This is a genomic window from Pseudotabrizicola sp. (assembly GCF_030684215.1).
GTDB lineage: Bacteria > Pseudomonadota > Alphaproteobacteria > Rhodobacterales > Rhodobacteraceae > Pseudotabrizicola.
In genome coordinates this window covers 169,226-225,495 of the sequence record NZ_JAUXOV010000076.1, presented here as the reverse complement: position 1 = coordinate 225,495, position 56,270 = coordinate 169,226, and the positions used below count along the sequence as shown (strand labels likewise).

General features: G+C 61.1%; 57 protein-coding genes and 1 tRNA gene (1 of these 58 cut by a window edge). 26 read left to right on the top strand and 32 right to left on the bottom strand.

Going from position 1 to position 56,270, the window contains the following annotated elements:
• Positions 1–20: 20 nt before the first annotated feature.
• Complete coding sequence (locus tag Q8K08_RS20155; protein ID WP_305251539.1) at positions 21–1,577, bottom strand: helicase HerA-like domain-containing protein; 1,557 nt, start codon at positions 1,575–1,577, stop codon at positions 21–23.
• A gap of 457 nt (positions 1,578–2,034) precedes the next feature.
• Here Q8K08_RS20155 and Q8K08_RS20150 point away from each other — a divergent pair, with 457 nt between their 5' ends.
• Complete coding sequence (locus tag Q8K08_RS20150) at positions 2,035–2,676, top strand: invasion associated locus B family protein (protein ID WP_304800427.1); 642 nt, start codon at positions 2,035–2,037, stop codon at positions 2,674–2,676.
• A 59-nt stretch (positions 2,677–2,735) separates the two neighbouring features.
• On the opposite strand, the gene Q8K08_RS20145 is transcribed toward Q8K08_RS20150, so the two are convergent.
• From Q8K08_RS20145 to Q8K08_RS20130, 4 genes are read right to left on the bottom strand one after another with little or no spacing between them, the layout of a single operon-like run.
• The gene (locus Q8K08_RS20145) at positions 2,736–3,938 is read right to left on the bottom strand and encodes a beta-ketoacyl synthase (RefSeq protein WP_305251538.1); all 1,203 of its coding nucleotides are present in this window, start codon (positions 3,936–3,938) and stop codon (positions 2,736–2,738) included.
• A 6-nt stretch (positions 3,939–3,944) separates the two neighbouring features.
• Positions 3,945–4,208, bottom strand: coding sequence for an acyl carrier protein (locus Q8K08_RS20140; RefSeq protein ID WP_305251537.1), 264 nt, complete (start codon positions 4,206–4,208; stop codon positions 3,945–3,947).
• Between the two features lie 40 nt (positions 4,209–4,248).
• Positions 4,249–5,328 carry a UDP-3-O-(3-hydroxymyristoyl)glucosamine N-acyltransferase gene (locus tag Q8K08_RS20135; RefSeq protein WP_305251536.1) on the bottom strand — a complete coding sequence of 360 codons (1,080 nt, stop codon included), beginning with the start codon at positions 5,326–5,328 and terminating at the stop codon, positions 4,249–4,251.
• Positions 5,329–5,370: 42 nt separating this feature from the next.
• Entirely contained in the window at positions 5,371–6,984 is a 1,614-nt protein-coding gene (locus Q8K08_RS20130) for a murein L,D-transpeptidase (protein WP_304800435.1), read from the bottom strand.
• A gap of 323 nt (positions 6,985–7,307) precedes the next feature.
• Here Q8K08_RS20130 and Q8K08_RS20125 point away from each other — a divergent pair, with 323 nt between their 5' ends.
• Positions 7,308–7,877 carry a DUF882 domain-containing protein gene (locus Q8K08_RS20125; RefSeq protein ID WP_304800437.1) on the top strand — a complete coding sequence of 190 codons (570 nt, stop codon included), beginning with the start codon at positions 7,308–7,310 and terminating at the stop codon, positions 7,875–7,877.
• Positions 7,878–7,958: 81 nt separating this feature from the next.
• On the opposite strand, the gene Q8K08_RS20120 is transcribed toward Q8K08_RS20125, so the two are convergent.
• Positions 7,959–8,705 (bottom strand): RlmE family RNA methyltransferase, encoded by a 747-nt coding sequence (locus Q8K08_RS20120; RefSeq protein ID WP_304800439.1) that lies wholly within the window; start codon positions 8,703–8,705, stop codon positions 7,959–7,961.
• A complete protein-coding gene (locus Q8K08_RS20115) occupies positions 8,702–9,838 on the bottom strand; it encodes a Ppx/GppA phosphatase family protein (protein ID WP_305251535.1) in 1,137 nt (378 codons plus the stop codon). Before Q8K08_RS20115 ends, Q8K08_RS20120 begins: the two co-directional genes overlap by 4 nt.
• Before the next feature lie 281 nt (positions 9,839–10,119).
• Here Q8K08_RS20115 and Q8K08_RS20110 point away from each other — a divergent pair, with 281 nt between their 5' ends.
• The 15 genes from Q8K08_RS20110 (at position 10,120) to Q8K08_RS20040 (ending at position 21,354) form a co-directional block, all read left to right on the top strand.
• Positions 10,120–10,422 carry a virulence factor gene (locus Q8K08_RS20110; protein ID WP_304798421.1) on the top strand — a complete coding sequence of 101 codons (303 nt, stop codon included), beginning with the start codon at positions 10,120–10,122 and terminating at the stop codon, positions 10,420–10,422.
• Positions 10,423–10,453: 31 nt separating this feature from the next.
• On the top strand, positions 10,454–11,374 hold the full coding sequence (locus Q8K08_RS20105; RefSeq protein ID WP_304798423.1) for a methylenetetrahydrofolate reductase: 921 nt from the start codon (positions 10,454–10,456) through the stop codon (positions 11,372–11,374).
• A gap of 15 nt (positions 11,375–11,389) precedes the next feature.
• On the top strand, positions 11,390–12,370 hold the full coding sequence (locus tag Q8K08_RS20100) for a methyltetrahydrofolate cobalamin methyltransferase (RefSeq protein WP_305251534.1): 981 nt from the start codon (positions 11,390–11,392) through the stop codon (positions 12,368–12,370).
• Between the two features lie 45 nt (positions 12,371–12,415).
• Entirely contained in the window at positions 12,416–12,826 is a 411-nt protein-coding gene (locus Q8K08_RS20095) for a cupin domain-containing protein (protein ID WP_304798429.1), read from the top strand.
• Between the two features lie 32 nt (positions 12,827–12,858).
• Positions 12,859–14,904: an ASKHA domain-containing protein gene (locus tag Q8K08_RS20090; protein ID WP_370870569.1), complete on the top strand. Its 2,046-nt coding sequence runs from the start codon at positions 12,859–12,861 to the stop codon at positions 14,902–14,904.
• A 51-nt stretch (positions 14,905–14,955) separates the two neighbouring features.
• A complete protein-coding gene (locus tag Q8K08_RS20085) occupies positions 14,956–15,510 on the top strand; it encodes a sigma-70 family RNA polymerase sigma factor (protein ID WP_304798431.1) in 555 nt (184 codons plus the stop codon).
• On the top strand, positions 15,507–16,154 hold the full coding sequence (locus Q8K08_RS20080) for an anti-sigma factor domain-containing protein (protein WP_304798434.1): 648 nt from the start codon (positions 15,507–15,509) through the stop codon (positions 16,152–16,154). The genes Q8K08_RS20085 and Q8K08_RS20080 overlap by 4 nt, the downstream gene beginning before the upstream one ends.
• A gap of 147 nt (positions 16,155–16,301) precedes the next feature.
• The gene (locus Q8K08_RS20075; RefSeq protein ID WP_304798437.1) at positions 16,302–16,844 is read left to right on the top strand and encodes a fasciclin domain-containing protein; all 543 of its coding nucleotides are present in this window, start codon (positions 16,302–16,304) and stop codon (positions 16,842–16,844) included.
• 192 nt (positions 16,845–17,036) lie between these two features.
• Positions 17,037–17,627 carry a flavodoxin family protein gene (locus Q8K08_RS20070; protein WP_305251533.1) on the top strand — a complete coding sequence of 197 codons (591 nt, stop codon included), beginning with the start codon at positions 17,037–17,039 and terminating at the stop codon, positions 17,625–17,627.
• 39 nt (positions 17,628–17,666) lie between these two features.
• Positions 17,667–19,322 (top strand): VWA domain-containing protein, encoded by a 1,656-nt coding sequence (locus Q8K08_RS20065; protein ID WP_305251532.1) that lies wholly within the window; start codon positions 17,667–17,669, stop codon positions 19,320–19,322.
• Between the two features lie 66 nt (positions 19,323–19,388).
• Positions 19,389–19,462: transfer RNA gene (locus tag Q8K08_RS20060), tRNA-Gly, on the top strand.
• Positions 19,463–19,485: 23 nt separating this feature from the next.
• Positions 19,486–19,788 (top strand): hypothetical protein, encoded by a 303-nt coding sequence (locus Q8K08_RS20055; RefSeq protein ID WP_304802566.1) that lies wholly within the window; start codon positions 19,486–19,488, stop codon positions 19,786–19,788.
• Between the two features lie 74 nt (positions 19,789–19,862).
• Complete coding sequence (locus Q8K08_RS20050) at positions 19,863–20,216, top strand: RidA family protein (RefSeq protein WP_305251531.1); 354 nt, start codon at positions 19,863–19,865, stop codon at positions 20,214–20,216.
• 150 nt (positions 20,217–20,366) lie between these two features.
• Positions 20,367–20,762 carry a hypothetical protein gene (locus Q8K08_RS20045; RefSeq protein ID WP_305251530.1) on the top strand — a complete coding sequence of 132 codons (396 nt, stop codon included), beginning with the start codon at positions 20,367–20,369 and terminating at the stop codon, positions 20,760–20,762.
• A 103-nt stretch (positions 20,763–20,865) separates the two neighbouring features.
• On the top strand, positions 20,866–21,354 hold the full coding sequence (locus tag Q8K08_RS20040) for a hypothetical protein (RefSeq protein ID WP_305251529.1): 489 nt from the start codon (positions 20,866–20,868) through the stop codon (positions 21,352–21,354).
• Here the strand turns inward: Q8K08_RS20040 and pgi are convergent.
• The 16 genes from pgi to Q8K08_RS19960 all read right to left on the bottom strand — a co-directional run bounded on the left by pgi (position 21,331) and on the right by Q8K08_RS19960 (position 35,712).
• Positions 21,331–22,932 (bottom strand): glucose-6-phosphate isomerase, encoded by a 1,602-nt coding sequence (gene pgi / locus Q8K08_RS20035; protein ID WP_305251528.1) that lies wholly within the window; start codon positions 22,930–22,932, stop codon positions 21,331–21,333. The two genes, Q8K08_RS20040 and pgi, sit on opposite strands and share 24 nt — an antisense overlap.
• A 1-nt stretch (position 22,933) precedes the next feature.
• Complete coding sequence (gene pgl / locus Q8K08_RS20030) at positions 22,934–23,605, bottom strand: 6-phosphogluconolactonase (RefSeq protein ID WP_304802558.1); 672 nt, start codon at positions 23,603–23,605, stop codon at positions 22,934–22,936.
• A complete protein-coding gene (zwf, locus tag Q8K08_RS20025; protein WP_305251527.1) occupies positions 23,605–25,056 on the bottom strand; it encodes a glucose-6-phosphate dehydrogenase in 1,452 nt (483 codons plus the stop codon). Before zwf ends, pgl begins: the two co-directional genes overlap by 1 nt.
• Positions 25,057–25,165: 109 nt before the next feature.
• Complete coding sequence (locus Q8K08_RS20020; protein ID WP_304802554.1) at positions 25,166–25,864, bottom strand: MgtC/SapB family protein; 699 nt, start codon at positions 25,862–25,864, stop codon at positions 25,166–25,168.
• 81 nt (positions 25,865–25,945) lie between these two features.
• Positions 25,946–26,530, bottom strand: coding sequence for an HNH endonuclease (locus Q8K08_RS20015; RefSeq protein ID WP_305251526.1), 585 nt, complete (start codon positions 26,528–26,530; stop codon positions 25,946–25,948).
• Between the two features lie 178 nt (positions 26,531–26,708).
• Positions 26,709–26,921 (bottom strand): hypothetical protein, encoded by a 213-nt coding sequence (locus Q8K08_RS20010; RefSeq protein ID WP_304801268.1) that lies wholly within the window; start codon positions 26,919–26,921, stop codon positions 26,709–26,711.
• Position 26,922: 1 nt separating this feature from the next.
• Entirely contained in the window at positions 26,923–27,564 is a 642-nt protein-coding gene (gene scpB / locus Q8K08_RS20005; RefSeq protein ID WP_304801296.1) for an SMC-Scp complex subunit ScpB, read from the bottom strand.
• An 11-nt stretch (positions 27,565–27,575) separates the two neighbouring features.
• A complete protein-coding gene (locus Q8K08_RS20000) occupies positions 27,576–28,370 on the bottom strand; it encodes a ScpA family protein (protein WP_305251524.1) in 795 nt (264 codons plus the stop codon).
• Positions 28,363–29,367 carry a glycoside hydrolase family 3 protein gene (locus Q8K08_RS19995; protein WP_304801272.1) on the bottom strand — a complete coding sequence of 335 codons (1,005 nt, stop codon included), beginning with the start codon at positions 29,365–29,367 and terminating at the stop codon, positions 28,363–28,365. Before Q8K08_RS19995 ends, Q8K08_RS20000 begins: the two co-directional genes overlap by 8 nt.
• Positions 29,364–30,365: an SPOR domain-containing protein gene (locus Q8K08_RS19990; RefSeq protein ID WP_305251523.1), complete on the bottom strand. Its 1,002-nt coding sequence runs from the start codon at positions 30,363–30,365 to the stop codon at positions 29,364–29,366. The genes Q8K08_RS19995 and Q8K08_RS19990 overlap by 4 nt, the downstream gene beginning before the upstream one ends.
• A gap of 66 nt (positions 30,366–30,431) precedes the next feature.
• Positions 30,432–32,174, bottom strand: coding sequence for an arginine--tRNA ligase (argS, locus tag Q8K08_RS19985; protein WP_305251552.1), 1,743 nt, complete (start codon positions 32,172–32,174; stop codon positions 30,432–30,434).
• Positions 32,175–32,232: 58 nt separating this feature from the next.
• Entirely contained in the window at positions 32,233–32,730 is a 498-nt protein-coding gene (locus Q8K08_RS19980; protein ID WP_304801279.1) for a 3TM-type holin, read from the bottom strand.
• Complete coding sequence (locus Q8K08_RS19975) at positions 32,721–33,332, bottom strand: holin-associated N-acetylmuramidase (RefSeq protein WP_304801281.1); 612 nt, start codon at positions 33,330–33,332, stop codon at positions 32,721–32,723. Before Q8K08_RS19975 ends, Q8K08_RS19980 begins: the two co-directional genes overlap by 10 nt.
• 79 nt (positions 33,333–33,411) lie before the next feature.
• Positions 33,412–33,861 carry a cytochrome c maturation protein CcmE gene (ccmE, locus tag Q8K08_RS19970; RefSeq protein WP_304801298.1) on the bottom strand — a complete coding sequence of 150 codons (450 nt, stop codon included), beginning with the start codon at positions 33,859–33,861 and terminating at the stop codon, positions 33,412–33,414.
• A 117-nt stretch (positions 33,862–33,978) separates the two neighbouring features.
• Positions 33,979–34,791, bottom strand: a complete 813-nt coding sequence (murI, locus tag Q8K08_RS19965) for a glutamate racemase (RefSeq protein WP_305251520.1) — start codon at positions 34,789–34,791, stop codon at positions 33,979–33,981.
• A 42-nt stretch (positions 34,792–34,833) separates the two neighbouring features.
• A complete protein-coding gene (locus Q8K08_RS19960) occupies positions 34,834–35,712 on the bottom strand; it encodes a lysophospholipid acyltransferase family protein (RefSeq protein ID WP_304801286.1) in 879 nt (292 codons plus the stop codon).
• A gap of 212 nt (positions 35,713–35,924) precedes the next feature.
• Here Q8K08_RS19960 and Q8K08_RS19955 point away from each other — a divergent pair, with 212 nt between their 5' ends.
• The 4 genes from Q8K08_RS19955 to grxD all read left to right on the top strand — a co-directional run bounded on the left by Q8K08_RS19955 (position 35,925) and on the right by grxD (position 40,076).
• A complete protein-coding gene (locus Q8K08_RS19955) occupies positions 35,925–36,821 on the top strand; it encodes a LysR family transcriptional regulator (RefSeq protein ID WP_304801301.1) in 897 nt (298 codons plus the stop codon).
• 399 nt (positions 36,822–37,220) lie between these two features.
• Positions 37,221–39,383: a phosphoribosylformylglycinamidine synthase subunit PurL gene (gene purL / locus Q8K08_RS19950; RefSeq protein ID WP_305251518.1), complete on the top strand. Its 2,163-nt coding sequence runs from the start codon at positions 37,221–37,223 to the stop codon at positions 39,381–39,383.
• A gap of 77 nt (positions 39,384–39,460) precedes the next feature.
• A complete protein-coding gene (locus Q8K08_RS19945) occupies positions 39,461–39,697 on the top strand; it encodes a BolA/IbaG family iron-sulfur metabolism protein (RefSeq protein ID WP_304801292.1) in 237 nt (78 codons plus the stop codon).
• Positions 39,698–39,713: 16 nt separating this feature from the next.
• The gene (gene grxD, locus Q8K08_RS19940) at positions 39,714–40,076 is read left to right on the top strand and encodes a Grx4 family monothiol glutaredoxin (RefSeq protein WP_304801294.1); all 363 of its coding nucleotides are present in this window, start codon (positions 39,714–39,716) and stop codon (positions 40,074–40,076) included.
• Positions 40,077–40,140: 64 nt separating this feature from the next.
• Here the strand turns inward: grxD and Q8K08_RS19935 are convergent, their stop codons facing one another.
• Genes Q8K08_RS19935 through Q8K08_RS19925 form a run of 3 tightly spaced genes read right to left on the bottom strand, consistent with a single transcriptional unit; the run spans position 40,141 to position 41,367 of the window.
• Positions 40,141–40,473, bottom strand: a complete 333-nt coding sequence (locus Q8K08_RS19935; RefSeq protein ID WP_305251515.1) for an MliC family protein — start codon at positions 40,471–40,473, stop codon at positions 40,141–40,143.
• The gene (locus Q8K08_RS19930) at positions 40,470–40,844 is read right to left on the bottom strand and encodes a cell division protein ZapA (protein ID WP_304804052.1); all 375 of its coding nucleotides are present in this window, start codon (positions 40,842–40,844) and stop codon (positions 40,470–40,472) included. Before Q8K08_RS19930 ends, Q8K08_RS19935 begins: the two co-directional genes overlap by 4 nt.
• Positions 40,837–41,367 (bottom strand): hypothetical protein, encoded by a 531-nt coding sequence (locus Q8K08_RS19925; protein WP_305251513.1) that lies wholly within the window; start codon positions 41,365–41,367, stop codon positions 40,837–40,839. The genes Q8K08_RS19930 and Q8K08_RS19925 overlap by 8 nt, the downstream gene beginning before the upstream one ends.
• Positions 41,368–41,574: 207 nt before the next feature.
• Here Q8K08_RS19925 and tkt point away from each other — a divergent pair, with 207 nt between their 5' ends.
• Positions 41,575–43,590 (top strand): transketolase, encoded by a 2,016-nt coding sequence (tkt, locus tag Q8K08_RS19920; RefSeq protein WP_304804056.1) that lies wholly within the window; start codon positions 41,575–41,577, stop codon positions 43,588–43,590.
• An 87-nt stretch (positions 43,591–43,677) separates the two neighbouring features.
• Here tkt and Q8K08_RS19915 read toward each other — a convergent pair whose 3' ends face one another.
• The gene (locus tag Q8K08_RS19915) at positions 43,678–44,745 is read right to left on the bottom strand and encodes a dipeptidase (protein WP_304804058.1); all 1,068 of its coding nucleotides are present in this window, start codon (positions 44,743–44,745) and stop codon (positions 43,678–43,680) included.
• Positions 44,746–45,273: 528 nt separating this feature from the next.
• On the opposite strand from Q8K08_RS19915, the gene Q8K08_RS19910 reads away from it, so the two are divergent.
• Both Q8K08_RS19910 and Q8K08_RS19905 read left to right on the top strand, forming a co-directional pair.
• Positions 45,274–45,402 carry a hypothetical protein gene (locus Q8K08_RS19910; protein ID WP_304804060.1) on the top strand — a complete coding sequence of 43 codons (129 nt, stop codon included), beginning with the start codon at positions 45,274–45,276 and terminating at the stop codon, positions 45,400–45,402.
• A 77-nt stretch (positions 45,403–45,479) separates the two neighbouring features.
• Entirely contained in the window at positions 45,480–45,839 is a 360-nt protein-coding gene (locus Q8K08_RS19905) for a TfoX/Sxy family protein (RefSeq protein ID WP_305251510.1), read from the top strand.
• On the opposite strand, the gene ndk is transcribed toward Q8K08_RS19905, so the two are convergent.
• The 4 genes from ndk to Q8K08_RS19885 all read right to left on the bottom strand — a co-directional run bounded on the left by ndk (position 45,836) and on the right by Q8K08_RS19885 (position 49,944).
• Positions 45,836–46,258, bottom strand: a complete 423-nt coding sequence (gene ndk / locus Q8K08_RS19900; protein ID WP_304804064.1) for a nucleoside-diphosphate kinase — start codon at positions 46,256–46,258, stop codon at positions 45,836–45,838. The genes Q8K08_RS19905 and ndk overlap by 4 nt on opposite strands.
• Before the next feature lie 118 nt (positions 46,259–46,376).
• A complete protein-coding gene (gene der, locus Q8K08_RS19895; protein WP_305251508.1) occupies positions 46,377–47,837 on the bottom strand; it encodes a ribosome biogenesis GTPase Der in 1,461 nt (486 codons plus the stop codon).
• A 53-nt stretch (positions 47,838–47,890) separates the two neighbouring features.
• On the bottom strand, positions 47,891–49,243 hold the full coding sequence (locus Q8K08_RS19890) for a PQQ-binding-like beta-propeller repeat protein (RefSeq protein ID WP_305251506.1): 1,353 nt from the start codon (positions 49,241–49,243) through the stop codon (positions 47,891–47,893).
• Between the two features lie 38 nt (positions 49,244–49,281).
• On the bottom strand, positions 49,282–49,944 hold the full coding sequence (locus Q8K08_RS19885) for a hypothetical protein (RefSeq protein ID WP_305251504.1): 663 nt from the start codon (positions 49,942–49,944) through the stop codon (positions 49,282–49,284).
• A 219-nt stretch (positions 49,945–50,163) separates the two neighbouring features.
• Between Q8K08_RS19885 and Q8K08_RS19880 the strand changes: the two genes are divergently transcribed.
• Both Q8K08_RS19880 and Q8K08_RS19875 read left to right on the top strand, forming a co-directional pair.
• Positions 50,164–51,291, top strand: a complete 1,128-nt coding sequence (locus tag Q8K08_RS19880; protein ID WP_304804073.1) for an efflux RND transporter periplasmic adaptor subunit — start codon at positions 50,164–50,166, stop codon at positions 51,289–51,291.
• Positions 51,288–54,791 (top strand): efflux RND transporter permease subunit, encoded by a 3,504-nt coding sequence (locus Q8K08_RS19875; RefSeq protein ID WP_305251502.1) that lies wholly within the window; start codon positions 51,288–51,290, stop codon positions 54,789–54,791. Before Q8K08_RS19880 ends, Q8K08_RS19875 begins: the two co-directional genes overlap by 4 nt.
• A gap of 28 nt (positions 54,792–54,819) precedes the next feature.
• Here the strand turns inward: Q8K08_RS19875 and Q8K08_RS19870 are convergent, their stop codons facing one another.
• On the bottom strand, positions 54,820–56,270 hold the 3' portion of the coding sequence (locus Q8K08_RS19870; protein ID WP_305251500.1) for an ABC transporter ATP-binding protein/permease. The gene runs 364 nt beyond the window's last position; 1,451 of the gene's 1,815 nt are visible here — the last part of the coding sequence; its start codon lies beyond the right edge, outside the window — the gene reads right to left on this strand; it ends in the stop codon at positions 54,820–54,822.

The window sequence follows — 56,270 nt, the reverse complement described above, 5'->3', positions numbered from 1 at the left end:
CCCCTGCCCGGCGGTTCAGGTCAGCGTTTCTTGAACAAAGACCCCAAAACGCCCCGCACAATCGCTTGCCCGGACCGGGTGCCCAACTGGCGCGCAAAGCTTTTGGCAAACGCCTCGCCCACCGAATCGCTGCTGCGGCTGGTGGTTCTGGGTGCAGGCTTGGTGGCGCGCGTGGTGGTGCCGCCATCATAGCGCCGCCCCTTGCTGAATCCGCCATCGTCCTGGCGCGGCTCTGCTGCTTTTGCCTCTGCCGCCGCGGCCTCAGCTGCGGCTTTGTGTTCGCGCGCGCGCAGCCGTTCATAGGCGCTGTCGCGGTCGATCACCGTGTCGTATTTGCCTGCCACCGGCGACATCACCATAAGCTGCGCCCGAACGCCCGGATCAATTGGCCCGACCTGACTGGAGGGCGGCCGGATCAGCGTGCGCTGCACAACGCCCGGAATGCCCTTGCGCTCCAGAAACGAGGTCACAGCCTCACCGGTGCCCACATCGCGGATGGCGTCTTCGGTTTTGAACTCAGGGTTGTCGCGATAGGTTTGCGCAGCCATCCGCAGGTCTTTCTGATCCTTGGCGGTAAAGGCGCGCAGGGCGTGCTGCACCCGGTTGCCTAGCTGGCCAAGGATGTTTTCGGGCACATCGGCCGGGTTCTGAGTGATGAAATACACCCCCACCCCCTTAGATCGGATCAGGCGGGCCACTTGTTCCACCTTTTGTACCAAGGCGCGCGGCGCGTCGGTAAACAGCAGATGCGCCTCGTCAAAGAAGAACACCAGCTTGGGCTTTTCGGGGTCGCCCACCTCGGGCAGGGTCTCGAACAACTCGGACAACAGCCATAGCAGAAAGGTCGCATAAAGACGCGGGCTGTGCATCAGCTTGTCAGCGGCCAGAATGTTGATCCGCCCCATCCCCTGCGGGTCGGACAGCATCAGATCATCCAGTTCCAGCGCCGGTTCGCCAAAGAACCCCGCCCCACCCTGATTTTCCAGCACCAGCAACCGGCGCTGGATTGCCCCGATCGAGGCGGCGGCCACAAGACCGTAGCGCGTAGAAATCGCACTGGCGTTTTCGCCGATGAACACCAGCAACGCTTGCAGATCCTTCAGATCCAGCAGTGGCAGTTCTTCTTCATCCGCAAGCCGGAAGGCCACGTTCAGCACGCCTTCCTGCGCCTCTGTCAGTTCCAGCAACCGGGCCAGCAACAGCGGCCCCATTTCGGCCACCGTGGCGCGGATCGGGTGGCCTTGCTGGCCAAACAGATCCCAGAACGTCACCGGAAACGCCCGATATTGCAGATCAAGCCCGATGGTCGCCGACCGCTTCATGAACGGCGCATGCAGCTTGCCATCGGGGCTGCCTGCCAGAGCAAGGCCCGACAGATCGCCCTTTACATCAGACATGAACACCGGAACCCCGGCGGCAGAAAACCCTTCGGCCAAGATCTGCAAGGTGATCGTCTTGCCGGTGCCCGTGGCCCCTGCAATCAGGCCATGACGGTTGCCGTATCCCAAAAGCAGGGACTGCGGAACGCCATAGCCTTCACCACCACCACCGACAAAAATTGAAGGCTCATCTGACACCAGCCGTCTCCTTGTTACACACCCGTATGTGCGCGGATCAAGCGCCGCGCGGGCCAACAATACCCGGTTCCCCACCCGATGCCACCCAAGAACTCACCATCAATTTCTGTTGGACGGCTTGCGCAGGCGTGTCCCCGTTTGCCTTCCGATTGATGCGACTTTTGCATATGTTTTACAGGTGAAATTGTGATCAGATTCACATTGACGCCTGCCACATTCCGCCGTAGCGTCTCCACCATAAAGTCGGCCAGTCCGACAGGGAGCAAAAACAAATATGGAAAAGGGCCGGCTTACTGGCCCTTTTTCTTTTTTTGTTCCGGGCAAATCAACGCATTAAGACGCAGGCCCCTCGGCGCGACCGGTTGACGGGCTCACGTTTTTGGCACCTGACAGCCCCGCCGCAACATGCTAGAGCGGCGCAAACGGCGAAAACCATATAGCGACAGATGGACGTGACATGACCTTTTCAACGATCTCTCCCCTTACGAAATCCCTTGCCATGGCCCTTGTGCTGGCGTCGTCTGTGTCCACTGCCCTTTGGGCGCAGGATGCCACGCCAGAGCCAGCCCCTGCACCCTCAAGCGAAGAGGCAGTCCCAGCCGCTGATCCGAGCCTGTCCATGGGCACCGAAGTTGGAACAGATGGCGTCGGCAGCTCGTATGTGGAGAAAAATTTCGAAGCCTGGGAACAGCGCTGCATCCGCACCGAAGACGGATCCAACCCTTGCCAGCTGTATCAGTTGCTGCGCGATTCCGAAGGCAATGCCGTGGCCGAGTTCAGCTTGTTCAACCTGCCCACAGGCGGGCAGGCAGTTGCGGGCGCCACGGTCGTTGTTCCGCTTGAGACGTTGTTGACCGAAAACCTGCTGATGGGCGTCGATGCGTCAACCGCCAAGGTCTATCCGTTCACCTTCTGCTCGACCATGGGCTGCGTTGCCCGCATCGGCTTCACCGCGGCAGAGATTGACCAGTTCAAACGCGGTGCAAAAGCCGTTCTGACCATTGTTCCTGTGGTCGCTCCCGATCAAAAGGTGGCGGTCGAGCTGTCGCTGAAAGGCTTTACCGCAGGCTATGCGGCTGTGTCCGCGACCAACCCATAAGGGTTTAGCGTTGGATTTTGCGGGGCCGCGTCCATTGGGCGCGGCCTTTTGCATTGCGGCTACATCCGGCGCAGCACCAGCACCGCATTCAACCCGCCAAAGGCAAAGGCATTGGTCATTGCCACTGTCACATCAGCCCGGCGCGCGGTGTTGGGCACCACGTCCAGCAGGCAGTCCGGATCGGGCTTTCGATAGCCAAGTGTGGGCGCGATGACACCGTCGCGTAGCGCCATCAGGCAGGCCAGCATCTCAACCGCGCCGGTGCCCCCGATGATATGGCCATGTGCTGCCTTGGTTGACGACACCAAAGGCGGAGCATCGCCAAAAACCGCACGGATCGCGGTGGATTCGTTCACGTCATTGGCTTTTGTTCCGGTGCCATGGGCGTTGATATAATCCACCTGCCCCGGATCAAGCCTCGCATCTGAAAGCGCCCCGCGCATCGCCCGCACCGCGCCATCAACCGAAGGCATTACGATATCATGCGAGTCTGAACACATGGCAAAGCCCACGACTTCGGCCAGAATTTCGGCTCCGCGTGCGCGCGCATGATCATGGTTTTCAAACACAAACACCGCAGCGCCCTCACCCTGGACCATGCCGCTGCGATCGGCCGAAAACGGGCGGCAGGCGTCAGCCGCCATCACGCGCAGCCCCTCCCATGCCTTTAGCCCGCCAAAGGTCAGCATCGCCTCGGCCCCGCCGGTCAGCATCACGGGGGACGCGCCCGCGCGCACCATCTGGAACGCCAGCCCCATCGCATGATTGGAACTGGCGCAGGCCGTCGACACGCTAAAGGCTGGCCCGCGCAAGCCATAGGTCATGCTGATATGGCTGACGCCGGCACTTGCCATCAGACGCGGCACGGTCAGGGGATGCACGCGGTTCTTGCCCTCTGCATAAACCGCGCGGTAGCTGTCGTCGATGGTGCCAAGCCCTCCAACCGCCGTGCCAAGGATCACCCCCGCCTGCAGGCCAAGAGCCTCATCAAACACCAGCCCCGATTGCGCCACCGCCTGCCGCGCCGACCACAGCGCAAACTGGGTCATCCGGTCATAAAGACTTAGCCCGCGCAGGTCGAAATGTTCCGATGCGGTCCAGTCACGGACCTGTCCGGCGACACGGATCGACAGGCGATCCACATCAGGGATATCAAGTGCGCCAATACCACCTGTGCCCGCAGCAAATGCGGCGATGGTGGCGGGCACATCATGGCCCAAGGCGTTGATGGTGCCCGCGCCGGTAATCACGACCCTGTGCATATGGGATCAGGCGGCCTTTTGCGATACAAGGCCCTCAACCGCCTGAACGATCGCGCCAACGGAAGACAAATCAAAGTCATCCTTGCCCGGATCATTCGCGTTGAACGGCACCGAAATGTCGAAGGTTTCTTCCAAGGCAAAGATCAGTTCCACCATCGCCAGACTGTCCAGCGCCAGCGCATCCAGCCGGGTGTCCGTGGTCAGATCACCGAGTTCCAGCAGTGCCTTGTCAGCAATGATCTCGATGATGGTCTGTGCGGTCTGGGTCATGTGATCATTCCTTCCTGTTTGCGCAATGTATAGAAAGCCATCATGACTTCTGGATGACTTTCTCAATCCCGGCAACTTTTGCAGCCAGACGGGGCAAACGGCGCAGGGCCTTTTGCATCTCGACATGGGTTTCCAGCTTCACTGCCGGATAGCCCAGAAGAACCCGCCCTGCGGGGGCATTGGTAAAGACTTTGGTGGCGCCGCCGCAAATCACGTCATCACCCACAAAGATATTGTCATTCACTCCGCATTGCCCGGCCAGCACCACGCGGTTGCCGATCCGCGCCGATCCGGCCACGCCGACCTGACCACACAACAGGCAATCATCGCCGACCTGCACATTATGCCCGATATGGACCAGATTATCCAGTTTCGTGCCGTTGCCGATGCTGGTGTCGCGGATCGTGCCCCGGTCAATGCAGGCATTCGCACCGATTTCCACATCATCGCCGATGGTGACCGCACCCAGCGAATGAATGCGTGTCCAGCTTTGGGCGCGGATGTCTTCCCGCTGGCCCAGAGTTTCGCGGATTTCCTCAACCCCGGATTTCTCAGGCGTGACAAAGGAAAACCCGTCCGCCCCGATCACCGCCCCCGGCTGGCAGATAAACCGCGCGCCAATGGTTACACGTGCCCCAATCCTTGCGCCTTGCAAGATCAGCGCATCCGCCCCGATCCGCGCACCTTCGGCAATGCTGACATGGCTGGCAATCCGTGCATTCGGCCCAAGCACAACACCCGCGCCGATGGTGACAAAGGGGCCAATGGCGACGCCGTCGCCAATCTGTGCTGTTGGGTCTAGCACGCTCATCGGGTGGATGCCGGGGGCAATCGCCGGGCCGTGGTCCAGCAATGCAGTCAGCCCGGCCAGTGCCAAGCGTCCGCGCGGGGCAAAGATAGCGGCCTTCAGTTTTAACGACTGCCAATCCGCGCCGGGCCACAGCATGGCCGCCCGTGCCTGTCCTTGCGCCAGACCGTCCGCGTATTTCGGGTTTACCGCGAGCGCCAGATCATCCGGCCCGGCCTGATGAGGTTCGGACGCGCGGCCAACTTTCAGCGCACCATCACCCACAAACTCTGCCCCGATGGCAGCGGCAATATCGGCGATCGAGTGGGCCATGGCAAAACTCCTGTCACCGCGTCCTTGCGGCTCAACGGCGTTTTATCCCCGAACCGATGGCAAGACCACCCCGGCGGCTTCAAGCGCCTGAAACAGTTTGGCATCGCGGCCATAGATATCGCGGCGATAGGTCATCTGCCCCTTTGCCCCCGGATAGGCGGTAAAATAGACCAGATGCACCGGAACTTTTTGCTCCAGCCGCACGGTTGTTTCATTGCCGGTCTTCAGGTGGCGCGCGAATTCAGCCTGTGGGTCGTCTGATTGTAAGGCCAGCAGTGCATAGGCAAAATCAAACGGGTCTGCCAGACGGATACAGCCATGGCTATAGGCGCGCACATCATGGGAAAACAGATTTTTAGCCGGTGTATCATGCAGATAGATGTTGTGAACATTGGGAAACATGAACTTGACCAGGCCCAGAGCGTTGCCGTTTGACGGCGGCTGGCGCAGGCCAAAGGGGAAGGTCCGAGACGAATAACCCGCAAAGTTGACCGATCCGCGCGGCACGACGCGCCCGCGATTGTCGATCACCTGCAAATGGCTGACCGCATTCGGGTTGCGCTGCAAGAGCGGAAGGTATTCATTCACGATGATCGACCGGGGCACACCCCAGCTTGGGTTGATGACCATATGCGCCATCATGTCAGAAAATTCCGGCGTGTGCTGTGCGGTCACATCCTTGCCAACCACCGACCGGGTTTCAAAGGTGACTTTGCCTTGGTCAATGATCTTGGCGGTGAAATCAGGAATGTTCACCCAGATGTGGCGATCTCCCAAAGGGGTATCGTGCATCCAGCGCACCCGCTCTATCGCCACGATCACCGATTTCAGCCGCGCATCAGGGCCGATGTTCAGCTCTGCCAGCGTGCCCTCGCCCGCGGCGCCATCCGCGACCAGCCCATGATCGAGCTGAAACCGCTGCACTGCGTTTTCGATAGTGGCATCATAGCTTTGCGTGGCCGAGCGCGACAGATAACCCATGGCGATCAGACGGTCGCGCAAGGCCACCACCGCATCACCCGTATCACCCGGCGCAAGTGACTTTGCCCGGACCACCGTCCCCCAGCCGCCCTGATCCATGCTGGCTTCCAGCGCCAGCTTGGCGCGCACAAGTTGCGCATAGCGTGGCGAGCTTGGCAGTAAACCGTGCAGAACTTCAGCGGGGTTGCGTGCCTGCATCTGGGCCAGCAACAGCGTGGGGTCGGGCCGCCCGATCTCACGCACAATGCCCGGATCCACTGATTTCGGATTGGTCGCCCCGGTGGAGACATCACGCGCATAGGACAGATATGCCCGCGTAAGCGCGACTTCGGCCCGAGCGCGGTCGCCTTCGGTCTGGGCGGTCGTCAGCATGGCCGTCAGCTTGGCAACATCATAGCGCGCGGTTGGCAAGGCATGGTCCCCTGCCCGCGACAAGGCCTGCAAAAGCGCCGCGCGTCGCGCCGAATCCTGTTCGGCGGCGCCAGTCCATAGGGTGCGATAGCCGTTTTCACGATAGAACGCGGCAATCGCCTCATCCTCGGCCGCTTCAATCGCGATGGTCTGGATGAACGGGCTGGGAAACTCTTGTGCCAGCAGAGTCTGCCCAGCAAAGACCACAAAAGACGCAGACAGAAGCAACCCACGCGCAGCAGCAGAAACAGTCAATCGAGCCATCGTGATGTCGTCTCCGTCTTAACCCACCATATTGTTGCGACTTTCCGCGAAGTTGGCGGCACTGTCCATTCACGTTCCGGCCAGAACATCACATTCACACCGGATTTCGTTACTTATCCGCAACAGTCCGGTAGGAAAAATACAGCGCATTGTTTCGGCGGCTTTCAGCAAAAATTTGCCGATGACCGCTAAAACGGGAACTGGCGGAGAATCTGCCCTTGGGTTGCGAATCCTGCTGTGGCATAAGGTTCGCACACTTGGGGATGAAGTGCAGACGAACCGCCGTCTAGGTGGTCAAGAATTGCGACGGGACAGGCGCTAGAATGGCAGATACATCGACGTTGGGAATTTCACGGCGCGGCCTGTTGGGCGCGTTTGCAGCCTCTCTTGTGGTGGCGGCTCCGACCTACTCCAACGCGTTCGGTCTTTTGCGCGGTGCGGGCGACATTCGCCGCATCCGCATGTATTCAGGCCGGACCGGGGAAAGCATTGACACGATCTACTGGATCGAAGGCAAATACATTCCCGAAGTTATGACTGAAATCAACCACTTCATGCGCGATTGGCGGTCAAATGACGTGACCAATATCGACGCGCGCACGGTGGATATCATGGCAGCTTCACATCGTCTGATGGATGTGAAGGAACCCTATATGATGCTGTCGGGCTATCGCAGCCCGCGCACCAACGCCATGCTGCGGTCGCAGTCGGGCGGCGTTGCCAAGAACTCGCTGCACCTGAGGGGTCAGGCAGCCGATTTGCGTCTGAAGTCGCGCTCGGTGTCACAGATGGCCAAGGCAGCAGCGGCTTGTGCATCCGGCGGGGTGGGCAAATATTCGCGGTCCAACTTCGTTCATATGGATTGCGGCCCGGTGCGTAACTGGGGCGGCTAAGCCAGAGATCGTTAGAGTTTTTGTGAAAAAGGCACCCCGCGGGGTGCCTTTCGCATTGGGTCCATTGTTTTCAGACCGGGATCAATCTTCGGACTCTTCATCGCGCTTGGCGGCAGCAAGCGCACGGCCACGATACCCCATGGCAACCACAAACTTTTCAGAGCTGTCCGACCGGCTGGCGGCTGGCTTTACATTGGCGACCTTGGTGAAATTCTTTTTCAACATGACCTGCATGGTGTTTTCGGCCCCGCCCGCCAGAACCTTGGCAACAAAGGTGCCGCCGTCTTCCAGCACGTCAAAGGCGAAATCCAGCGCCGCCTCGATCAATGCCACAATGCGCAAGTGGTCGGTCGCCTTGTGGCCAGACGCAGCGGCGGCCATGTCTGACAGCACCACATCAGCCCGCCCGCCAAGCCAGCCCTTGACCAGCGCATCGGCATCATCGGACAGGAAATCCAACTGGTGCAGCTCTGCGCCGGGAATCGGCTCCACCTCTTGCAGATCGACGCCAAGCACCGTGCCCACCGGCTTTTTCGGGTTCTGCGCCAATGCGTTGACGCGCACCACCGCCACCTGACACCAGCCCCCCGGCGCACAGCCAAGGTCCACCACCCGCGAACCGGGCTTCAGAAAGCCGTACCTGTCATCCAGTTCCGAAATCTTGTATGCAGCGCGCCCGCGAAAGCCTTCTTTGCGCGCGCGGATCACGTATGGATCGTTCAGCTGGCGTTCCAGCCACAGCGTAGACGACAGCTTGCGCCCCTTGGCGGTTTTCACCCGCACCCGCAATTCTCGCTGGCCCCGGCCAGAAATGTTCTTTTCACTCATGTGAATGGTCCTTCGGTCAACACGCCATCGGCGGTCATCTGGGCATAAAGAAGCCCTTCGCGCAGGCCACGGTCGGCCACGGAAAGGCGATCCGTGGGCCATATCCGCATCAGCGCCTGAAGGATAGCCGCCCCGGACATGATCAGCGCATGGCGGTCCCGCCCGATCCGCGGATCGGTGCGCCGCCCCTCTGGCCCAAGGCTAAGATAGTCGCGGATCACAAAATCAATCTGGTCGCTGGTCATCTGCAAGCCGTCCACCTTGGTCCGGTCATAGCGGCGCAGACCAAGATAGCTGGCTGCCACCGTCGTCACTGTGCCAGAGGTGCCGATGATCTGGAACCCTGTCCGCGCTTGCTGCGCATTGTACGGCGAAAAACTAGCCAGTTGTTCCTCAAAAAACCAGCTCATCAGCGCAAAGCGGGCGGCGTCGTCGTCCACATCAATGAACTGATCGCGCAGGGTGGCCACCCCCAGCGGCACCGAAATCCAGTCCACCACCCGCGCGCCGCCTTCTGGCTGGCCGTCAAACCCGGTGTGCAGGCTCATGATCGCGCGGGGCCGGTTTTCGGGCACCACACCTGACAGGTCAATCCAGACAAGCTCGGTAGACCCGCCGCCGATATCGACCACAAGCAGTTGTTCGGTGCGCTCATTCACCAAAGGCGCGCAAGAGATCACGGCCAGCCGCGCCTCCTCCTCGGGCGTGATGATTTCAAGCGCCAGCCCGGCCTCGCGTTTGACCTGCCGGATGAAATCGCGCGCGTTGCGGGCGCGGCGGCAGGCTTCGGTCGCCACCAGCCGCATGCGCTTGACGCCATGCCGTTCAATCTTTTTCTGGCAAATCCGTAAGGCCTGCACCGTCCGTCCCATGGACGCACGAGAAAGCCGGCCCGAGGCTTCAAGCCCGATGCCCAGCTGAACAGTCTTTGAAAAACTGTCCACCACCGTAAATTGACTACCCTTAGGCTGGGCAATCAGCATACGGCAACTGTTGGTGCCAAGGTCGAGCGCCGCATATAGCGTGCCCTGCCCCGGCTTTTGAGGGGGTGACGATTCGACGACACGAGAGCCGTTTTCAGGCTCTATCGGTGTTTGCGACGCGTCCTCCCCTCGGGGACGCTCGGGCGTCATGGTCGCCCTCCATATGTGGTTGCATTCAACCTAGCGCCGATGCCCCCTTGCCGCAAGCACTCATGCTGGGGTGAAAAATGGCACCCGTGAACATCGTTTGTGCGCATGATCTGTATGAGAATTTTTGGGTCTGGCCCCTGTCGCGACTGTTGCTGCTTTGCGCTAGGTTACGCGTTGTCAGGGTAGCGGGTCGCAGATGCGACGCACCATGTCGAAAACGCACCCTCTTGTCGCAAGCAGACGATTAGAACGGTGTCAACACAGGTCAGAGGAATCAGGCGATGGCAGAGGTTACAGTGGTCTTTTGGCGCGATATTCCGGCCCAGGTGATTGTGGGCAAGGGTCGGCGCGGGGCCAAGGTGCAACTGACCGAACGCTTTGAACAGGCGATCGACCGCTGCGCGATGAAAATCGGTGCAAAGGATGCAGACGCCTACCTTGCCGAATGGCACAAGGCGCCGGCCTATGAGGTTGACGGCGAACAAGAAGATGTTGCCCGCGACGAAGCCGCCCGCCTGGAAGCCGAGTATGATACTGAACGTCTTAAAGCACTGATCGCGGCGGATGGCTGGGCAAAGGCCTGAGGCACCGCGCATGACCCTGAGGGAGAGAGTTATGGCCTTGTTCAACTTCCGCGCCAAATCCGCGCAAGCCCCGACCCCCTCGCAAGGGCAACTGGAGGCCTTTTTGCAGGGCTATTCCATCGAGGTCATGCCGCGCACCGCCGAAAAAGTCGAAGATTTCCGCGCGCTGCTGCCCACTGGCACCCGCGTCTATATCGCCCATATCGACGGCACGCCGATCGAGGAAATGGTGGCCACCGCAAAGCGTCTGGCCGATGATGGCTTCACCGCGATGCCGCATTTTCCCGCCCGCATCATCAAAGACCGCGCCACCCTGACTGATTGGATCAGCCGCTACCGCGATGTGGGCGTTCGGCAAGGCCTGTTGCTGGCCGGTGGCGTCGCGCAGCCTGCGGGCGATTTTCACACATCGATGCAGCTGCTGGAAACAGGGGCGTTTGACGGTTTTGTCCGCCTGCATGTGGCAGGCCACCCCGAGGGCAACAAGGACATCGACCCGGACGGATCGGACCGCATGGTGATGGAGGCCGCGCGCTGGAAATCAGCGTTTGCCGAGCGGACAGATGCGCAGATGGCAATGGCGACGCAGTTCTGCTTTGACGCAGCCCCGGTGATCGCATGGGTGGATCGTCTGGCGGCTGAGGGCGTGAAACTGCCGGTGCATATCGGCGTGGCAGGCCCCGCGAAATTGCAAACGCTGATCAAGTTTGCCATCGCCTGCGGGGTTGGCCCGTCGCTGAAAGTGCTGCAAAAGCGGGCCATGGACGTGACCAAACTGCTTTTGCCCTATGAGCCGACAGATGTGCTGACCGCATTGGCGGCGCACAAGGCGGCAAACCCAAGCTTTGGGATCGAACAGGTCCATTTCTTTCCGTTGGGCGGGATCAAGACCAATGCCCAATGGGTGACAGAACATGGCGGCGCTGCTGGCAAACCTGCCAAAGCCGCTTAAGAAAAAGGTTGAAGAATGACCCGCACCGTCATCGAGTCCAAAACGAAAACCGTCATCATCGGCTTTGACGAACCGTTCTGCGTCATCGGAGAGCGCATCAATCCGACAGGCCGTAAGAAACTTGCTGCCGAGTTGGAGATGGGCAATTTTGAAACCGTGATCCGCGACGCGCTGGAACAGGTGGCCTGCGGCGCAACTGTGCTTGATGTGAACTCGGGCGCTGTGTTTACCAACAAGATGGCGTCCGATCCGCGTTATGCCGACAACAACTTTGTCGAACCGCCGCTGATGAAGGCGCTGATTGAAATTATTCAGCAAACCGTGGACGTGCCCTTGTGCATCGACTCTTCGGTTCCAGGCGCGTTGGAATCCGGCCTGATGGCCTGCGAAGGTCGGCCGCTTCTGAACTCGGTCACTGGTGAAGAGCACCGGCTGGAACTGGTTTTGCCGCTGGTCAAGAAATACAACGTGCCAGTGGTGGCAATTTCCAACGACGATACCGGCATTTCCGAAGACCCGGACGTGCGCTTTGCGGTGGCCAAAAAGATCGTCGAACGCGCCGCCGATTTCGGGATTCCGGCGCATGACATCGTGGTTGATCCGCTGGTGATGCCGGTCGGTGCCATGGGCTCTGCCGGACAGCAGGTGTTCACGCTTGTGCGACGTTTGCGCGATGAGCTGGGTGTGAACACGACCTGCGGCGCCTCCAATATCAGCTTTGGCCTGCCGCATCGGCACGGCATCAACGCGGCTTTCCTGCCGATGGCAATCGGTGCCGGTATGACATCCGCGATCATGAACCCGGTCCGCCAGCAAGAGATGGAGGCGATCCGCGCCGCCAACTTCCTGATGAACCACGATTCCAACGGCGGCGAGTGGATCCGCTTTGCCAAGGTGCTGGAAGCAGTCGAAGGCGGGATGAGCTTTGCCGAAGCCTCCAGCGCGGCCTCTCAGGCTGCAGGCGGGCGCCGCGGCGGCCGTCGCGGCCGCGCCTGAACCATCTTGCGCACAGGTTTCGCCCTGAACGCCTCGGATCAGCCCATGGAAACATGGGCTGATCCTGCACATGGTTCGGTGCGGTGGCAAAGTCTGTTCTCGGCCGGGATCACCCCTACTGACAGCCTTACCTGTGGTGTCGCACATGTGGCGGCGGGCGACACATTTACCCTGCACAGCCACCCACAAGCCGAAGTGTATTTTGGCCTGTCCGGATCCGGGGTTGTGATGGTTGATGGCACGGCCTGCCCCTTGTCGCCCGGCGTGGCCCTGTTCATTCCCGGCGGCGCGGTGCATGGCATCATTTTGGCGACCGAGCCAATGAGCTGGTTTTACGTCTTTGCCGCCGACAGTTTCGATGAAATCGCCTACAGCTTTAAGGCAACACAAGTCGCCGCATTGCAGATGCCGCCGGTTGGCCTAGAACCACCGGACGAGCAGGAGTTTCCCCTATGACGTCCCAGATGTCTTCGACGCAGTTGTCCCAAATGTCGTCCGCAGCAGTGGATGACCCTCTTGTTATCTTTACCCCCTCGGGCAAGCGGGGGCGTTTCCCGCTGGGCACGCCGGTACTGACGGCCGCACGGCAGTTGGGGGTTGATCTTGATTCCGTCTGTGGCGGGCGCGGCATTTGCTCAAAATGCCAGATCAGTCCAGGATATGGAGAGTTTTCCAAACACGGGGTCACCGTGCAGGATGATGCGCTGACCGAATGGAACGCCGTTGAGGAGCGCTATAAATCCAAACGCGGCATGTTGGATGGCCGTCGTCTGGGCTGTCAGGCGCAGGTGATGGGCGATGTGGTCATCGACGTGCCCCCCGAAAGCCAAGTCCACAAACAGGTGATCCGCAAGTCAGCGACCGAGCGGGTCATCGCGATGGATCCCGCCACGCGGCTCCTCTACGTCGAGGTGGCCGAACCCGACATGCACGAACCGACCGGCGATTTTGGACGGCTGGCGATTGCCCTGCGCGATCAGTGGCAGGTGAATGATGTGGTGGCCGATCTGGCGATCCTGCGCCGGTTGCAGCCTGTGCTGCGCAAGGGCCAGTGGAAGGTGACTGTCGCCTTGCACAAGGGCAATCATGACGCACGCCCCCGGATCATGGATATCTGGCCCGGCTTTCATGAGGGCGCCATTCACGGGCTGGCGATTGACCTTGGCTCCACCACCATCGCGGCGCATCTGTGCGATCTGCGCGACGGGCGGGTTCTGGCGTCTGGTGGGGTGATGAATCCGCAGATCCGCTTTGGCGAAGACCTGATGAGCCGGGTATCTTATGTGATGATGAACGCGGGCGGCGATGTGGAAATGACCCGCGTTGTGCGTGAAGCGCTGAACGGGCTGGCGGTTTCCATCGCGGCAGAGGGCGGCGTAGACCCTGCCAGCATTTACGAGGCGGTCGTGGTCTGCAACCCGGTGATGCACCACCTGCTGCTGGGGATTGATCCGGTGGAACTGGGGCAAGCGCCTTTTGCTTTGGCCACCAGCGGAAGCCTCTCGCTTGATGCGCGCGATCTGGACCTGGACGCAATCAACCGCGCGGCTCGGGTCTATCTGCTGCCGTGCATAGCCGGGCATGTGGGGGCCGATGCAGCCGCAGTTGCGCTGTCAGAAGAACCGGGCAAATCGGATGACATGGTGCTGATCGTGGATGTCGGCACCAATGCGGAACTGCTGCTTGGCAATAAAACACGGGTGCTGGCCTGCTCTTCCCCCACCGGCCCCGCGTTCGAGGGTGCGCAGATCAGTTCCGGCCAGCGTGCAGCCCCCGGTGCTATTGAACGGGTAGAGATTGACCTTATCACCAAGGAACCACGGTTCCGCGTTATCGGGTCTGACCTGTGGTCGGATGATCCGGGCTTTGCCGAAGCGACCGCGACCAGTGGCATCACCGGCATCTGCGGGTCCGGCATCATCGAGGCGGTGGCCGAGATGCGGATGGCCGGTCTGGTGGACCCCGGCGGGTTGATAGGCAGCCCGGAACAAACCGGTACATGGCGCACCACGCCCGAGGGCCGCACGCACAGCTACGTTCTGCACGATGGTTCTGCAGAAGGCGGGCCGCGCATCATGGTTACCCAAGGCGATATCCGCGCCATTCAGCTGGCGAAGTCCGCGCTTTACGCGGGTGCGCGGCTATTGATGGATGAAATGGGTATTGACCATGTGGACCGTGTTACCCTCGCCGGGGCGTTTGGCGCGCATATCAGCCCCAAGCACGCGATGGTGCTGGGCATGATCCCTGATGCGCCGTTGGACAAGGTCACCAGCGCTGGCAACGCGGCGGGCACCGGCGCGCGGATTGCGCTGTGCAACGTGGCCGCGCGTGACCAGATCGAGGCGACGGTTCACAACATCCACAAGGTGGAAACCGCCATCGAGCCGAAGTTTCAAGAGCATTTCGTGAACGCCAACGCCATTCCACATGCGGTGGATACCTTCCCGTCGCTGTCAGCGGTGGTGACCCTGCCGGTTGTGTCGTTCAACACATCGGGCGGCGGGCGTGAGGGGCGCAGGCGGCGCGGCTGATCGCCCTTTTTTGGGCTGGCATTGCAACAGTGGCGTGCTAAGTTTGCCGCCATGAACGCAACCGCACCGACCCGCACCGAAGTTTGCCTGTTGTTGGAGCGTGTTGCGCTTCAGGACCGTGGGGCCTTCCGGTCGCTCTATACTGAAGCCGGTCCGAAACTAATGGGCGTTTTGCTGCGTATCCTTGGCACACGGTCAGAAGCGGAGGATGCGTTGCAAGAGGTATTTACCAGAGTATGGTTGCGGGCGGGACGGTTTGATCCGACCCGTGGCGCAGGCATGACGTGGCTGGTGGCCATGTCGCGCAACCATGCGATCGACCGCTTGCGCGCCCGTAAGCCTGAACAAAATGACGACGACGCCGCAGCGCTGATCCCTGACACCGCGCCACGCGCCGAAAGCCAGCTGATCGCCAAGGGCGAGGCACGGCGTATCTCGGAATGCTTTGATACTCTGGAACCCGCGCGCGCTGATGCGGTGCGCGGGGCCTATCTGGATGGGTTGTCCTATGATGCGCTTGCCTTGCGCCACGATATTCCCTTGAACACCATGCGGACATGGCTGCGGCGCAGTCTGCTGAAACTCAAGGAGTGTCTGGACCAATGACCGACGCCCCCTTGACCCCTCGGGAAGAAGACGACGCTTTGGCGGCAGAATATGTGCTTGGCGTTCTTGCTCTGGACGAACGGCTTGCCGTTGAACAACGCCTGAAATCCGACAGTGATTTTGCGCTGTTGGTGGCGCGTTGGGTTGCCCATTTTGCGCCCTTGAATGAGGCCTATGCCACGGTTCCGGTGCCGCCAGATCTGTTGCCAAAGATCGAATCCCGGCTGTTCCCAAAAACTGCCAAGCTACGCTTTGGCTGGCGCACATGGCTGGCCGGGGCTGTGACCGCTGCAGCGATTGTGGTTGGCGCGCTGGTTCTGATGCCACCCACAGCGCCGGGCACGATCATCGCCAGCCTTGGCACCGATTCCTCATCGTTGATCTATGAGGCGCGCCACGACGGAAGCAATCTTCTGGTGACCCGTGTCGCAGGCACCCCGGCCCCTGATGGCCAGACCCACGAGCTTTGGGTGATCGCACCGGGGGCGGCCCCGGTGTCTCTGGGTCTGCTGGGGGTTGATCCGCTGGATGTGGAATATCCACGCCCGCCAGCGGGTTGGGTGCTGGCAGTGTCGGTTGAACCGGCTGGCGGATCGCCCACCGGCGCACCGACCGGACCGGTCATTCTGACGGCTGAACTTTAGGGCAATTTTTCGCGCGGTCTGGTGTCTGCATCCGGAGAACAGCGCCGCGCGAAAAAATCTTTGTCCCGGCTGAAACTCCTCCAAAGCCACTCTCGTATCCATTGTGAAGGCAGGATGATCCTGCCTCTGTTTACCGGGAGATGTCTTATGAAACTGAAACTTGCAGCGTCGATTCTTGCTTTGTCCACCGTTGTCGCTTTTGCCGAAAACCCGATGGTCGGCGGTGCCGCAATGTTTGAAGACAAGAATATCATTGAAAACGCCGTGAATTCGGCTGATCACACCACGCTGGTTGCTGCCGTGCAGGCCGCTGGTCTGGTTGAAACTTTGTCGAGCGAAGGCCCGTTCACCGTGTTCGCCCCCACCAATGACGCCTTTGCCAAGCTGCCCGCTGGCACGGTTGAAACCCTGCTGATGCCGGAAAACAAGGATCAACTGACCAAGATCCTCACCTGCCATGTTGTCGCGGCCAATGCGATGGCTGGCGATATCGTCAAGATGATCGCTGATGGCGGCGGAATGCACACAGTCGGCACCGTCGGCGGCTGTGATTTCACCGTGATGATGGAAGGTGATGCGGTAAAGATCAAGGACGGCATGGGCAATATCGCCACCGTCACCATCGCCGATGTCAAGCAGTCGAATGGCGTGATTCATGTGATCGACACCGTGCTTCTGCCCGCCATGTAAGACAGCACACCGCAAAGAGTGCGGGGCGTCACTCCTCCGCATTCTAAAGTGCCCGTGTGTGGCCCGTTGTATAATTTTGTCCCCAAAACGGCGGGTCTCAGACGCGGCCTTCCCCCGGCACCTGTGGTGTCGGGGTTTTTCAGGTGCGGTCACTCTTTTCATTTGCACGGCCCCATGGTCATCATGCGCGCCATGACCCCAACCATCCCGCGCCATTTTCTGTTTCTTTTGTCTTCGGCCCGCTCGGGCGGGAACAGCGAGCAACTGGCGCGGCAAGCGGCGCAAATCCTGACCTGCCCCTGCACATGGTTGGATCTGGCCGCGATGTCGCTGCCCCCGTTTACCGACCGCCGCCCCGCCCTGCCCAGCCAGCCCGAGGGTTGTCTGGCACATGTGCTGGAGAAGATGCACGCCGCCACCGATCTGTGCTTTGTGGCCCCCGTTTACTGGTATAGCCTGCCCACCCCGGCCAAATTGCTGCTTGATCACTGGTCAGGCTTTCTGGATTTGCCCGAGCTTGGCTTTCCGCTCTGGATCCGCACCAAGCGGCTTTGGCTTATCACCACACGCGCCGACCCAGAGCCAACTGTGGCAGACATGTCCGAAACGATCCTGCGCCGCACGTCGGACTGGCTGGGCATGGAATGGGGCGGCGCACTGCACGGTGTTGCGGATGCGGTCGGAGAGATTGAACACGATGATGCATGGCAAAACGCCTCGCACTTCTTTTCCGGGCCGGGGGCAGAAATACCTGACTTGCCGAAAGTGCATCACCCGCATTAGCCTTCATTTTAGATTTGAGTCTGATGTTTGGAGAAAACGATGCGATTTGGAATTTGCGCGCGCGCCACCGGCGCTGGTCTGTTGATGATGATGGCCGCGGCATCGGTGCAGGCCGAAGGCCGGTCTATCATTGTGCTGGATGCCTCTGGCTCGATGTGGGGCCAGATTGATGGTCGCGCCAAACTGGAAATCGCTCGCGAGGCATTGGGAACCGTGCTGGAGGGTCTTCCGCCCGAGACTGAACTGGGGCTCATGGCGTATGGCCACCGTGAAAAAGGGTCTTGTGACGATATTGAACTGATTGTGCCACCGGGTCCGGGCACTGCTGCACGCATCACCGACGCGGCCAACACCATGTCATTCCTTGGAAAAACGCCTCTTTCCGAAGCAGTGCGCCGCGCCGCGGCAGAGCTGCGTTCGACCGAGGAAAAGGCCACCGTGATCCTGATCACCGATGGGATAGAGACGTGCGCGGCAGACCCTTGTGCGCTTGGTGCCGAACTCGAAGCCTCGGGCGTGGATTTCACCGCGCATGTGGTGGGCTTTGGCTTGACGGCGGATGAGGGAAAGCAAGTGGCCTGTCTGGCCGAAAACACCGGCGGCACCTATATCGAGGCCCGCGATGCAAGCGCCTTGGTCGCGGCGTTGCAAACCACGGTCGCCGTGGTGGAACCAGCCCCTGCCGCCGCGCCAGAGCCGCCGCCCCAGCCCCAAACCGTCGCGGTGAATTTTGCGCCTACTGCATGGCTTGCACCCGGTGTGCCAAAGCCAGACGACCAGACTGATGCCGTCTGGCGTCTGTATATACGCAACGCAGATGGCACGGCGGGCGATCAGCTTGTCACGGAATACAATGCGTTTGAGGGGTTTATCGAACCCGGCAGCTACATATTGCGCGCAACGATCGGTGAGGTGACGGTGGACCAACCGCTGGACCTGACCGACACTTCCCTTGCCGCGCCCGAGGTGGTCTTCAACGCCGCCCGTGTGATCCTGCACCCCAAACCCGCCGCCGAGGAAGACGTGGACAACAGCGCCGGCCTGAACATCAAGAACAGCGCCGGGGTGAACAGCACTGCCTATGGGTCCAGCCAGTTTTATCTGCACGCCGGCGAGGCCACGCTGACCGGAACACTCGGGCTGGCCAAGCTGACCGAAACCCTGACCCTTGCCGCTGGCGAAACGCTAGAACGCGATGTGGTGATCGCTGCGGGCGTGGTTGGCATCAACGGCTTTTATGTCGAGGGCATGCTGATTGAGGGCAACAACCATCGGGTCGATATTCTGCCCGCGAAGGCGAAACTGGATGGCAGCCGCGAGGTGCTGTCGACCAGCTATGGCGAAAACCAGATCATCAGCCTGTCGCCCGGCGATTATATCACCCGCGTATCCTATGGGAGCGCATCGGTTGACGTGCCCTTTTCCGTCACCATGGGCGAACGGGTGGATGTGGCCGCGATCCTGAATGCGGGGGTGTTGTTCATCAGCGCGCCGGGGGCCTATTCGATCGCGGTCTATGACGCCAAAAAGGATCTGAACGGCAACCGCAAACAGCTCAACTTCGAATACCGCGAGGAAATGTCCCTGACCGCAGCCGCCGGGGACTATGTCGTTGAGATCAACCGCGCAGATGTGGTTTCAGAAAGCCCGACTGCTGTCACCGCAGGCGAACGCACCGAGTTGGTCCTGCCCTGAATCCATCCCACCAGCCGCGCGCGGCCCTTGACTGCGGCGCGCGGCTGGCATACCTGCTATGCCACTGCGGGTGTATCTCAATGGTAGAGAAGCAGCTTCCCAAGCTGATGACGAGGGTTCGATTCCCTTCACCCGCTCCATCGCTTCACATATCAGGTTTCCCATGCGCATTTTGACACTGTCTGTTGCGGCGTCGCTTTGGGCAGGGGTGGCGCTTGGCTCTGAACCGCCGCATGCCTTTGAAGGGGTTTGGGATTGCGAGGTGGCGGTTTTCACCTTCACATCGGACAATTACAACACCGGCTCCGACGACATGCCGATCACCGATATTGCTGTTGATGGCAGCGGGTTTGTCTTGTCGTTTGAAGATGATTACCAACTCTATGTTGCGCTAAATGACGATGGCACGTTGTATTGGTTTTCACCCGCGTCCGGCGACAGCTTTACCTGCCTACGGCAAGACTGACAGGGTACTGCCCCCCTTTCCTTTGTGCCCGCCCCCCGATAGCAAGGCTACGGCATTTACAAAGGGAGTTCACAATGAACGACGACATCAAACGCATTGGCACCGGCGCACGGATGAGCGAAGGCGTCTGCTACAATGGCATCATCTGGGTGGCGGGTCAGGTCGGCAATCCGGGTGAGTCAGTCGCGGATCAGACCCGTACCTGTCTGGCCGAAGTGGACCGTATTCTTGCCGCAACAGGCACTGACAAAACCCGCATCCTGTCTACCCAGATTTGGCTGGCCGACATGGCCGATTTCGCCGAAATGAACGGCGTGTGGGATACTTGGGTGCCTCAGGGCCATACCCCGGCGCGCGCGACGGGTGAGGCAAAGCTGGCAACCCCTGATTACCGGGTAGAAGTGATCGTGACCGCCGCCCTGCGCTAAGCATGAAGGCAACCAAAACCGGGCGAACAGCCCGGTTTCTTGGGTCATGAATCTCGTACTTCTCCAGAAACCGACTTGTGTTAACCTTTAGTCATGCGCGGGATTTAATGGCGCAGATTTCAAGTGACAGTTATTTTCTGGAGAACAGCCATGAATGGATTACCAATGGCGTCAGCGGCAGCGCTGAGCCTTTTGCTTATGACTTCCCAAGGCCATGCCCAGGCCGCGGTTGTGACACGGTGCAATGCGAATGTGGATGGCACATTTGTGCCCGCCCTTTTCATTGTCATTGATGGCCAGACACAGGTCATCACCAATGGAACCTCTGGCCTTACCCGGCGGATCCTGTTTGACGAGGCACTGGCGCTTGATTTTGTGCGCCAGTTGACTGGCAACACCGGCAGGCTGGTCTATATGGATTGCAGCGACGTAGGATCTTCGGCAATCCCGGTCTCATCGCCGCCTCCCCCCCAGATGATATCGATGACGGCGACGACAGCCCCGGTGGTAGTGACGACTGTGGCAGTTGCTGCTATTTCTAGCTGACCTGCGATGCTGCGGCCACGTGTTCTGCTTGCCAATGAGTTCGGCGCCGGTCGCGGCCATGTCGTGACCTTGCGACAATTGGCCGGCGCATTTGGCCCCGGCTTTGCCTTTGACGCTGCCCCGGCGCGGATATCTGCCGGGGGCCCCGACAGATGTTATGGAAAAGCTGGCCGCATCGGGGATGATCCTTGAAACCGGCCCGGTGCCGGTGACCGAGATTGCGCGGCGGTCGCGGCTGGTCCTGAACGCCGGTCAGCACGGCATCTTGTCGCTGGGCCTGTATGCAGGCTTGCCACAAGTCTGCCTGCCGCAGCATCAGGAACAGCTTTGGCACGCCCGCGCCGCCGAAAAGAAGGGTGTGGCGCGGGTGGTCAGACACGTGGTTGACGACGACGACCTGCCTCCCGTCGCGCTGATCGATGCGGTCCACAGCGTTTACGCAGACCGCAGCATGTTTGACACGGCGGTGGATCTGTCCCACCGCCTGCGCGAAGGTCTGGACAGTGACCCCGATACGATCACCGCGCGTGCGATCCGCCCGCTGATTGCTCCGCTGCTGAACCCTGTGTCAACTGCGGAACCACGCCGCTAACCGCGCGGTGGAGCCATCCTTGTCATCGGTGCCCGCGCGCCCCTCCAGCACGGGCTGCAACGCCAAGGCAAGCTCTTTGCCCAGTTCGACACCCCATTGGTCATAAGAATTGACGCCCAGAATAACGCCTTCGACAAACACCCTATGTTCATACAGCGCGATGATCTGGCCCAGCACAAATGGCGTCAGTTGATCATAGGCCAGTGTGGTGCTGGGGCGGTTGCCGGGAAAAACGCGGTGGCGGGCCTGACGGTCCAGCTCGGCCCCGGTAAGGCCCTTCGATGCCATGATCGCAGTCGCCTCGGCCAAGGAGCGCCCTCTCATCAGCGCCTCGGATTGCGCAAGGCAGTTTGACACCAGCAGCAGGTGCTGATGGGCAAGGTCGGGTTCATGACCGCGCTTTGCGACCAGAAACTCACACGGCACAACTCGGGTGCCCTGATGGATCAGCTGGTAGAACGCGTGCTGGCCATTGGTGCCTGGCTCTCCCCAGACCACAGGGCCGGAGTGATAGGGCAAATCGGCGCCATCCATCGACACCCGCTTGCCGTTCGATTCCATCTCCAGCTGCTGCAAATAGGCAGGCAAGCGGCTAAGGCGTTGATCATAGGGCAAAACGGCGCGGGTGGCGTGGCCGCAGATCTGGTTGTGCCAAAGCCCCACCAGCGCCAAAAGGACCGGCAGGTTTTGCGCGAATGGCGCCTCGCGGAAATGGGCATCCATGGCCGCGCCGCCACGCAGGAAATCGGCAAAGCCATCCGGCCCCACCGCCAGCATGATGGACAGGCCAATCGGCCCCCACATCGAATAGCGACCGCCGACCCAGTCTTCGAAACCGAACACACGTTCAGGATCAATGCCAAACGCCGCCGTTTTGTCGGCAGCGGTAGAGACTGCCACGAATTGTGCCGCCGGGTTGGCCACCGTTTGCGCCATCCACACGCGCACGGTTTCCGCATTGGTCATGGTCTCAATCGTGGTGAATGTCTTGGAAGCCACGATCACCAGCGTCGTGGCCGGGTTCAGACCGCGCAAGATATCGGCGGCATGCGCGCCATCGACGTTCGAGATGAAATGGACACGCGGCCCGTCGTGAAACGGGGCAAGCGCCAGAACCGCCATCGCAGGGCCAAGGTCAGACCCGCCGATGCCGATATTGATTACATCGGTGATCTGCCCGCCCTGCCCGGTGAAACGCCCCGCCCGCACATCTGCCGCAAAGGCTTGCATCCGGGCGTGGGTAGCGCGCAGGGCAATGGTCACATCCTGACCGTCAACGGTCAATGGAGTGTCCATGTTACGCAAGGCAGTGTGCAGAACCGCCCTGCCCTCGGTCTCGTTGATCTTGGCCCCGGCGAACATTGCAGTGCGCTTGTCCGCCACCCCGGCGCGTTCCGCCAGCTGCAAAAGCAGCGCCCGGCCACGCGTGTCGATGTTGGTTTTGGCATAGTCAAAGATCATGCCATCGGCTGTCGCCGAGAAATCAGCCGCGCGGGTGCCATCTGTGAACAGATCAAGGATCGGACGACCCTCGACAGCGGCGTGATGGTCTTTCAGGGCGTCCCAGCTTTGGTTCATGTCATTCGGTCCAGTGAACAGTTGCAACATCCAGCACCGCCCGCACGGGCGCTTCGCTGACAGGCAGGGTCTTTGCCCGCTCCAGCGCGGCGCGCTTTTCGGGGCCTTTGATCAGAATATGGGTGTGAAACGCCGATTTCAGCGCAGGTGCAGACAGGGTGATGCGCGGCTCTCCCGCTGCTTCGGCCCGCAGCGCCATCAGAATGGGCGCATCCGACGCAAGGGCCTGTTCCAGCAGATCAGCACCGGGGAACAGGCTGGCAGTGTGCATATCCGCCCCCATGCCCAACAACAGAACCGAGATCGGCAGATGCGGCGCAAGGCCAGCCGACAGCGCGTCAAGCATATCTTCGGGTTGATCGGCGGGCGCGTAAAGCGGCACCAGATTGGCCTTTGCCGCTGGCCCGCGCAGCAGACGGTCACGCAACAAACGGGTGTTGGATCGCTCGCTGCTTTCCGGCACCCAGCGTTCGTCGTTCAGGAAAACCGCTACATTGGGCCAGTCCAGATCAACACCCGACAGCGTGTCAAACACTGGCCCCGGCGTGGTGCCACCCGGCACGCACAAAGACGCCCGGCCATCGCGGCGCAGGAACGCGCCCAGTTCGCTGGCAATTTGCTTGGCCAGCGCCAGATACATCATCTCGGCATCGGGGTATTCGATAAAGTCCATCAGCGTATCTCCCGCCAGCGCCGCCCATCGCGGTGCATCAGCATTAACGCGTCTTCCGGCCCCGAAGATCCCGCATCATAACCTTGCGGACGATCCCCGCGTGCGGACCACGCCTCGATGATCGGGTCGGTCCAGGCCCAGGCGGCCTCGACCTCATCCCCGCGCATGAACAGGGTCTGATTGCCGCGCAGCACATCCATGATCAGCCGCTCATACGCGTCGGGAATATCCTCGGCCTCCTCGCCCAAGACGCCCGCAAAAGACATGTCCAGAGGCACCTGCATCAGGCGCATACCGCCCGGCCCCGGCTCCTTGATCATGACCATCAGGTTCATACCCTCATCGGGTTGCAAACGGATCACCAGCACATTCTCGCGCCAGCCCTTTGCATCGTCAAAGATCGAATGGGGCGGCTCACGGAAGGTGATGGCGATTTCCGACGCCCGCGCCCGCATGCGTTTGCCCGTGCGCAGATAAAACGGCGTGCCCTTCCATCGCCAGTTCGACACATGCACCTTCAGCGCGATATAGCTTTCGGTTGTGCTGGCCGGGTTTTCGGAATGCTCCAGATAGCCGCCCTGCCCACCCCCCGCAAGGTATTGACCGCGAACGATATCTTGCGGCTGCACCGCATCCAGCGCACGGATCACCTTCAGCTTTTCATCGCGCACCGCATCGGGGTCAAAGTGATAGGGCGGCTCCATCGCGATCAGGCACAAAAGCTGCATCATATGGTTTTGCACCATATCGCGCATCGCACCCGACTTGTCGTAATAGGCCCCGCGCCCATCGACACTGACCGTCTCGGCCACCGTGATCTGAACGTGATCGACGTATTCCGACTTCCACAGCGGCTCGAACAGAATGTTGGCAAAGCGCACCGCCATCAGATTCTGCACGGTTTCTTTGCCAAGATAATGGTCGATCCGGTAGATCTGCGTCTCATGAAAATGCTGAGCCAAGGTGGCGTTCAGGGCCTTGGCAGTTTCCAGATCACGTCCAAACGGCTTTTCAACCACAATCCGCGCGGCTTCATCGGCCACGCCATGCTTTTTCAGGCGCAGCGCAATATCGCCGAACAAGGACGGGGCGACCGAAAAGTAAAACGCCCGCACAACGCCATCGCGCATCAGAGATTTCAGCGCATCCCAGCCACCTTCGCCTTTTGCGTCAATCGCAACATAGTGCAGCCGCGACAGAAACTCGGCGATCATTGCCGCGTCACGGCGTTCTTTGGGTACAAATTCTACAATCGCCTCGGCGACCAGCTTGCGGAAATCTTCATCGCTGAGTTCGCCACGCGCAGCCCCGATAATTCGGCTGTCGCCAGTCATCTGGCCCGCCAGAAACCGGCGATACAGACCGGGAAGGATCTTGCGCCGGGCAAGGTCGCCCGTGCCACCAAAAATCACAAGATCGAACACATCGACCGGAATGACACGCGAAACCATCTGGAAACCCTCGCTGCTGCGGCGCCGTTAGCGCTAACGCAGCCCTTCTACCCAAGGTCGTGCGCGAAGTCTAGCATTGGGTTGCGCCGGATCAAAACGCTTTGGCGGCCTAAACCTCATCAAGGCTTTCCCAGCGAACCCTGATCAGCCCCGGCTCGGCGGCCAGCCGATGCACGGCTTGTTCCACAATACTGTCGGGCAATCCTTCACCGCTGACCGTGACAGCCAGATCAACCCCCACGCCCTCTTCGGCAGGTTGCACCTTGATATCAGACAAATGCAACCCGCCAAGCGCCAAAGTGCGCAACATCAGGCTGCGCAGTTCGCCTTCCTGTTCAGCGCGACATGTCAAAAGCACACGGTAGCTTTTGCCCAACGGAATCCCCGCCTTGGTGCGCCGTTTGATCCATTTGACCAGCGGGCGCAGGCCAAGGTTTACAAACATGACCATTCCGGTCAGCAGCAGTGCAAACGGCCATTGCCCCGCCCCCGCCATCATCCCCACACCTGCGGAACACCACAGCGTGGCCGCCGTGTTCAGCCCGTGAATGTTGAACCCATCGCGAAAGATGATTCCCGCACCCAGAAACCCGATGCCAGACACAATCTGCGCCGCAACCCTGGTCGGGCTGACCTCGGTCGGATACAGCGCCGAAAAGATCACGAAACTGGCAGCCCCCAAAGCCACCAGCGCATTGGTCCGCAACCCGGCCATGCGCTGTCGCACCTGTCGTTCAGAACCGACCAGCGCACCGCAGGTCAGAGCCACAAACATGTTCAGCGCAGCCATCTCAATTGGGGGAACCATCGCACACTCCTGACCGACAGACAGCGGACCCTAGTTAAAGCCGCAAGGAATGTGAAGCATTTGTAAAAGATTTATGACAAATCAGGCATCCAGCTCTGCATCCCAATACAGATAGTCCATCCAGCTATCGTGAAGATAGTTGGGCGGAAAGCGGCGGCCATGACCCTGCATTTCTGCGGCGGTAGGCGCGCGCGGGGTGCGGTTCAGTTGCAGGCCCGACTGGCGCAGGGTTTTAGACCCTTTGCGAAGATTGCACGGGCTGCATGCCGCCACCACATTTTCCCAACTGGTCACGCCACCGCGCGCACGCGGGATCACATGGTCAAAAGTCAGATCGCCCTTGGCCCCGCAATACTGGCAGCAGAATTCGTCCCTCAGAAAAAGATTAAAGCGCGTGAATGCCACGCGCTTTTGGGGTTTAACATAATCTTTCAGCACCACGACCGAGGGTATCCGAAACTCGGCCCTTTGGCTTCGGACGACATGATCGTATTCGGCCACGATCTGCACCCTGTCCAGATATGCCGCCTTGATCGCTTCTTGCCATGGCCACAGGCTTAGCGGGTAATAGCTAAGCGGGCGGTAATCCGCATTCAGCACCAACGCCGGGTAATGTTTCAGCGACGCCGGGTCGCGCACAAACTGAGTTCTGAAATCGCCGTCCATCCGTCGAGTGACCCCACCCTTTTCGGTTGCCCATCATGGCCACAGCGCAGGGAGCCCTGCCCCGTTAACCTGAACTATATCTGGCGGAACGCGTCTGGCAAGCCCCCTAACCCATGTAGGCCCGTCTGCCGTTCCGACCCGACAGGGATCGCACAACAAAGTGACAAACCGGTGAAGGTCAGCGGCCAATCCGGCGGGTAATGGCCGCCGCTTTGCGCGCGCGCTTGGCGACTTCGCGCGCCTCATGCGACTGCGAGCTATTGGCTTGCGTCGGCGCTGCCCCCGGTTTGCCCCGCTTTGACACCATTTGCGTGCCCTTGTTGATGCCCCAGTTCACGCCTTTGCGCAGAAAAATGCGCATCACCATGTTCACGATCTGATTTACGTTCATGTCAATCCTCGAACAGTTCGCTCTGACCGGTTGTGGCCTCATCCTCTTCATCGTCAGACTTGGACATCGACCCCGGCAAGGGCCGGTTGTCCAGAAGCCCGGCGGCGCGCAACTCTTTTATTCCGGGCAGATCGCGGGCAGATTCCAGCCCGAAATGGTCCAGGAAATGCTCTGTCACCACAAATGTCACCGGGCGGCCCGGTGTCATCCGTCTGCGGCCAAGCCGGATCCAGTCCAGTTCCATCAGCTGATCCACGGTGCCACGCGACACCGCAACGCCCCGAATTTCCTCGATCTCAGCCCGCGTCACCGGCTGATGATAGGCGACAATGGCCAATGTCTCAATTGCCGCGCGCGACAGTTTGCGGTTTTCTACCGTTTCCTTGCGCATCAGATGGCCCAGATCAGACGCCGTGCGCATGGCATAAGCATCGCCCACCCGCACCAGATGCACCCCGCGCCCGTCATAGCGTTTGCTCAGATTAGCCAGCGCCTCGGCCGGATCGCAGCCATGCGGCATGCGCGACGACAGTTCAGACACCGTCACCGGCTCTGCACTGGCAAACAGAATCGCCTCGACCATGCGTTCCTGCTCACCCATCGGCGGGGCTTCAAACAGGCTTTTCTCAATCGGTTCGATCATGTTTGGCTCGGTCATGGCTTGCCGCGCCTGATCTGGATGGGCGCAAACATGTCACCCTGCCGCAGTTCAACCTGACCGCGCTTGGCCATTTCAAGGACCGCTGCGAAATGGGCGGCGGTAGAGGATCGGCGACGCATCGGTGTGGCCCCCCAGCCTTCGGGCAAAAAGCTGGTCAGGTCTGCCCAGTCGCCCACATAGCCGATCAGCCCGCGCATCCGCTCCAACGCCTGCTCCATTGTGAACACTTGGTCACGATCCATGACAAAGGGACGGAATTCGTCCTTGGTTCTGATCCGGGCATAGGCGCGCATCAGGTCCAGAAGCGTGGCCTCATAGGTCACAGCGCGGTGAAGAAGAACCGTTTCCGGCACCCCGCGCGCAAAGAAATCGCGACCCAACTGGTCGCGCGCCATCAGACGTGCCGCCGCCTCGCGCATCGCTTGCAGGCGTTCCAGCTGATAGGCAAGATGGGCGGCAAGGTCTTCGGCGCTTGGCCCGTCCTCGCCCGGTTCGGGCGGCAAGAGCAGGCGCGATTTCAAAAACGCCAGCCACGCCGCCATCACAAGATAATCGGCGGCCAGTTCGATCCGCAGCGATTGCGCCTTTTGCACAAAGCCAAGGTATTGCTCGGCCAGTTCCAGCACCGAAATCTTGCGCAGATCCACCTTTTGCGTGCGGCTCAGCGTCAGCAGCAGATCGAGCGGGCCCTCGAACCCATCGACATCAACGATTAGCGCCTCTGCGGCCATGCGGTCCGCAGGGGCAAGGCGATCTTCGCCCCAATCGTCAGCAATGGTGTCAGACATGCGTATCCCCGGACATCACGCCCCGAAGTTCCGCTTCAAGTGCCTGGATGTCAACGGGGTCGGGCGCATGACGTTGTGCAAGGGCTGCTTGCGCGCGTTGCCGGATCGCGGGCGTCTGATCACCGCAAGCCGCAGCCACCGCCAGCATCTCGGCCATGTCGCCCTTGCAATGTAGCGCAATATCGCAGCCAGCCGCCATCGACGCCGCCGTGCGGTCCGCCAGCGTTCCGCGCAGGGCCTGCATGTTCAGATCATCGGTCATCAGCAAACCCTGAAACCCGATCTCGTCCCGGATGACCCGTAACATCTCGGGGCTTTGGGTCGCGGGCTTGTCATCATAGGCGGCAAAAATGATATGCGCGGTCATCGCCATCGGCAGATGGTTCAGCGCTTTGAACGGCGCAAAATCAGTCACAGACAGGTCTTCGCGCGATGCGGTGACCGTGGGCAGATCGTGATGGGTATCCGCCGTCGCCCGGCCATGACCGGGCAAATGCTTGATCACTGGCAAAACGCCGCCCGCCAGATGACCACTGGCCACCGCCGCCGATATCCGGGAAACTAACGCCACATCAGTGCCATAGCAGCGGTTTTTCAAAAATGGATGCGTATCAACCCCGGCAATATCGGCGCAGGGCGCACAATTGGCATCTACCCCCACGCCACGCAACTCATGCGCAATGATACGCGAACGCAGCCACATTGCCCGGGCCGGGTCACGCGCCTGCGCCACCATGTCCAAAGGCGGGGTCCATTCGCGCCAATGGGGCGCGCGCAACCGCTGCACCCGCCCGCCTTCCTGGTCAATCAGCACCGGGGCGTCACGCCCGACCGCATCGCGCAATGCGCCCGCAAGGCGGCGCAACTGGGCCGGATCTATCACGTTGCGGCCAAAAAGGATAAAGCCGAACGGGTCTGCGTCATGAAAGAACGCACGCTCATCCGCCGTCAGTTCTGGCCCCGCGCAGCCGAAAATCGCGGCAAGCCTGCCGGTCATCTATGGGCAACCGGGATACAGGCCGCACCCTCGGCCAAAAGCGCTGCACAGAACCGGCGCGCGTCATCTTCACCGCCAAAACCATGCGCGCGCAGGCGGTAGAATGTACGGCCACCCGATTGCGCCGACTGCACCACCAGCGTTTTGCCGGTCATCAGATCGCCAAACCGGCCGCCCAGCTTGACCCATTCTGACCGGGCAATCTCAGGGTTGTCAAATGCGCCAAGCTGGACCAACCGGGTGCCAACGGCAAGCGTTGCGGGGTCAATCTCTGGCCCGGTCGGGGCCGATGCGCTGACCGGCTGAACATCAGACACGCCATCAAGCGCGCGTTGGGGCCGCGTGCGTGGCCGCACACTGCCCGGCACCGCAGCCACACTGCTCGTCTGCGCCTCCGGCTCTGGATCAGCCAGCGCGGTCAGCGCGGTCAAGGGCATCGCATCGCCAAGCGCCTCGGCCAAAGCCATGGCGACAGCATCTTCGGTCGAGATCGGGGCAGCGTCTTGCACAGGTTCTGGCGGCAGGATCAACGCCCCGGGCGCGTCCAGTGCCATCACATCCAGATCAGACGACTGCGGATCAACCGCGCGCGGCACGGCAGCCACCGTCACAGGCGGTGCCGCAGATTCGGCCTCGGCCTCCAAAGACGACAATCCGGGCGCGTCTTCGGCGGCAAGGTCCATTGGCGCAGGCGCAAGCATGACCTGCGCAGGCATACCGGCCGCGCCACCCGCTGCGGCAATCACGTTCACCGCCATGCCCTGATGGTCCGCTACATTGCCACCGGGATTGGACGGGGCCACCCGCATCGGCCCTTCCGCAGCACGGATCACCGGAACCCCCGACACATCGCGTACCGCGAGCTTATAGCCCCACATCCCTACACCCGCGATCAGGGCCAGTGAACACACCGCCCCTGCCAGATGAACCATCCGTTGTGCTTGTCCAGCCATGATACGGGGAGATACCCCGTAATCATCATAGTCGATATCCGCCATGCTCTGCCTCGATCAGACGGGTTTGCCCCGCCCTTTATTCCTGCATCACCGACGGGGCGCTGTTGATCAGCGCATTTCCTCGACCGGCGTTACACCCAAGATACCAAGACCTGAGCAAATAACAACGCCCACGGCCCGAACGAGGGCGATTTTTGCCTGAGATGTGGCTGTATCGTCCTGCAAGAACCGCAACGACACGTCATCATTGCCACGGTTCCACAACCCATGCAGGTCGGACGCCAGTTCATACAGGTAAAACGCCACCCGGTGCGGCTCATTCCCGCGCGCGGCAATTTCCACCAGTCGCGGCCATTCGGCCAGCTTTTTGGCCACCGCAATCTCGGCGGTGTGGTCAAGTTTGGTCAGGTCCGCCGCCGCAAGCGTTGCGTCCGACACATCCACGCCTGCCTCACGCGATTTACGCAGGATCGAATTCACCCGCGCATTGGCGTATTGCACATAGAACACCGGGTTGTCTTTCGACTGCTCCAGCACGCGCGCAAAATCGAAATCCAGCGCCACGTCGTTCTTGCGGGTCAGCATGATGAACCGGGTCACATCGGCGCCCGCCATTTCCACAACATCGCGCAGGGTTACAAAGGTGCCCGCGCGTTTCGACATCTTGAACGGCTCGCCGTTTTTCCACAGCTTGACCAACTGGATCAGCTTGATGTCCAGCGACACCCGGCCATTCGACAAGGCCGACACCGCCGCCTTCATCCGCTTGACATAGCCACCGTGGTCGGCGCCGAAAATGTCGATCAACTGGTCATAGCCGCGCTGCACCTTGTCGAAGTGATAGGCGATATCGGGCGCGAAATAGGTCCATGACCCATCGGATTTCTGCACCGGGCGGTCCACGTCATCGCCATGCGCAGTGCTGCGGAACAGCGTCTGCACCCGCGGCTCCCAATCTTCGGGCTCTTTGCCCTTTGGAGGCTCCAGCACGCCTTCATAGATCAGGTCCATATCGCGCAAGGTGTTGATGGCGGCTTCAATCTTGCCGGTGCCATACAGCGCCTTTTCCGACGAATAGAGATCCATCCGCACGCCAAGCGCAGCCAGATCATCGCGGATCATCTGCATCATCATCTGGGTGGAAAATTCGCGCACATCCGACAGCCAGACAGCCTCCGGCTTATCCAGCAGCGTGTCGCCGTATGTCTCTTTCAGAGCCTCGCCCACCGGGATCAGGTAATCGCCGGGATACAGGCCTTCGCGGATTTCCGGCTCCAGCCCATGCGCCTCGCGGTAGCGCTCATAGGCGGAACGCGCCAGCACATCGACCTGTGCGCCACCGTCGTTGATGTAATATTCGCGCGTGACGGTCCATCCGGCAAAGGCCAGCAGGTTGGCAAGCGCGTCGCCCACCACCGCGCCGCGCACATGGCCCACATGCATCGGACCGGTCGGGTTGGCAGAGACAAATTCGACATTCACCGATCTGCCCTTGCCCACATCGGCCCGGCCAAAATCGGTGCCAGTGGTCAGGGCAGCCTTGACCACACTCTGCCACATCTCCGTTGCCAGGCGCAGGTTCAAGAACCCCGGTCCCGCCACATCGGCGGCCGTGATGCGCGGATCGGCCATCAGCTTGGCGGCCAAAGCGTCAGCAATCACGCGCGGCTGCTTGCCCGCCGGTTTGGCCAACACCATCGCGGCATTGGTCGCCATGTCCCCATGGGCCGCGTCTCGCGGGGGTTCCACGGCAACAGACGCAAAATCAAGACCGGCGGGCAAGATGCCCTCGGCCTGCATTTCGGTCAAAGCGGTCAAAACGGTGGTGCGAATTTCGGCGAAGAGGTTCATCTGATCAAATCCTGTCTTGCGCCCAAGGCCATGCCAGAGGGCGCAAGTCAGGTCAAGTTCAGCCGTTGCCGCGCCAGTCATCCAGCGCCGGATTGGCGGCTTCTGACAGCTCATCAGACGGATTTGGCATCAAAGGAGCCCCCACCGGCACCACAGCGGGGGTGGAGCGATTGCGCAGATGATGAGACTCGCGCGCGCCGAAATACGCGGTGATCACCGCCCCCAGCAGCCACCACAGCGCCTCGGGCATTGCATCCAACCCCGCCATGCGGGCCGCAAAGCCAGAGGGATCAACCAACGCATACAAGACCAGCGCCTGAGAGCCAAAGGCCATCAGCGGTCGCGGCAACCGGTTGATCGCATCAATCAAGCGGTCATAGCCCGACCCCGGTCGTGCAGGCGGCAAAGCGCCCGCATCCGGCACCGGCAGCCGGTTCACCGCCTCGGCCAGACCGCGCGCAAGGTCGGGCGCAATGGTGCGCGCAATCTCGCGGCTGACACCCCCCAACGCCGGGATTGCGCCACGCCCCAACCGCAAACCAGATATCAACCCCATTTTGCGGTCCTTTCCTTATGCTGTGCTGCGGTGAGGTGATAGCGCTTTGCCATGAATTCCTCGGCGCGGGTGATCCAGCCGCCCTTGCCGCCATCGCGCCGCTTCGCAAATTTACGGCTTTGCGGGCGGGCATCGGCCAGCCCGTAATAGTAATTGCGCCGCGCAATCCCATAGGCATCGGGCAGGTGGTTGGGGGCCGCTTCATAGGCCAGTTGCGCCGCCCGGATCGTCTGCGGCCCGATCTTGCCATCAGGGGTGCAGGGAAACCCCATATCGGTGATCAGCCGCTGCAGGATCTTCACCGCATTGGACCCTGCATTCACATACATATCAAACACCGATGCCTGCAAAGCCTCGGGCAGCGCCGCGATGCCGGGGCGCTTGTAGTAGTGGTCCAGATAGATCTCGACCGCCTGCGTGCGGGTCAGGCTGCGGACATCGGCCACATTGATGCGCCCGTCACGGTTCACATCCAGCCCCAGCCTGCGCAGGGTGCCGATGGTCACGCCATGGTTGGTGGCCCCGCCCGGATCGTCGGGGTCGTTCACATAGCCGCCCTCTCGGGCGACAATTTCTTCGGCCAGTCGTCTTACGCTTGTCATGGGCATTCCCCGGAGTGCTGACACTCCCCCCATGGGCAAACTGACCTGTGCCGGTTAACGGGCTGAAAAGCCTGCGCGCTTAGCTGTCTGAACCCGCATCCTGATAGACACCCTGTTCCTTCAGCGCTTCAATGACTTCCTTTGGCATGTAGGTTTCGTCATGTTTGGCCAGAATCTCGGTGGCGACAAAGGTGCCGTCCTCCATCGACCCGGTGCCAACCATGCCCTGCCCTTCGGAAAACAGATCGGGCAGAATGCCTGTAAAGCGCACCGGAATGGTCTGGTTGGTATCGGTCACCCGAAAGCTGACAGTCTCGCTTTGCCCGCGCACGATGCTGCCCTCTTCAACCAGACCGCCAATACGGAACACTTCGCCCACGCGCGGCGGGTCTTCCACCACCTGCGTCGGGCTGCGAAAAAAGTTGATCCCGTCCTTCATGGCATAGCCGATCAGGCCCGTGGACGCCGCCAAAGCCACAAAGGCCAGCACAATAATCTGCACCCGCCGCTGCTTTTTAAGCCCCTTCATCCCTGCCATGGTCGTTCCTTTCCGTTTAACACGCCTGATGTGGGGGCAATGCCACCCAATGTCGAGCGTTGTAACGTCGCAACGCAGCGAAGTGATTGACCCAGAACAAACCCGAGGTCACGCCGCCTCGAACGTGATCCGGCGGCGCAAAAACTGTGTGGCCTTGTTCGACACCGCCTTTGGGTCGCCTGTGGTCAGGAATTTCGACTCCGTGCCGGTGCCCTGCATTTCGGGCCGCCGTATCAGGTAATCGGCCAGCGACTCTGCCACCAGATTGGCTTGGGAATAGACCTTCACATCATCGCCCAATGCATCCTGAAACGTCGACTCCATCAGCGGGTAATGCGTGCAGCCCAGCACCGCCGCCTGTGGATGCGGCATCCGGCGTTTGAGCGCCTCGACATGGGACCGCACCAAAGCTTCGGCCAGAATTTCATCGCCCTGCTCGATGGCATCGACCACCCCGCCGCAGGGCTGCGCTTCAACATCCACTCCGATGGCACGAAACGCCAGCTCGCGCTGAAACGCGCGGCTGGCCACTGTGGCGGGCGTGGCAAACAGCGCCACATGCCGGACCGCCACTTCGCGCGGGGGCGAGTTGTCGCCCCATTGCCGCTCGGTCAGCGCCTCGATCATCGGCACGAACACGCCCAGCACGCGTTTATCTTTGGGAACCCATGTTTCCTGCATCCGCTTGAGTGCTGCCGCCGATGCGGTGTTGCACGCTAGGATGACCAGATCGCAGCCCTCGGCCCAAAGCCGTTCCACCGCCGCACAGGTCAGGTTGAAAATATCATCGTGCGTGCGAACGCCATACGGCGCGTGTGCATTGTCGCCCAGATAGACCAGCGGCAGATCCGGCAGGCGCCTTGTCACTGCGTCCAGAACCGTCAGCCCGCCAATTCCGCTGTCAAAAACCCCAACCGCCATGCCTGCCCCCACCCTTCGCGCCTGTTGCGGGCAGTGGCCCTGTCAGCGCATTTTGTATTTCGCCTCAAACTCGTGGCCGGGATCATACGACCCTAACGGATGCGGTGAAAGATCGTATGTGGCCCGTCGCAGAAATTCCATCATCCGTGTCGGATCGGCCTTAAGTGGCGCCAGAGTGCTGGCCGCAACCGGCTTGCCGATCACCACGCGCACCGGCTCGTCCATCCGGGCGCGGAACTCTTTGATCAACAGCCCCAGCCGCAGCGTATAGTGCACATGGCTGGCAATCTGGAACAGGCGTGAGTTGTGGCCGTCAAAGTACACCGGCACCACAGTTGCGTCCGATTTCGCAATCATCTTGGCTGTGAAATTGCGCCACCCCGGATCCATCGGGCGCGAGGTGAACGGCTTGGCACTGGTCGACACCGTGCCGCCCGGAAAGACTCCGACCGCGCCACCCTGCCCCAGATAGCGCAATGCCTCGGCCCGCGTCTCCAGATTCATCTTCACCGCCGCTTTCGTCTCATCAAAAGAGATCGGCAGCACAACCCGGTTCAGCGCTTCGGCCCGGCGGAATACCGAGTTGGCCAGGATGCGGAAATCCCCGCGAATCCGGTCCAGCAGATGCCCCATCATTAACCCGTCCAGAATGCCGTAAGGATGGTTCGCGAGCAGCACCAGCGGACCCGTCGCCGGAATATTGGCCACCGCACCGCCCACCACTTCAAGGCTCAGCCCATAGCGTTCCGGCACCACATCCCAAAAGCTGCGCCCCCGCGCGATCTCATCCTCATACCCCGCCGCGCGCCGGATCAACGACAGCCGCCCGGTGGCATTCTCCAGCACCCGGATAAGCGTCGCCCCGGCCTTGCTGGAGGCCGAGGACGCATAAGAAATCTCGCGTGCCACGTCGTGCTGCATTGTCTCTCCGCTTTCCTCATTGGGCCGGCATTGTCAGACCCCATCCTTTCGCCAGTCCCGGTAACATAAAGATGACAGGTGACACGCGGCTCATCTCGACCAAAAGGCCACGACCCTGACGCATTATCGGTTTGAAAGGCATTTACATGCGATTGATTCTCCCTTCATGAGGCAGGCCGTGATAGCTTTACGCCATGGTAAAGGGTTGGATGATGGATTGGGATAAACTGCGCATTTTTCATGCGGTTGCCGACAAGGGCAGCCTGACGCACGCAGGCGAAGTGCTGCATTTGTCGCAATCTGCCGTCAGCCGCCAGATCCGCGCGCTGGAAGAATCGCTTAGCGTAACCCTGTTCCACCGCCACGCCCGCGGCCTGATCCTCACTGAACAGGGCGAACTTTTGTTTGATGCCACCCAAGCGATGGTCAAACGGCTGGAAGCCACAGCCGCCCGCATCCGCGATTCCGAGGATGAGGTGTTTGGCGAATTGCGCGTAACCACCACCACTGGTTTTGGCACGCTCTGGCTCGCCCCGCGTCTGGCCAACCTGTACAAGAAATACCCCAGCCTGAAGATCGATCTGATGCTAGAAGAACGCGTGCTTGACCTGCCGATGCGCGAAGCAGACGTCGCCATCCGCATGAAAGAACCGTCACAGGCTGATCTGATCCGCAAGCGGCTGATGAACATCAAAATGCGGCTCTACGCCACCCCCGAATATCTGGCCGAACATGGCACGCCCGCGTCGATGGATGACTTCAACCAGCACCGGTTGATTGCCCAGCATGCCGGGGTGCCGCAGGTGGCCGCAGGTGCCACACTGGTGCATGATCTGATGGCGCATGACATCCCCTCCACCCTGACGGTCAACAACTACTTCGGCGTGCTGCAAGGGGTGTTGAACCATCTGGGCATCGGCGTTTTGCCAGACTACATCACTGAGGATTTCCCCCATCTGGTGCGGGTTCTGCCAGATACCGAAAGCGCTGAAGTGCCGGTTTTCCTCGCCTATCCGGAAGAGCTGCGCCACTCCAAGCGGGTAGCTGCGTTCCGCGAATTTGTGACAGAAGAAATCTTCGCCTACCGTAAGCGCAAACAGCCTGACTGATCAAAGCATCAAATCTGGCGAATAAGCTATGCACCCAGCACATAGCGGACATGCTGCATTAGCAGCATGTTCAGCCTTGCCCCGAATCAAGCGCACGCCTAAGTCCAGTGATGAAGCGGGCGGTTGAGTGTTTGCTCTTGTTCGCTTCATACCTCCCTGTTGGACTTGGGCCGAGCTTTTGCTCGGCCTTTTTTTTATTTTCAGACGCTCGCCCCAAAATTGCTCGGACTATAGGCAGCATTTGCGCGCAGAGGTGTCAAAACAGGCGGTGCAGAATTTCCAGCGCGCCACAGACGATTCCCGGCACTGCCGCGCCCCTGACTGCCGCCTTTGCCCTTCCCCTTTCGCGGGACATGCCCTAAAGCCCCACCCAAGACCGGTATCCTTTCGGAGGCTTTGATGACCGAACCCGCAATCACGCCCGAGTTGATCGCCAAGCACGGGATCAACCCCGATGAATACGCGCGGATCCTCGACATCATCGGGCGCGAGCCGAACTTTACCGAACTTGGCATCTTCTCGGCGATGTGGAACGAGCATTGTTCCTATAAATCGTCCAAGAAATGGCTGCGCACCCTGCCCACCACCGGCCCACAGGTGATCTGCGGTCCGGGTGAAAATGCGGGCGTGGTCGATATCGGCGACGGTCAGGCGGTCATCTTCAAGATGGAAAGCCACAACCACCCTTCTTATATCGAGCCGCATCAAGGCGCTGCCACCGGCGTTGGCGGCATTCTGCGCGATGTATTCACCATGGGCGCTCGGCCGATTGCCGCGATGAACGCGCTGTCCTTTGGCCTGCCCTCACACCCGAAAACCGCGTATCTGGTCAAGGGCGTGGTCGAAGGTGTGGGCGGTTACGGCAATGCCTTTGGCGTGCCGACTGTCGGCGGCGAAGTGCGGTTTCACAAATCCTATAACGGCAACTGTCTGGTCAACGCCTTTGCGGCAGGTCTGGCCGATGCCGACAAGATTTTCTACTCGGTGGCGTCTGGCGTCGGTATGCCCGTTGTCTACCTTGGCGCCAAAACCGGGCGTGATGGCGTCGGTGGTGCCACCATGGCATCTGCCGAATTCGACGACACCATCGAGGAAAAGCGGCCCACCGTGCAGGTTGGCGACCCCTTCACCGAAAAGCGCCTGCTGGAGGCCTGTCTTGAACTGATGCAATCGGGCGCGGTGATCTCTATTCAGGATATGGGGGCGGCTGGCCTGACCTGTTCTGCCGTGGAGATGGGCGACAAGGGTGGCCTTGGCATCAAGCTGCAACTGGCCGACGTGCCGCAGCGCGAAACCAACATGACCGCGTATGAAATGATGCTGTCGGAATCCCAGGAACGGATGCTGATGGTTCTGAAACCGGAACTGGAAGACGTGGCCCGCGCGATTTTCGTCAAATGGGATCTCGATTTCGCCATCGTTGGAGAGACCATCCCCGAAGACCGCTTCCTCATCCTGCATGGCAATGATGTCAAAGCAGATCTGCCGCTGTCAAAACTCTCCTCGACCGCGCCGGAATATGACCGGCCATGGATTGAGACCCCGACCGCCGCCCCCCTGGGAGACATTCCGGCGATTGCCCCGCTTGATGCTCTGCACGCTCTGATCTCAAGCCCCAGCTATGGCCATAAATCCTGGGTATGGGAGCAATACGATTCACAAGTTGGTGCTGACACCCTCATCACCCCCGGCCTGCCCGCAGGCGTGGTGCGGGTGCATGGCACCACCAAGGCGCTTGCCTTTACTTCTGATGTCACCCCGCGCTACGTCAAAGCCAACCCGTTTGAGGGCGGCAAACAAGCCGTCGCCGAGGCGTATCGCAACCTGACCGCGATGGGGGCGATCCCATTGGCCACCACCGACAACCTGAACTTCGGCAACCCGGAAAAGCCGGAAATCATGGGTCAGCTGGTCGGCGCGATCAAAGGCATCGGTGCGGCGGTCGCGGCGCTTGATATGCCAATCGTGTCGGGCAACGTCTCGCTTTACAACGAAACTGACGGCTCGGGCATCCTGCCCACGCCCACCATCGGCGCGGTTGGCATTCTGCCGACGTTGGATCACCTGATCCACGGCAAGCCGCAAACTGGCGATCTGGCGGTGCTGATAGGCCGCGCCGGCACGCATCTGGGCCAATCCGCCCTGCTGGCCGAAGCGTTCGGGATCGAGGCGGGCGACGCACCGCATGTTGATCTGGCCGCAGAAAAGCGCACGGGCGATTTCATCCGGGCACATGGAAAATCCCTGCGCTGCTGCACCGACCTGTCTGACGGCGGTCTGGGGCTGGCCGCGTTTGAGATGGCCGAAGCTGCCGGGCTGGGCATTGATCTGGAAACTGGTGATATCGCCGCATTATTTGGCGAAGATCAGGCGCGCTATCTTGTGGCGATTGATCCGCAGGTGCTGCACGGGCTGAAGGGTGCGGCGCATGCGGCTGGCGTGCCCGCAACGGTCGTAGGCCGCTTTGGCGGCGATGCGGTCACCTTTGGCGGTCAGTCCGCCCCACTTGCCACGCTGAGCCAGATCTACAGATCGGCGTTTGAAACCGCACTTGGGCTGTAGCGCACAGCCCAAAGCCACCTTGCAGCCGACGCCGCCGCACCCTAGATTTGGCTGTAAGACCAAAACAGGAGCCGACCATGCCCATCGACGCCCGCGATATCGAATCCCTGATCCGTGCCAGCTTTCCACAGGCCAAAATCACGGTGCAGGGCGATGACGGTCAGCACTTTTCGGCGGAAGTGGTCGATGAATCCTTCCGTGGTATGAACCGCGTGCAGCAGCAGCGCGCAGTTTATGCCGCACTCAAGGGCAAGATGGATGGCTCGCATGGCGAATTGCACGCTTTGGCGCTGACCACCCGCGCACCAGAATAATCAAAGGAACTCGCAGATGAGCGCACAAGACCAGATCAAGGATACCGTTGAGAAAAACGACGTGGTGCTGTTCATGAAAGGCACCAAGATGATGCCGCAATGCGGGTTCTCGTCTCGCGTGGCCGGGGTGCTGAACTACATGGGCGTTGAATTTGCCGATGTGAACGTGCTGGCCGATGCCGAGGTGCGTCAGGGCATCAAGGATTTTTCCGACTGGCCCACCATTCCTCAGCTTTATGTGAAGGGCGAATTTGTCGGCGGCTGCGATATCGTGACCGAGATGACCCTGTCCGGCGAACTGGACGCGCTGTTTGAAGCCAAGGGCGTGACCTATGACAAAGCTGCGGCAGAAAAAATCCGCGAAGCCAATGCCCCTTAAGGGATCACCTTAACAACGCCGCGCAATAAATTGAAAAGGCCCGCAGAAAGCTGCGGGCCTTTTTTCATTGCATCTGTACAACGCAGGTCAGCAGCGGGCTTTCCTTACCGGCTTCACGCCAATAAATTGTTGCCTCATTGCCCTTTGACCACAGCACATAGCTGGCCCCGTCCGATGGCCATGAATACTTGGCCCCGGATGCGGCCGGTTCGCGGTACAGCAGGAACTGGCCGCCATCAATCTGCACCACAGCGACCGCATCCTCTGGCCCGGTCACAAAGACCACCGGCACCTCGACATCGCGGTCACACTTAAAACGCAGGTTTTGCACGTCCAAAGGTGCCGCACCGGCTTGGTCTGCCAAAGCGATCAGACCCACAGCAAAAAGCGACCTCATCCCTGTGCCCGCTCTTCGATCCGATCTGCCAAAGCCTCGGCCCGCGCGGCAATTTCCGCCATGGTTTCAAATACTTGCGGCGGGATTACCGGCACTTCCACCTTTTCAGGCGCAGGCACAGGCCGCGCCTCGAGTGTGGTCAGTCTTTCCTTCAGCTGGCGGTTTTCATCTTCCAGCGCCGCAGTCTTGTCGGCCAGCATCAGCCCCGACATCAGCAGCATGCGCGCTTCGGGCAGACGGCCCATCTGCTGCACAAGCGGCTCCGCTTCGGCATTCAGCATGGCGGCGGCAGCGCGAAGGAAATGTTCCTCGCCGACCTGACAGGCGACCTGAAAATCGCGCCCGCCGATGGAGACTGTTACATCAGGCATCCTGTGACACCTCCTCTTTCGGTCCGGCCAGCGGATCAAGGGCGGCAATCAGCTCGTCCAGCTCTGCCGCTTCGGCGGCGCGCAAGGCGCGCAGCGTTTCCAGCTCGGTCAGCATCGCCTTGTTGATCAGATGCGGCTCTACCCGCCCCTCGGCCTGCGCCTCGGTCATCAGGCGCAATTGTTCGCGCAATCCTACAACGGTCTTTTTCAGCCGATGCAGCTCAAGCCCTTGCACATCAAGCAGCTTGGTCAGCCGCTCAACCTCGGCTTCAAGCCCCTGGCGTTTGCCCGCGTCCTGATCGCGAACGGCGCGCAACCGCTCATGCAACTGGGCGCTCAGCATGCGTTCTTCGTCAAGCGCCTCATTCAGACGGGCGATTTCGGCCTCGGCCACGCCATCGGCCAAGGTCGCCACCGGCCCCCCCGGATCTGCACCGCCAGAAACTGACAGGGTTTCCACTCCGTCACCAATCCGCATCAGCGCCGCAGTGATCCGACGCTCCAACTCGGCAATGTTATCCATGCCCCCTCTTTCCCGGCTGTCCCGGTTTTTCATCCGTCCTGACCATAGGTGCGAATCGCGCAAGGACAGGTCAAGCCCGATCTTAGCGCAAAGCGCGCCCAAGGAACGCCCCATATCGTCAACACCTTGGCCGCTGTGCTTGATCTTGCCGTCTGGGGTGGTAAGGAACCCTGAATACGCACCGATCCAAGTATGAGGAGCCCGGCCTTGGACATCCAGACCCTGCGCGACCGCCACCCCGATCATTGGATGCGCGCCACCGCCATCCGCGCTCTGACGCTGGATGCCGTGGCCGCCGCCAACTCAGGCCATTCCGGCATGCCAATGGGCATGGCCGATGTGGCAACCGTACTGTTCTCCAACCACCTGAAGTTTGACGCAAGCGCCCCACGCTGGCCCGACCGGGACCGGTTCATCCTGTCGGCGGGTCATGGCTCGATGCTGCTCTATAGTCTGATGTATCTTACTGGCTACGCCGATATGACGCTGGATCAGGTCAAGAATTTCCGCCAATGGGGCGCTATCACCGCGGGCCACCCGGAATATGGCCATGTCACGGGTGTGGAAACCACCACCGGCCCGCTGGGTCAGGGCATTTCAAACGCCGTCGGCTTTGCCATGGCCGAAGAATCCCTGCGCGCACGCTGGGGTGCGAAGGTGCAGGATCATTATACCTATGTCATCGCCGGCGACGGCTGCCTGATGGAAGGTGTTTCCCAAGAAGCCATCGGCCTTGCGGGCAAGCACCAACTGTCACGGCTGATCGTTTTGTGGGATGACAATGGCATCACCATCGACGGCAAAGTGTCGATCTCGGATATCACCGACCAGAAAGCGCGCTTTGCGGCCTCTGGCTGGGATGTGTTTTCCTGCGACGGGCATGACCCCGAAGACATCGACCGCGCCATCACCGCCGCCAAGGCATCGTCCGGCCCTGCGATGATCGCCTGCAAGACCCACATCGCCATCGGTCACGCCGCGCAAGACACGTCCAAAGGCCATGGCGCGCTGACCGACAAGACCCAGTTGCAAGCCGCCAAGGACGGTTACGGCTGGCCCGGCGGCCCGTTCGAGGTGCCTGCTGATATCAAGTCCTGGTGGGAAACCGTTGGTGCCAAAGGCAAAATCGCCCGCGCCGAATGGGAAGCCCGCCTAGCCACCTTGTCACCCGGTAAACAGGCAGAGTTCGCCCGCATCTTTGCAGGCGACGCGCCGAACAAACTGTCGGCCACCATACGCGCCGTAAAAAAGCAGGCTGTGGAAGATCTGCCAAAGCTGGCCACCCGCGCCGCATCCGAAAAGGTGCTGGCCGCCGTTAACCCAGTGATGACCGAGACCATCGGCGGATCGGCTGACTTGACCGGATCAAACAACACCAAGACCCCCGACATGGGCACCTTCACGCCCGAGGACCGCAAGGGCCGCTACGTCTATTACGGCATCCGGGAACACGGGATGGCTGCGGCGATGAACGGCATGGCACTGCACGGCGGCGTGCGGGCATACGGCGGCACCTTCATGTGCTTTACCGACTATGCCCGCCCGTCAATGCGCCTGTCGGCCCTGATGGGGATTCCGGTGGTCTATGTCATGACGCATGACAGCATCGGTCTGGGCGAGGATGGCCCGACCCACCAGCCGGTTGAACATCTGGCGATTTCGCGCGCGACCCCCAACACCTATGTGATCCGCCCCGCCGATCTGGTGGAAACGGCGGAAGCGTGGGAAATCGCGCTGTCGACCAAGACCACGCCAACCGTGCTGGCCCTGTCGCGGCAAAACCTGCCTGCAGTGCGCAAAACCCACACCAACCAGAACCTTGTGGCCAAAGGCGCTTACGTTCTGGCCGATGCCACGGGCAAGCGTCAGGTGATCCTGATGGCCACCGGGTCCGAAGTGGAAATCGCGCTGAAAGCCCGCGATCTGCTGGAAGCCGAAGGCATCGGCACCCGCGTCGTGTCCATGCCCTGCTGGGAGCTGTTTGAGGAGCAAGACGACGCTTACCGCCGCAAAGTGCTGCCACCGGGTGCTGTGCGTGTGGCGGTCGAGGCGGGCATCCGCTTTGGCTGGGACCGCTGGCTGTTCGGTGAGGGCGGCAAGCGCGAAAAATCGGGCTTCATCGGGATGCACGGCTTTGGTGCCTCGGCTCCGGCAGAGCGGCTCTATGCCGAGTTCGGGATCACGGCAGAGGCGACAGTGGCCAAGGCCAAATCGCTGCTTTGAGCGGCTGATGGTGACGGGGGGCCAGCCCCCCGTCGCTTCGCGCCTCCCCCCGGGATACTTGAAAACAGAAAATGTTCAGAGGCAGGGTCAATGGCCCCAGGTGAGGCGCAGCACGGCCATCCAGTTGCCCCAAGCAAGCTTCTGGAGGAGTGCGGCGTCTATGCCATGGGCGGTGAGAGCGTCGAGCAATACTGGCAGGCCGGTGACATCGCGCATGGGAGCCGGAATCGTGGCCCCGTCGAAATCCGAGCCAAAGCCCACGTGGTCTTCACCCAGATGGCTGATCAGGTGATCAAGGTGGCGCAACAGCGGGTCCAGCGTCATATCGGGGGAGTTGCGGCCATCGGGGCGCAGAAAGACGGTGGCAAAGTTAAGCCCCACCAAGCCGCCGCTGTCGCGGATCTGACCGAGTTGGCGGTCGGTCAGGTTGCGGGTGGAGGGGGTGACGGCCCATGCGTTGGAATGGGTGGCCACCAGCGGCGCGGTTGAGATCCGGGCTACGTCCTCGACGCCTTTGGCGTTCAGATGGCTCAGGTCGATCAGCATCTTGAGCGCGTTGCATTCTTTGACCAGCCGCTTGCCCGCGTCTGTCAGCCCCGGTCCGGTATCGGGATCGCCCGGAAAACGAAACGGTACGCCATGACCAAAGATCGTCGGCCTGCTCCAGACCGGACCGATCGAGCGCAGGCCGAGAGCGTGAAAATCGTGAAGCGCTGCACAATCCGCATCAATCGCTTCGGCGCCTTCCATGTGCATGACGCCCGCAATGATGCCCTGCGCCCGCGCGGCTTCAATCTGGAGCACCGTTTCACACAGGCGGAAGGCGCCACCGCTGCTGTCTACCATCCAAGCCAGATCGCGCGCCATGCCTTGGGCCACGCGCAGCGCCTGATCTTGCGGCACCATGGCGGGCAAGGGCAGATCATAGGGGGGCGCGTCCATCGACGCATCGAGGCCCGCCGCGTTTGCCCCGCCCGTTGAAGGTACATAGATGGCAAACATACCCCCGGCGAAACCCGATTTTTGCATGCGCGGCAAGTCAAGATGGCCTTTGCCCTCCCCCGTCAGCCAGATCTGTTCGCGCCTGCCGGGGGCGTTGTAGAGCCGAAGCAGCAGGTCATTGTGGCCATCAAAAACAGGGGTGGGCGTGGTCATCTGTGGTCCTTCAGGGGCTGGCAGAGTTTGGGCGGTTTTGGGTGGGGTCTTTGGGTCAGCAAGGATCGGGCGATCTGGGCGCGTGTCGCCAATGCAGACGTTGGCCAGACCGGTCAAGATCGCCTCTGACACGCGCAGAGCGGTGATCTTTTCCGCGATCCGCGCCCCTGATCTTCATACAGCGCCAAAAGCATGCGGCAATCGTCTAATGTGAAAGCCAAGGCCCGCGCGGGTGGCAACATCTTTTATGTCCATGCCCCTGCCCCTAGGTAGCCGCGCAATCTCTGCGCATTGGTCAGCCCACACCCAGCGATCAAGGCGCTTGAGGCGGTCGGTTGCCCGGCGACGGCATTCCCCCCAAGGCGTCGGCGCGCTTTCGCCACGCTTCGCACAATTCGACAATGTGATCGCATCATCTGTTGCGGCTTTTCCACAGGCAGCATAAAGCGTCGCGGCAATGTCATGTTTTCGTCTTGTTGCGGCCCTTTGCCGTGCCAATGCTGAAGATACGGCAGGCAAAACGGTCAGATGGAGCAGAAAATGACCCCCCAGCAGAATTCAACGCCCCAACAAGGCGGCCAGCAGCAGCAAGGCGGCAAACCCGCACCGCAGCAGCAGGGCGGCACGCCCATCTTCAAGGATTGGGCGGCGATCTGAAGAACATACAAAGAACACGCTTGAATAAGACGGGGTCAGCAGTAACGCTGGCCCCGTTCTGATTCTGAAGGTGCCTCATGTCGTCTGATCCGGTTTCCTCAATTCCCAACCTTGGCCCCGCGTCGGAACTGGCCTTTGCCAAGGCAGGCATCCACACTGCCGCCGAATTGCGGGCAATCGGCGCAGATGATGCGTATCGGCGGTTGCTACTATCGGGCAGCGCCCCGCATTTCATCGGCTATTATGTGCTGGTTATGGGTTTGCAGGGCCGTCCGTGGAACGATTGCAAGGGGGCGGAACAAATTGCCCTGCGCAAACGCTTTGATGCGATCAAATCCAGCATCATCGGCACAAAGGAAAAGGGCCGCTCCGATCTGGAGGCGGCCCTGTCGTTTTTTGGCGTGGTGGAACGGCGCGAGCCGCCCCAGGCCCCTTAGCCAACCAGTTCAAGGCCCGAGAAGTAGAATGCGATTTCGCGTGCAGCCGACTCGGCGCTGTCGGACCCGTGAACCGAGTTTTCGCCTTTGGACAGTGCGAAATCCTTGCGCACGGTGCCGTCAGCAGCTTGTGCCGGATCGGTGGCACCCATCACTTCGCGGTTCTTGGCAATTGCGCCTTCACCTTCCAGAACCTGCACAACCACTGGCTCGGATGCCATGAAATCGCACAGCTCGCCGTAAAAGCCACGCTCAGAATGCTCGGCATAAAACGCGCCAGCTTGTGCCGCGGTCAGGTGAATGCGCTTGGATGCGACTACGCGCAGGCCCGCCTCTTCGAACTTGGCAACGATCTTGCCGGTCAGATTGCGGCGTGTGGCGTCGGGTTTGATGATGGAAAGCGTGCGTTCGATGGCCATTTCGGCGTCTCCTGTGTTGGGTCAAGGCCCCTGCCTTGCGCCCGTGATTTGCGGCGCGTCCCTATCATGGGGCGCAGATGATGAAAAGCCCGTGACCTCAAAGGTCAGACGGATTTGCCTATTTCTTGTCCATATGCTTGCGCAGACGGCTGGGCGTATGGAATTTGCGTTCCTTGAAAGGATTGTCATTTGCCTGAGAGCGGAAGAACAACCGAATGGGAGTGCCCGGCATATCAAAGTGTTCGCGCAAACCATTGACCAGATAGCGTTTATAGCTTTCCGCCAATTCCTCGGGCCGTGAACACTTGATGACAAACCCCGGCGGGCGCGTCTTTACCTGCGTGATATAGCGCAGCTTGATCCGATGGCCGCCCGGTGCTGGCGGCGGGTGTGCCTCTGTCATCGCGCCCAGCCATGTGTTCAGCCGGTTGGTGGTGATCCGACGATTCCACGTGTCATGCGCGCGGCGGATGGCGTCGTGCAAACGGTCAAGCCCCCGGCCTGTCTTGGCCGAAACCGTAACCAAAGGCGCGCCACGCAGCTGCGGCAGCAGGCGGTCGAACATTTCCTTCAGTTCGGCCAGCTTGTCCTGCTTTTCATCCTCAAGATCCCATTTGTTGACCGCGACCACGACCGCACGACCTTCAGACTCTGCATAATCTGCGATCCGCAAGTCTTGGGATTCAAAGGGAATATCGACATCCAGCAGCACAACAACCACTTCGGCAAAGCGCACCGCGCGCAAGCCGTCAGCGACCGAGAGCTTCTCAAGTTTTTCAACGACTTTCGCGCGCTTGCGCATCCCCGCCGTGTCAAAAATCCGAATGGGTGTGCCCAGCCAATCCGATTTCACCGAGATCGCGTCGCGGGTGATCCCGGCCTCTGGTCCGGTCAACAGGCGATCTTCGCCGATGATCTTGTTGATCAGTGTCGATTTCCCGGCATTCGGGCGACCGATCACCGCGATTTGCAGCGGTTTCTTGATGGTGGGCCGGTGCGCAAATTCATCCGCCTCAACCTCGGCGTCTTCTTCCGAGATATCCACATCGGTCAGCGGGGTATTCTCTTGCTCGCGTTCGGCAAATTCACCCTCCAACGGCTTGAGAAGACGATACAAATCGTCCATCCCTTCGCCATGTTCGGCAGAAATGCGCAAAGGCTCGCCCAGACCCAGCGACCACGCCTCAAGCGCGCCATCTTCGCCGGCGCGGCCTTCGGCTTTATTCACACCCAGGATCACCCGCGCGGCCTTTTTGCGCAGGATCTCGGCAAACACCTCGTCAGACGGGTTCACGCCGACACGGCCGTCAATCAGGAACAGGCAGATGTCGGCCATATCGACAGCGCGTTCGGTCAGACGCCGCATCCGGCCCTGAAGGCTGTCATCGGTAACCTCCTCCAACCCGGCGGTGTCAATGACGGTAAAGCGCAGGTCGAACAGCTTGGCGTCACCCTCGCGCAGATCGCGGGTCACCCCCGGCTGGTCATCGACCAAAGCCAGCTTGCGCCCGACAAGGCGGTTGAAAAGCGTTGACTTGCCCACATTGGGGCGGCCCACGATGGCGAGGGTAAAGCTCATGTCTTATACGGATCCGGTATCATTCAAGCCGTTCCCCATACAGGGCTTTGGCCTTAACGGAAAGCGTGAAGTTGCCCGTTGGTGCTGACGACATAAAGCGTGCCGCCCGCAAGTGCCGGGGCTGCCGCCGCGCCGCCGGGAATCTGCCCGGTGCCGACAAGCGCACCATTGGTCGGATCAAACAGCCGCAGCACGCCATCGCCCGACACCACGACCACACGACCACCCGCCAGAACCGGGCCATAGTGCGCAGTGATCGCCTTTTGGCGCCTTGGCCGCTCGTTTTCAAAGTAGGGCATGTCGGCCATCCAGATGACCTCACCGGTGGCGGCGTCCAGACGGACCAGACGGGCCTCGTCATTCACCACGAACACCGATCCACCAACTACAAGCGGCGGGTTCATCGCGCCCTCTACCGCTGTCCAGATCCGCTCACCCGTGCCTGCGTTGATCGCCGCAGTCCGGCCCGCTGCAGTGCCCGCGTAAATCGTGCTGCCCACGATGACCGGATCGCCAGTCACATCGACCAGCCCCTGATACCCACGCCCCGGACGCTGCCCGGTGACGGGCGCGCCCCAGACCCGCACGCCATTCAGGCGCAGGGCCGACACCAATTCGCCACTGGGGAAAGGGAAAACTACGTTGCGGTCTGTCACGGCCGGGGCCGAAGACCCGGTGACCGCCAAAGCGTTGGGCAAGCCCGGCACAGTCCACTGCACCTTGCCGTTGCGCGCATCCACCGCCCAGCCCGCACCATCACGGGTGGCCACATAGACCGTGCCGCCATCATAGGCTGGCGCACCAGAGACCGGGCTGGCCAAACGCTGCCGCCAGACAATCGCGCCACTGCCAGCCTGCAGGGCAATCAACTCGCCATAGCCGGTCGCCACAAACACCATTCCACCGCCAAGCGCCACACCACCGCCGGAAATCTCACCACCCCGGTCAAAGTCCGCGGCCAGTTCAGTCTGCCATAGCGTCGCGCCATTGGTGCCCGTAGCAACAACACGCGCGCGACTGTCCAGTGTGACGATACGGCCATCAGCCACCACAGGCGCAGCCGAAATACGGTTCTTGCGGCTGGAACCGGTGCCGATATTCGCGCTCCACACCCTTGCCGGGGCCGCTGAGAGCCGCCCATGCGGAGACGCATGACGCGCCGATCCGCCGCGATGGGTCCAATCAGCATTCGCCGCAGCAGCAGGCAAAGAAATCGGCACGCTTTGGTTGACGGGGCGTGAGGATGGGGCAACTGGCGCAGGCTCACCCGCGACCGGGATAGAGGCATCAAGATCCACGCGCACCGGAAAGCGTTCCCCCGGCAGGATCAATTCGCGTTCGCACGCAGACAGCAGCATGACAGCGGCAAGTGCCGACAGTCCCAAGTTGCGCTTCTGTTTCACCACCTGATTCACTCCCTCGGACCCTTGCCAGCCACGCGTCATCACCCTGCGTCACCCGCCGCAGAGACGGTCCCGCCTCCAAGTGCCACAATCATCTGTCCCGCCCGCCCGCGCAAGCCTGCAGGGGCTTGCTGATCTTGTGTCAGCGCCCGCAAGGCGGTGATTGCGCCTTCGGTGTTGCCTTCTTCCACCAGAAGATAGGCCAACTGCTCCAGCGCCAATGGCCGGAAGGGCCGACCGGGGGCCGCCACAGGGTCCAGAGCCGCGCGGCGATCCGCAATCGACAGATCGGCCCCGGCAAGGATCACCCGGCGCAGAACGGCCAGATCGCGGTAGCTTTGCGGTTGCGACGCATCCGCTGCCAATGCCTCAAGCGCGGTCAGGCTGCCTGCACGATCCTCGGTCGGGTCCGAGGCCAGCAACAGTGACAAAACCGCTCGTTGCGGGCCATCTGCGGGGGCTGCACTCAAAGCTTCGCGCCGGTCCTGCGCGCTGCCCAGATCCAACGCATCCAGCACGGCATCGCCAAACGCCTGCGCCTGTGCGGCATCGCGCGCCTTTGACCATTCGGTCCAGGCCGTGCCGCCGACAACGGCCACCACGATAAGCGCTGGAATCCAGCCATACTTGCGGAAGTAGGAATACAGCTTGTCACGGCGCACTTCTTCCGTGACTTCCTGGATGAAACTTTCGGGATTGCTCACGTCACTTTGGCTTTCAAAAGGCGCTTCAGAACCGGACTGGGCGGTGTATGGCCCAAAACCGGACCAGACCACACCCTTTGGCCCTGTCTTACACGCAAGGACAAGGGCTTGCCAAGCCCTGCGCCAGCATTGCACCACACCCCGCGCCTGCACACGGCTTGCCGCGGCGCGGCACAAGACCTAGATTAAGCAGTGCAAGAGCGGCTTGAAAAGGTGTCTATGCGTATCCTTCCCCCCCTGACCGCACTGGCTGTGGCCGCAACGCTATACGTTGCGGTGTTTGAACGTGACCGCCTGATGGCCACAACCACCGCCGAACCTGCCGCGCCAACCGCACCGCAAGCCACTATCACAGCCGATGGCACGATTTCCGTCGTGGCCACCCAGTCGCAAGCCAGCATGGTGCAAAACGCCGTAATAGCCCGTGGCCGCACCGAAGCCGCGCGTCAGGTTGAGGTGCGCGCCGAAACCGGCGGGCTGGTGCGGTCTGAACCCCTGCGGCGCGGGGCGTTCGTCACCCAAGGGCAGCCGCTGTGCGAACTGGACCCCGGCACGCGGGGCCAGCAAGCCGCCGAGGCAGAGGCCCGCGTGGCCGAAGCTCAGGCCCGCCTGCGCGAGGCCGAGGTGAACGCCGACACCGCCAACCGGCTGAGCGAGGGCGGCTTTGCCTCGGAAACCCGCCGTATCAGCGCGGATGCTGCGCTGGAATCGGCCCGTGCCGGGGTGCAGTCGGCCCGCTCGGCACTGGATGCCATCCGCATCGACATCGCGCGCCTGACGGTCACCGCCCCGTTTGAAGGGCTGCTGGAAACCGACACCGCCGAGCTGGGCAGCCTTTTGCAACCCGGCGGGGCCTGTGCCACCGTGATCCAGCTTGATCCGATCAAACTGGTGGGGTTCGTGCCAGAGGCCGATGTGGACCGCATCTCTGTCGGGGCCATGGCGGGCGCGCGGTTGATCTCGGGGCGCGAAGTGCAGGGGCGGGTCACCTTCCTGTCACGCTCGGCAGATCCCGCCACCCGCACCTTTCGGGTCGAGGTGACGGTGCCCAACACCGACCTTGCGATCCGTGACGGGCAAACTGCCGAAATGCTGGTGGCCGCTGACGGGGTGATGGCACATTTGCTGCCTGCCTCCAGCCTGACGCTGGACAATGCGGGTGTGCTGGGGGTGCGGCTGGCGATCGACAACCGCGCCAGCTTTGCTCCCGTGACCGTGCTGCGCGACACGGTGGATGGGATGCTGGTGACCGGCCTGCCCGATCAGGCCACGGTCATCACCCTTGGTCAGGAATATGTGACCGATGGCACCGCCATAACCGTTACCATGCAACAGGCTGCGCCATGACCGGCATTGTCGACTGGGCCGCTGCACGCGCCCGTATGGTGGTGGCCTTCATCATCCTATCCGTCGCGGCAGGTGTGCTGGCCTATGTCAGCCTGCCCAAAGAGGGCGAGCCCGATATCGACATCCCCGCGCTGTTTGTCTCGGTCCCCTTCCCCGGCATTTCCGCCGCCGATTCTGAAACCTTGCTGGTCAAGGTGATGGAGCAGGAACTGTCAGGGCTTGACGGGCTGAAGACCATTTCCGGCACGGCAGCGGAAAACTATGGCGGCGTGGCGCTGCAATTTGAATTTGGCTGGGACAAAACCCAGATCATCGCCGATGTCCGCGACCGCATGAACACCGCCGAGGCGAAATTCCCGGCAGGGGCCGACAAATACTCGGTCAATGAGATCAATTTCAGCGAATTTCCCATTCTGGTGATCGCTTTGTCGGGCGATGTGCCCGAACGTACCCTGCTGCGCGCCGCCAAAGATCTGCAAAGCCGCATCGCCGCGTTGGAACCTGTTCTGAAAGCCGAACTGGCCGGCCACCGCGATGAGATGCTGGAGGTGCTGATCGACCCCCTGAAGCTGGAGGCGTATAACATCACCGCCGCCGAGCTGATCACCGTTGTCACCCGAAACAACCAGTTGATCGCGGCCGGAGAGGTGGAAACCGCAAGCGGGGCGTTTTCGGTCAAGATACCTTCCAGCTTCAACTCGGCAGCGCAGGTTTACGGCCTGCCGGTCAAGGTCAACGGCGACCGCACCATTACGCTTGGCGATCTGGCGCAGATCAACCTGACCTTCAAAGACCCGACCGGCACCGCCCGCTTCAACGGCGAATCGACCGTGGCCATTCAGGTGGTCAAACGCAAAGGCTTTAACCTGATCGACACTTCGCGCCTTGTGCAAGACGTGGTGGCGGCCGAAGTCGCAGCTTGGCCCGAACCGCTGCGCCGGTCGGTGTCTGTCACCGCTTCTCTGGATCAATCCACCAATGTCGAAGGCATGGTGCGCCAGCTTGAAGGCTCGGTCCTGACCGCGATTGCGCTGGTGATGGTGGTGGTTCTGGCCACGCTTGGCACGCGGTCAGCCCTGCTGGTCGGGTTTTCGGTGCCGACCAGCTTCCTGCTGACATTCGCCTTTTTCGCGGTGATGGGCATTTCGGTGTCGAATATCGTGATGTTCGGGCTGATTTTGGCCGTGGGGATGTTGGTGGACAGCGGCATCGTGGTGGTCGAATACGCCGATACCAGAATTCAGGAAGGCTCTGGCCCGATGGCCGCCTATACCGAAGCGGCCAAACGCATGTTCTGGCCCATCGTCAGCTCTACCGCGACCACGCTGTGCGCCTTTTTGCCAATGCTGTTCTGGCCCGGTGTCGCTGGTGAATTCATGGGGATGCTGCCAGTCACCCTGATTTTTGTGCTGTCGGCCTCACTTCTGGTGGCGCTGATCTATGTGCCGGTGGTCGGCGGTGTTGCTGGACGCGTCACCCGTCAGTTAGAGTCCATCGCCGCCATGCTGCGTCCGCGCCCCTTGTGGCTGCGGCTGTTCCTTGTCGTGCTGTCGCTGGCAGTCTTGTTTGCCGGCGTGGTGCTGCTGCTCAGCCCGCGTGTGGCGTCGCTGCTGCCCGGTGCGCTGCTGGTGATGCTGGGCGGTTTTGCAGCCTCGATCACGCTGGAGGCCGCAAAACCGGTCCGCCGCGCGCCCGTCGTGTCGGGCTACCGGCGCAGCCCTTTTGGTCGGGTGATCCGCTTTCTGACCGGCAACCCGGTGATGCCGTTGGTGTCGATTGCGGCCGTGGTCGGCTTTGTGGTGCTGATCTTCGGGATCTACGCACAAAACGGCAAAGGGGTGGAATTCTTTGTGGCCACCGAACCGGAACAAGCCATCGTCTATGTTCAGGCGCGCGGCAACCTGTCGCTGACCGAAAAAGACGCGATTTTGCAACAGGCCGAGGCGCTGGTGGTTGGCACGCCGGGGGTGAAATCCACCTTTTCCTTTGCAGGCGCCGGGGGCTTGAACTCCAACACCGGCGGCGCGCAATCGCCCTTGGACAGCGTGGGCCAAATCCAGCTGGAACTGGCCCCATGGAGCGCGCGCAAGGATGATCCCGCGCTTGGCGGTGACAGCATCATCGCTGGTCTGACAGACCGCCTGCAAGCCCTGCCCGGCATACGGATAGAGGTGCTGGCAGAGGCGTCCGGCCCGGCATCCGGCAAGCCCTTGCACCTGCGCTTGTCAGGCGATGATTTCGACGCTTTGGGCACTGCGGTGGAAACCATCCGCGCGCAGATGGCGACGATGGAGGGCATCATCGGCATCGAAGACACCCGCCCTCTGCCCGGCATCGACTGGGAAATCACCGTCGATGTCGCCCGCGCAGGCCGCTTTGGCGCGGATGTCGCCACCGTGGGCGGCATGGTGCAACTGGTGACACGCGGCGTGATGCTGGACACGATGCGGGTGGACTCTTCGGACGAGGAAATTGAAATTCGCGTCCGCCTTCCCGAAGGTGACCGGGTGCTGTCCACCCTCGATTCGCTCAAGGTGCGCACCGCCGATGGGCTGGTGCCTTTGTCCAACTTCATCAGCCGCAAACCAGTGGCCAAACTGGGCCGCATCGACCGGGTGAACGAATCCCGCGTCTATGACGTCAAAGCCGACGTGGCCCCCGGCCTGACCCGCGCGGATGGTGTGCCGATCAACGCGACCGAGCGGATCAGCACGCTGAATGCGTGGCTTGCCACCAATCCGCTGCCGCAAGGGGTCAACTGGGCATGGACCGGCGATCAGGAAGATCAGGCCGAGGCCGGGGCGTTTCTGGCCAAGGCTTTTGCAGGCGCGCTGGGGCTGATGTTCATCATTTTGCTGGCGCAGTTCAACTCGGTCTATAATGCGGTGCTGGTCCTCTTGGCGGTGGTCTTGTCCACCACCGGGGTTCTGATCGGCATGCTGGTGATGGGCCAGACCTTCAGCATCATCATGACCGGCACCGGGATTGTCGCGCTTGCTGGCATCGTGGTGAACAACAACATCATCCTGATCGATACCTATCAGGACTTCAGCCGCTACATGCCAAAGCTGGAGGCAATCACCCGCACAGCCGAACAGCGCCTGCGCCCGGTTTTGCTGACCACGATCACCACCATGGCGGGTTTGGCCCCCATGATGTTTGGCCTGTCAGTCGATTTTCTGGGCGGCGGCTATACGCTCAACAGCCCCTCGGCGCTATGGTGGAAGCAGTTGGCAACGGCGGTCGTCTTCGGCCTTGGCATCGCCACCGTACTCACGCTGGTGCTGACGCCATCACTGCTCGCGCTGCGGGTCTGGTTCTGGGCGGGCGCGTATCGGGGCTGGGCGCGGCTGTCCGCACTCGCACATGGTGCGGGGTCGGTCGAGGCGCGCGATCTGGCCCTGACCCGAGCCGCCCGCGCGGTCAAAGGCCCGTTGATCTTGTGGGAAGACAGCGCCGAGCCTCAGGCGCCTTATCCCATCCGCAACGCCGCCGAATAGGCCCCCGCCAAGTGAGAAGAACGCGGCGTTACGCCGCCGCTTCCTCTTCCTCAGACGATTGGCGCGCCCACATCGCCGCATAGCGCCCACCATTGGCCAGCAGCATGTCATGCGTGCCGCGCTCCACAATCTCGCCCGCTTCCAGCACGATGATCTGATCGGCATCCGCAATAGTGGACAGACGGTGCGCAATGGTGATCACGCTGCGCCCCTGCCCCATCGCCAGCAGACTGTCCTGAATGTCGCGCTCGGTCTGAGTGTCCAGTGCCGATGTCGCCTCATCCAGTATCAGGATCGGTGGGTTTTTCAGCAGCGTGCGCGCAATGCCCACCCGCTGCTTTTCGCCACCCGACAGCTTCAGCCCGCGCTCACCCACCGTTGTCTCATAGCCCTCGGGCAAAGAGATGATGAAATCATGGATGCGCGCCGCTTTCGCCGCCGCCTCTACCTCATCGCGTGAGGCCCCGGCACGGCCATAGGCAATGTTGTAATAAACCGTGTCGTTGAACAGCACGGTATCTTGCGGCACCACGCCGATCATGCCGTGCACACTGCTTTGCGTCACATCGCGCAGGTCCTGGCCATCAATCCGGATCGCACCGCTGGTCACATCATAGAACCGAAACAACAACCGCCCGATGGTCGATTTGCCAGACCCTGACGGACCGACCAGCGCCACGCGCTGCCCCGGAGCGACAGTAAAGCTAACCCCCTTCAGGATCGGACGCGTGGGATCATAATCAAAGCGCACATCATCAAACGCCACCTCGCCACGCGTCACAGACAGATCCGGCGCACCGGGCTTATCCTTCACTTCGGCAGGTTGGCCCAAAAGCCCGAACATCTCGCCCATATCGACCAGCGCCTGCCGGATTTCGCGGTAAACCGTGCCAAGGAAGTTCAGGGGCATGGTGATCTGGATCATATAGGCGTTGACCATCACGAAATCGCCCACGGTCAACTGGCCCGCCTGCACACCGCGCGCCGCCATCACCATCACGATGACCAGTCCCGTCGTGATCAGAAACGCCTGCCCAAGGTTCAGGAATGCCAGCGAAAGCCCGGTCTTGACCGCCGCCACCTCATAGCGCTGCATCGCATGGTCATAGCGCTGCGCTTCCATGCTTTCGGCGTTGAAATACTTGACCGTCTCAAAGTTCAGCAGGCTGTCGATGGCCTTCTGGTTGGCATCGGTATCTTGCGCATTCATCTCGCGCCGGATCGCCACGCGCCATTCGGTGACTTTGAAGGTAAAGGCCACATAGATCGCGATGACCACCACCACCACCGCCGCATATTGCCAGCCAAACACCACCGCAAAGATGATTGAGACCATCGACAGCTCAAGGATCAGCGGCCCGATCGACAGAAGCATGAAGCGCAGCAGAAAATCGACGCCCTTGACCCCGCGTTCAATGATCCGGCTTAACCCGCCAGTTTTGCGGGTGATGTGATAGCGCAAGGACAGGCGGTGAATAT

Coding starts and splice junctions, on each gene's coding strand:
- Q8K08_RS20050 (WP_305251531.1), top strand. CDS start 19,863: ATGAACGACGACATCAAACGCATTGGCACCGGCGCACGGATGAGCGAA.
- Q8K08_RS20070 (WP_305251533.1), top strand. CDS start 17,037: ATGACCCCAACCATCCCGCGCCATTTTCTGTTTCTTTTGTCTTCGGCC.
- Q8K08_RS19925 (WP_305251513.1), bottom strand. CDS start 41,367: ATGGATAACATTGCCGAGTTGGAGCGTCGGATCACTGCGGCGCTGATG.
- Q8K08_RS19960 (WP_304801286.1), bottom strand. CDS start 35,712: ATGCAGCACGACGTGGCACGCGAGATTTCTTATGCGTCCTCGGCCTCC.
- Q8K08_RS20020 (WP_304802554.1), bottom strand. CDS start 25,864: ATGGTTCCCCCAATTGAGATGGCTGCGCTGAACATGTTTGTGGCTCTG.
- Q8K08_RS19910 (WP_304804060.1), top strand. CDS start 45,274: ATGGAGCAGAAAATGACCCCCCAGCAGAATTCAACGCCCCAACAAGGC.
- Q8K08_RS20085 (WP_304798431.1), top strand. CDS start 14,956: ATGAACGCAACCGCACCGACCCGCACCGAAGTTTGCCTGTTGTTGGAG.
- Q8K08_RS20120 (WP_304800439.1), bottom strand. CDS start 8,705: ATGAGTGAAAAGAACATTTCTGGCCGGGGCCAGCGAGAATTGCGGGTG.
- Q8K08_RS20045 (WP_305251530.1), top strand. CDS start 20,367: ATGAATGGATTACCAATGGCGTCAGCGGCAGCGCTGAGCCTTTTGCTT.
- Q8K08_RS19955 (WP_304801301.1), top strand. CDS start 35,925: ATGGATTGGGATAAACTGCGCATTTTTCATGCGGTTGCCGACAAGGGC.
- Q8K08_RS19990 (WP_305251523.1), bottom strand. CDS start 30,365: ATGGCGGATATCGACTATGATGATTACGGGGTATCTCCCCGTATCATG.
- Q8K08_RS20130 (WP_304800435.1), bottom strand. CDS start 6,984: ATGGCTCGATTGACTGTTTCTGCTGCTGCGCGTGGGTTGCTTCTGTCT.
- Q8K08_RS19975 (WP_304801281.1), bottom strand. CDS start 33,332: ATGACAAGCGTAAGACGACTGGCCGAAGAAATTGTCGCCCGAGAGGGC.
- Q8K08_RS19905 (WP_305251510.1), top strand. CDS start 45,480: ATGTCGTCTGATCCGGTTTCCTCAATTCCCAACCTTGGCCCCGCGTCG.
- purL (WP_305251518.1), top strand. CDS start 37,221: ATGACCGAACCCGCAATCACGCCCGAGTTGATCGCCAAGCACGGGATC.
- grxD (WP_304801294.1), top strand. CDS start 39,714: ATGAGCGCACAAGACCAGATCAAGGATACCGTTGAGAAAAACGACGTG.
- Q8K08_RS20100 (WP_305251534.1), top strand. CDS start 11,390: ATGACCCGCACCGTCATCGAGTCCAAAACGAAAACCGTCATCATCGGC.
- Q8K08_RS20090 (WP_370870569.1), top strand. CDS start 12,859: ATGTCGTCCGCAGCAGTGGATGACCCTCTTGTTATCTTTACCCCCTCG.
- Q8K08_RS20065 (WP_305251532.1), top strand. CDS start 17,667: ATGCGATTTGGAATTTGCGCGCGCGCCACCGGCGCTGGTCTGTTGATG.
- Q8K08_RS20075 (WP_304798437.1), top strand. CDS start 16,302: ATGAAACTGAAACTTGCAGCGTCGATTCTTGCTTTGTCCACCGTTGTC.
- Q8K08_RS19945 (WP_304801292.1), top strand. CDS start 39,461: ATGCCCATCGACGCCCGCGATATCGAATCCCTGATCCGTGCCAGCTTT.
- Q8K08_RS20110 (WP_304798421.1), top strand. CDS start 10,120: ATGGCAGAGGTTACAGTGGTCTTTTGGCGCGATATTCCGGCCCAGGTG.
- ndk (WP_304804064.1), bottom strand. CDS start 46,258: ATGGCCATCGAACGCACGCTTTCCATCATCAAACCCGACGCCACACGC.
- Q8K08_RS20080 (WP_304798434.1), top strand. CDS start 15,507: ATGACCGACGCCCCCTTGACCCCTCGGGAAGAAGACGACGCTTTGGCG.
- Q8K08_RS19915 (WP_304804058.1), bottom strand. CDS start 44,745: ATGACCACGCCCACCCCTGTTTTTGATGGCCACAATGACCTGCTGCTT.
- Q8K08_RS20135 (WP_305251536.1), bottom strand. CDS start 5,328: ATGGCCCACTCGATCGCCGATATTGCCGCTGCCATCGGGGCAGAGTTT.
- Q8K08_RS20150 (WP_304800427.1), top strand. CDS start 2,035: ATGACCTTTTCAACGATCTCTCCCCTTACGAAATCCCTTGCCATGGCC.
- Q8K08_RS20125 (WP_304800437.1), top strand. CDS start 7,308: ATGGCAGATACATCGACGTTGGGAATTTCACGGCGCGGCCTGTTGGGC.
- scpB (WP_304801296.1), bottom strand. CDS start 27,564: ATGATCGAACCGATTGAGAAAAGCCTGTTTGAAGCCCCGCCGATGGGT.
- Q8K08_RS20015 (WP_305251526.1), bottom strand. CDS start 26,530: ATGGACGGCGATTTCAGAACTCAGTTTGTGCGCGACCCGGCGTCGCTG.
- pgl (WP_304802558.1), bottom strand. CDS start 23,605: ATGGACTTTATCGAATACCCCGATGCCGAGATGATGTATCTGGCGCTG.
- Q8K08_RS20115 (WP_305251535.1), bottom strand. CDS start 9,838: ATGACGCCCGAGCGTCCCCGAGGGGAGGACGCGTCGCAAACACCGATA.
- Q8K08_RS20055 (WP_304802566.1), top strand. CDS start 19,486: ATGCGCATTTTGACACTGTCTGTTGCGGCGTCGCTTTGGGCAGGGGTG.
- Q8K08_RS19935 (WP_305251515.1), bottom strand. CDS start 40,473: ATGAGGTCGCTTTTTGCTGTGGGTCTGATCGCTTTGGCAGACCAAGCC.
- Q8K08_RS20145 (WP_305251538.1), bottom strand. CDS start 3,938: ATGCACAGGGTCGTGATTACCGGCGCGGGCACCATCAACGCCTTGGGC.
- Q8K08_RS20000 (WP_305251524.1), bottom strand. CDS start 28,370: ATGTCTGACACCATTGCTGACGATTGGGGCGAAGATCGCCTTGCCCCT.
- Q8K08_RS19930 (WP_304804052.1), bottom strand. CDS start 40,844: ATGCCTGATGTAACAGTCTCCATCGGCGGGCGCGATTTTCAGGTCGCC.
- zwf (WP_305251527.1), bottom strand. CDS start 25,056: ATGGTTTCGCGTGTCATTCCGGTCGATGTGTTCGATCTTGTGATTTTT.
- Q8K08_RS19995 (WP_304801272.1), bottom strand. CDS start 29,367: ATGACCGGCAGGCTTGCCGCGATTTTCGGCTGCGCGGGGCCAGAACTG.
- Q8K08_RS20105 (WP_304798423.1), top strand. CDS start 10,454: ATGGCCTTGTTCAACTTCCGCGCCAAATCCGCGCAAGCCCCGACCCCC.
- Q8K08_RS19980 (WP_304801279.1), bottom strand. CDS start 32,730: ATGGGGTTGATATCTGGTTTGCGGTTGGGGCGTGGCGCAATCCCGGCG.
- Q8K08_RS20010 (WP_304801268.1), bottom strand. CDS start 26,921: ATGAACGTAAATCAGATCGTGAACATGGTGATGCGCATTTTTCTGCGC.
- argS (WP_305251552.1), bottom strand. CDS start 32,174: ATGAACCTCTTCGCCGAAATTCGCACCACCGTTTTGACCGCTTTGACC.
- Q8K08_RS20140 (WP_305251537.1), bottom strand. CDS start 4,208: ATGACCCAGACCGCACAGACCATCATCGAGATCATTGCTGACAAGGCA.
- murI (WP_305251520.1), bottom strand. CDS start 34,791: ATGGCGGTTGGGGTTTTTGACAGCGGAATTGGCGGGCTGACGGTTCTG.
- Q8K08_RS19880 (WP_304804073.1), top strand. CDS start 50,164: ATGCGTATCCTTCCCCCCCTGACCGCACTGGCTGTGGCCGCAACGCTA.
- Q8K08_RS19875 (WP_305251502.1), top strand. CDS start 51,288: ATGACCGGCATTGTCGACTGGGCCGCTGCACGCGCCCGTATGGTGGTG.
- der (WP_305251508.1), bottom strand. CDS start 47,837: ATGAGCTTTACCCTCGCCATCGTGGGCCGCCCCAATGTGGGCAAGTCA.
- Q8K08_RS20095 (WP_304798429.1), top strand. CDS start 12,416: ATGGAAACATGGGCTGATCCTGCACATGGTTCGGTGCGGTGGCAAAGT.
- pgi (WP_305251528.1), bottom strand. CDS start 22,932: ATGAACCAAAGCTGGGACGCCCTGAAAGACCATCACGCCGCTGTCGAG.
- ccmE (WP_304801298.1), bottom strand. CDS start 33,861: ATGAAGGGGCTTAAAAAGCAGCGGCGGGTGCAGATTATTGTGCTGGCC.